51 protein-coding genes, 2 pseudogenes and 1 riboswitch (2 of these 54 only partly in view) are annotated in these 56,356 nt (G+C 70.8%); of the genes and pseudogenes, 19 read left to right on the forward strand and 34 right to left on the reverse strand.

What is annotated here, in order from left to right; all coding sequences use genetic code 11:
• The 4 genes from ligA to ACIQ8J_RS19580 all read right to left on the reverse strand — a co-directional run.
• On the reverse strand, window positions 1–954 hold the 5' portion of the coding sequence (gene ligA / locus ACIQ8J_RS19565; protein WP_403272983.1) for an NAD-dependent DNA ligase LigA. 1,242 nt of this gene lie to the left of the window's left edge; the window shows 954 of its 2,196 coding nt (coding positions 1–954); the start codon lies at window positions 952–954; its stop codon lies off the left edge, out of view.
• A gap of 31 nt (window positions 955–985) precedes the next feature.
• Window positions 986–1,960 carry a methionine synthase gene (locus ACIQ8J_RS19570; RefSeq protein WP_403273054.1) on the reverse strand — a complete coding sequence of 325 codons (975 nt, stop codon included), beginning with the start codon at window positions 1,958–1,960 and terminating at the stop codon, window positions 986–988.
• A gap of 91 nt (window positions 1,961–2,051) precedes the next feature.
• Window positions 2,052–2,750, reverse strand: a complete 699-nt coding sequence (locus ACIQ8J_RS19575) for an SDR family oxidoreductase (protein WP_403273052.1) — start codon at window positions 2,748–2,750, stop codon at window positions 2,052–2,054.
• An 11-nt stretch (window positions 2,751–2,761) separates the two neighbouring features.
• Complete coding sequence (locus tag ACIQ8J_RS19580; protein ID WP_403272982.1) at window positions 2,762–3,301, reverse strand: TIGR00730 family Rossman fold protein; 540 nt, start codon at window positions 3,299–3,301, stop codon at window positions 2,762–2,764.
• A gap of 52 nt (window positions 3,302–3,353) precedes the next feature.
• Here ACIQ8J_RS19580 and ACIQ8J_RS19585 point away from each other — a divergent pair, with 52 nt between their 5' ends.
• Complete coding sequence (locus ACIQ8J_RS19585) at window positions 3,354–3,683, forward strand: DUF427 domain-containing protein (RefSeq protein ID WP_403272980.1); 330 nt, start codon at window positions 3,354–3,356, stop codon at window positions 3,681–3,683.
• Between the two features lies 1 nt (window position 3,684).
• Here ACIQ8J_RS19585 and ACIQ8J_RS19590 read toward each other — a convergent pair whose 3' ends face one another.
• Window positions 3,685–4,671 carry a GlxA family transcriptional regulator gene (locus ACIQ8J_RS19590; RefSeq protein ID WP_403272979.1) on the reverse strand — a complete coding sequence of 329 codons (987 nt, stop codon included), beginning with the start codon at window positions 4,669–4,671 and terminating at the stop codon, window positions 3,685–3,687.
• 104 nt (window positions 4,672–4,775) lie between these two features.
• Here ACIQ8J_RS19590 and ACIQ8J_RS19595 point away from each other — a divergent pair, with 104 nt between their 5' ends.
• A complete protein-coding gene (locus ACIQ8J_RS19595) occupies window positions 4,776–5,747 on the forward strand; it encodes an NADP-dependent oxidoreductase (RefSeq protein ID WP_403272978.1) in 972 nt (323 codons plus the stop codon).
• On the opposite strand, the gene mnmA is transcribed toward ACIQ8J_RS19595, so the two are convergent.
• On the reverse strand, window positions 5,744–6,871 hold the full coding sequence (mnmA, locus tag ACIQ8J_RS19600) for a tRNA 2-thiouridine(34) synthase MnmA (protein ID WP_403272977.1): 1,128 nt from the start codon (window positions 6,869–6,871) through the stop codon (window positions 5,744–5,746). The two genes, ACIQ8J_RS19595 and mnmA, sit on opposite strands and share 4 nt — an antisense overlap.
• Window positions 6,872–7,001: 130 nt before the next feature.
• On the opposite strand from mnmA, the gene ACIQ8J_RS19605 reads away from it, so the two are divergent.
• Complete coding sequence (locus ACIQ8J_RS19605) at window positions 7,002–7,607, forward strand: N-acetylmuramoyl-L-alanine amidase (RefSeq protein ID WP_403272976.1); 606 nt, start codon at window positions 7,002–7,004, stop codon at window positions 7,605–7,607.
• Window positions 7,608–7,623: 16 nt separating this feature from the next.
• Here the strand turns inward: ACIQ8J_RS19605 and ACIQ8J_RS19610 are convergent, their stop codons facing one another.
• From ACIQ8J_RS19610 to ACIQ8J_RS19620, 3 genes are all read right to left on the reverse strand, one after another.
• Complete coding sequence (locus ACIQ8J_RS19610) at window positions 7,624–8,793, reverse strand: cysteine desulfurase family protein (RefSeq protein WP_403272975.1); 1,170 nt, start codon at window positions 8,791–8,793, stop codon at window positions 7,624–7,626.
• Between the two features lie 72 nt (window positions 8,794–8,865).
• Window positions 8,866–9,084, reverse strand: coding sequence for a DUF4190 domain-containing protein (locus ACIQ8J_RS19615; protein WP_403273050.1), 219 nt, complete (start codon window positions 9,082–9,084; stop codon window positions 8,866–8,868).
• Between the two features lie 53 nt (window positions 9,085–9,137).
• The gene (locus ACIQ8J_RS19620; protein ID WP_403272974.1) at window positions 9,138–9,293 is read right to left on the reverse strand and encodes a hypothetical protein; all 156 of its coding nucleotides are present in this window, start codon (window positions 9,291–9,293) and stop codon (window positions 9,138–9,140) included.
• Between the two features lie 117 nt (window positions 9,294–9,410).
• Between ACIQ8J_RS19620 and ACIQ8J_RS19625 the strand changes: the two genes are divergently transcribed.
• Entirely contained in the window at window positions 9,411–10,019 is a 609-nt protein-coding gene (locus tag ACIQ8J_RS19625; protein ID WP_403272973.1) for a TetR family transcriptional regulator, read from the forward strand.
• Here ACIQ8J_RS19625 and ACIQ8J_RS19630 read toward each other — a convergent pair.
• The 12 genes from ACIQ8J_RS19630 to ACIQ8J_RS19685 form a co-directional block, all read right to left on the reverse strand.
• Entirely contained in the window at window positions 10,016–10,984 is a 969-nt protein-coding gene (locus ACIQ8J_RS19630) for a helix-turn-helix transcriptional regulator (RefSeq protein ID WP_403272971.1), read from the reverse strand. The genes ACIQ8J_RS19625 and ACIQ8J_RS19630 overlap by 4 nt on opposite strands.
• Window positions 10,985–11,098: 114 nt before the next feature.
• Window positions 11,099–11,968, reverse strand: coding sequence for a thioesterase family protein (locus ACIQ8J_RS19635; RefSeq protein WP_403272970.1), 870 nt, complete (start codon window positions 11,966–11,968; stop codon window positions 11,099–11,101).
• Between the two features lie 61 nt (window positions 11,969–12,029).
• Window positions 12,030–12,689 (reverse strand): trimeric intracellular cation channel family protein, encoded by a 660-nt coding sequence (locus ACIQ8J_RS19640; RefSeq protein ID WP_403272969.1) that lies wholly within the window; start codon window positions 12,687–12,689, stop codon window positions 12,030–12,032.
• Between the two features lie 46 nt (window positions 12,690–12,735).
• Window positions 12,736–14,139, reverse strand: coding sequence for a M1 family metallopeptidase (locus ACIQ8J_RS19645; RefSeq protein ID WP_403272968.1), 1,404 nt, complete (start codon window positions 14,137–14,139; stop codon window positions 12,736–12,738).
• A 94-nt stretch (window positions 14,140–14,233) separates the two neighbouring features.
• Entirely contained in the window at window positions 14,234–15,607 is a 1,374-nt protein-coding gene (locus tag ACIQ8J_RS19650; RefSeq protein ID WP_403272967.1) for an ABC transporter ATP-binding protein, read from the reverse strand.
• Window positions 15,604–16,659, reverse strand: a complete 1,056-nt coding sequence (locus ACIQ8J_RS19655; RefSeq protein WP_403273048.1) for an ABC transporter ATP-binding protein — start codon at window positions 16,657–16,659, stop codon at window positions 15,604–15,606. Before ACIQ8J_RS19655 ends, ACIQ8J_RS19650 begins: the two co-directional genes overlap by 4 nt.
• Before the next feature lie 62 nt (window positions 16,660–16,721).
• A complete protein-coding gene (locus tag ACIQ8J_RS19660; RefSeq protein WP_403272965.1) occupies window positions 16,722–17,732 on the reverse strand; it encodes an ABC transporter permease in 1,011 nt (336 codons plus the stop codon).
• Between the two features lie 103 nt (window positions 17,733–17,835).
• A complete protein-coding gene (locus tag ACIQ8J_RS19665; RefSeq protein WP_403272964.1) occupies window positions 17,836–19,584 on the reverse strand; it encodes an ABC transporter substrate-binding protein in 1,749 nt (582 codons plus the stop codon).
• Window positions 19,585–19,647: 63 nt separating this feature from the next.
• On the reverse strand, window positions 19,648–20,646 hold the full coding sequence (locus ACIQ8J_RS19670; protein WP_403272962.1) for an ABC transporter permease: 999 nt from the start codon (window positions 20,644–20,646) through the stop codon (window positions 19,648–19,650).
• Between the two features lie 401 nt (window positions 20,647–21,047).
• Entirely contained in the window at window positions 21,048–21,839 is a 792-nt protein-coding gene (locus ACIQ8J_RS19675) for an enhanced serine sensitivity protein SseB C-terminal domain-containing protein (protein WP_403272961.1), read from the reverse strand.
• A gap of 167 nt (window positions 21,840–22,006) precedes the next feature.
• The gene (locus ACIQ8J_RS19680) at window positions 22,007–22,780 is read right to left on the reverse strand and encodes an enhanced serine sensitivity protein SseB (protein WP_403272960.1); all 774 of its coding nucleotides are present in this window, start codon (window positions 22,778–22,780) and stop codon (window positions 22,007–22,009) included.
• An 85-nt stretch (window positions 22,781–22,865) separates the two neighbouring features.
• Window positions 22,866–23,522, reverse strand: coding sequence for an AAA family ATPase (locus tag ACIQ8J_RS19685; RefSeq protein ID WP_403272959.1), 657 nt, complete (start codon window positions 23,520–23,522; stop codon window positions 22,866–22,868).
• 129 nt (window positions 23,523–23,651) lie between these two features.
• Window positions 23,652–23,749: riboswitch (glycine riboswitch) on the forward strand.
• 153 nt (window positions 23,750–23,902) lie between these two features.
• On the opposite strand from ACIQ8J_RS19685, the gene gcvT reads away from it, so the two are divergent.
• The 4 genes from gcvT to ACIQ8J_RS19705 all read left to right on the forward strand — a co-directional run bounded on the left by gcvT (window position 23,903) and on the right by ACIQ8J_RS19705 (window position 28,334).
• Window positions 23,903–25,018: a glycine cleavage system aminomethyltransferase GcvT gene (gene gcvT / locus ACIQ8J_RS19690; RefSeq protein ID WP_403272958.1), complete on the forward strand. Its 1,116-nt coding sequence runs from the start codon at window positions 23,903–23,905 to the stop codon at window positions 25,016–25,018.
• A 100-nt stretch (window positions 25,019–25,118) separates the two neighbouring features.
• Window positions 25,119–25,493 (forward strand): glycine cleavage system protein GcvH, encoded by a 375-nt coding sequence (gene gcvH, locus ACIQ8J_RS19695; RefSeq protein WP_403272956.1) that lies wholly within the window; start codon window positions 25,119–25,121, stop codon window positions 25,491–25,493.
• A 38-nt stretch (window positions 25,494–25,531) separates the two neighbouring features.
• A complete protein-coding gene (gene glyA / locus ACIQ8J_RS19700) occupies window positions 25,532–26,791 on the forward strand; it encodes a serine hydroxymethyltransferase (protein ID WP_403272955.1) in 1,260 nt (419 codons plus the stop codon).
• 157 nt (window positions 26,792–26,948) lie between these two features.
• On the forward strand, window positions 26,949–28,334 hold the full coding sequence (locus ACIQ8J_RS19705; protein ID WP_403272954.1) for an L-serine ammonia-lyase: 1,386 nt from the start codon (window positions 26,949–26,951) through the stop codon (window positions 28,332–28,334).
• A 97-nt stretch (window positions 28,335–28,431) separates the two neighbouring features.
• Here ACIQ8J_RS19705 and ACIQ8J_RS19710 read toward each other — a convergent pair whose 3' ends face one another.
• From ACIQ8J_RS19710 to ACIQ8J_RS19720, 3 genes are all read right to left on the reverse strand, one after another.
• On the reverse strand, window positions 28,432–29,124 hold the full coding sequence (locus ACIQ8J_RS19710) for an NADPH-dependent F420 reductase (RefSeq protein WP_403272953.1): 693 nt from the start codon (window positions 29,122–29,124) through the stop codon (window positions 28,432–28,434).
• A gap of 92 nt (window positions 29,125–29,216) precedes the next feature.
• Entirely contained in the window at window positions 29,217–29,429 is a 213-nt protein-coding gene (locus ACIQ8J_RS19715) for an EF-hand domain-containing protein (RefSeq protein WP_403272952.1), read from the reverse strand.
• 55 nt (window positions 29,430–29,484) lie between these two features.
• Window positions 29,485–30,405, reverse strand: coding sequence for a MerR family transcriptional regulator (locus ACIQ8J_RS19720; protein WP_403272951.1), 921 nt, complete (start codon window positions 30,403–30,405; stop codon window positions 29,485–29,487).
• Window positions 30,406–30,473: 68 nt separating this feature from the next.
• On the opposite strand from ACIQ8J_RS19720, the pseudogene ACIQ8J_RS19725 reads away from it, so the two are divergent.
• The 3 genes and pseudogenes from ACIQ8J_RS19725 to ACIQ8J_RS19735 all read left to right on the forward strand — a co-directional run bounded on the left by ACIQ8J_RS19725 (window position 30,474) and on the right by ACIQ8J_RS19735 (window position 33,023).
• Window positions 30,474–30,949, forward strand: a pseudogene (locus tag ACIQ8J_RS19725) (GNAT family N-acetyltransferase).
• Between the two features lie 218 nt (window positions 30,950–31,167).
• Window positions 31,168–31,836, forward strand: coding sequence for a tRNA-dependent cyclodipeptide synthase (locus tag ACIQ8J_RS19730; protein WP_403607899.1), 669 nt, complete (start codon window positions 31,168–31,170; stop codon window positions 31,834–31,836).
• Window positions 31,833–33,023, forward strand: a complete 1,191-nt coding sequence (locus ACIQ8J_RS19735; RefSeq protein WP_403272948.1) for a cytochrome P450 — start codon at window positions 31,833–31,835, stop codon at window positions 33,021–33,023. Before ACIQ8J_RS19730 ends, ACIQ8J_RS19735 begins: the two co-directional genes overlap by 4 nt.
• Window positions 33,024–33,086: 63 nt before the next feature.
• Here the strand turns inward: ACIQ8J_RS19735 and ACIQ8J_RS19740 are convergent, their stop codons facing one another.
• The 6 genes from ACIQ8J_RS19740 to ACIQ8J_RS19765 all read right to left on the reverse strand — a co-directional run bounded on the left by ACIQ8J_RS19740 (window position 33,087) and on the right by ACIQ8J_RS19765 (window position 39,888).
• Window positions 33,087–34,268 carry a YncE family protein gene (locus tag ACIQ8J_RS19740; protein ID WP_403272947.1) on the reverse strand — a complete coding sequence of 394 codons (1,182 nt, stop codon included), beginning with the start codon at window positions 34,266–34,268 and terminating at the stop codon, window positions 33,087–33,089.
• Window positions 34,268–35,086, reverse strand: coding sequence for a polysaccharide deacetylase family protein (locus ACIQ8J_RS19745; RefSeq protein WP_403273047.1), 819 nt, complete (start codon window positions 35,084–35,086; stop codon window positions 34,268–34,270). Before ACIQ8J_RS19745 ends, ACIQ8J_RS19740 begins: the two co-directional genes overlap by 1 nt.
• A 405-nt stretch (window positions 35,087–35,491) precedes the next feature.
• Window positions 35,492–35,995, reverse strand: a complete 504-nt coding sequence (locus ACIQ8J_RS19750; RefSeq protein ID WP_403272946.1) for an ATP-binding protein — start codon at window positions 35,993–35,995, stop codon at window positions 35,492–35,494.
• A gap of 286 nt (window positions 35,996–36,281) precedes the next feature.
• Window positions 36,282–37,049: an enoyl-CoA hydratase/isomerase family protein gene (locus tag ACIQ8J_RS19755; RefSeq protein WP_403272944.1), complete on the reverse strand. Its 768-nt coding sequence runs from the start codon at window positions 37,047–37,049 to the stop codon at window positions 36,282–36,284.
• Between the two features lie 120 nt (window positions 37,050–37,169).
• Window positions 37,170–38,414: an Ig-like domain-containing protein gene (locus ACIQ8J_RS19760; RefSeq protein WP_403272942.1), complete on the reverse strand. Its 1,245-nt coding sequence runs from the start codon at window positions 38,412–38,414 to the stop codon at window positions 37,170–37,172.
• A 244-nt stretch (window positions 38,415–38,658) separates the two neighbouring features.
• The gene (locus ACIQ8J_RS19765) at window positions 38,659–39,888 is read right to left on the reverse strand and encodes an Ig-like domain-containing protein (protein WP_403272941.1); all 1,230 of its coding nucleotides are present in this window, start codon (window positions 39,886–39,888) and stop codon (window positions 38,659–38,661) included.
• A 144-nt stretch (window positions 39,889–40,032) separates the two neighbouring features.
• Between ACIQ8J_RS19765 and glgX the strand changes: the two genes are divergently transcribed.
• Both glgX and ACIQ8J_RS19775 read left to right on the forward strand, forming a co-directional pair.
• Entirely contained in the window at window positions 40,033–42,276 is a 2,244-nt protein-coding gene (gene glgX / locus ACIQ8J_RS19770; protein WP_403272939.1) for a glycogen debranching protein GlgX, read from the forward strand.
• Window positions 42,277–42,487: 211 nt separating this feature from the next.
• Entirely contained in the window at window positions 42,488–43,066 is a 579-nt protein-coding gene (locus ACIQ8J_RS19775; RefSeq protein WP_403272937.1) for a methyltransferase family protein, read from the forward strand.
• Between the two features lie 24 nt (window positions 43,067–43,090).
• Here the strand turns inward: ACIQ8J_RS19775 and ACIQ8J_RS19780 are convergent.
• Window positions 43,091–43,228: pseudogene (locus ACIQ8J_RS19780) on the reverse strand (response regulator transcription factor); the annotation flags it as partial.
• 190 nt (window positions 43,229–43,418) lie between these two features.
• Here ACIQ8J_RS19780 and ACIQ8J_RS19785 point away from each other — a divergent pair.
• The 3 genes from ACIQ8J_RS19785 to ACIQ8J_RS19795 all read left to right on the forward strand — a co-directional run bounded on the left by ACIQ8J_RS19785 (window position 43,419) and on the right by ACIQ8J_RS19795 (window position 48,609).
• On the forward strand, window positions 43,419–45,410 hold the full coding sequence (locus ACIQ8J_RS19785) for an ABC transporter ATP-binding protein (RefSeq protein WP_403272935.1): 1,992 nt from the start codon (window positions 43,419–43,421) through the stop codon (window positions 45,408–45,410).
• Window positions 45,407–47,263: an ABC transporter ATP-binding protein gene (locus ACIQ8J_RS19790; RefSeq protein ID WP_403272933.1), complete on the forward strand. Its 1,857-nt coding sequence runs from the start codon at window positions 45,407–45,409 to the stop codon at window positions 47,261–47,263. The genes ACIQ8J_RS19785 and ACIQ8J_RS19790 overlap by 4 nt, the downstream gene beginning before the upstream one ends.
• Window positions 47,264–47,451: 188 nt before the next feature.
• Window positions 47,452–48,609, forward strand: a complete 1,158-nt coding sequence (locus ACIQ8J_RS19795) for a DUF1266 domain-containing protein (RefSeq protein ID WP_403272932.1) — start codon at window positions 47,452–47,454, stop codon at window positions 48,607–48,609.
• A gap of 16 nt (window positions 48,610–48,625) precedes the next feature.
• Here the strand turns inward: ACIQ8J_RS19795 and ACIQ8J_RS19800 are convergent, their stop codons facing one another.
• On the reverse strand, window positions 48,626–49,135 hold the full coding sequence (locus tag ACIQ8J_RS19800; RefSeq protein ID WP_403272930.1) for a DinB family protein: 510 nt from the start codon (window positions 49,133–49,135) through the stop codon (window positions 48,626–48,628).
• A 119-nt stretch (window positions 49,136–49,254) separates the two neighbouring features.
• Between ACIQ8J_RS19800 and ACIQ8J_RS19805 the strand changes: the two genes are divergently transcribed.
• The gene (locus ACIQ8J_RS19805; RefSeq protein WP_403272929.1) at window positions 49,255–50,010 is read left to right on the forward strand and encodes a hotdog fold domain-containing protein; all 756 of its coding nucleotides are present in this window, start codon (window positions 49,255–49,257) and stop codon (window positions 50,008–50,010) included.
• 408 nt (window positions 50,011–50,418) lie between these two features.
• Here the strand turns inward: ACIQ8J_RS19805 and ACIQ8J_RS19810 are convergent, their stop codons facing one another.
• Window positions 50,419–50,598, reverse strand: coding sequence for a hypothetical protein (locus ACIQ8J_RS19810; protein WP_403272928.1), 180 nt, complete (start codon window positions 50,596–50,598; stop codon window positions 50,419–50,421).
• Window positions 50,599–51,189: 591 nt separating this feature from the next.
• Between ACIQ8J_RS19810 and ACIQ8J_RS19815 the strand changes: the two genes are divergently transcribed.
• Window positions 51,190–53,232 (forward strand): M4 family metallopeptidase, encoded by a 2,043-nt coding sequence (locus tag ACIQ8J_RS19815; RefSeq protein WP_403272927.1) that lies wholly within the window; start codon window positions 51,190–51,192, stop codon window positions 53,230–53,232.
• 116 nt (window positions 53,233–53,348) lie between these two features.
• Here the strand turns inward: ACIQ8J_RS19815 and glgP are convergent, their stop codons facing one another.
• Window positions 53,349–55,982, reverse strand: a complete 2,634-nt coding sequence (gene glgP / locus ACIQ8J_RS19820) for an alpha-glucan family phosphorylase (protein WP_403272926.1) — start codon at window positions 55,980–55,982, stop codon at window positions 53,349–53,351.
• Window positions 55,983–56,345: 363 nt separating this feature from the next.
• Here glgP and ACIQ8J_RS19825 point away from each other — a divergent pair, with 363 nt between their 5' ends.
• On the forward strand, window positions 56,346–56,356 hold the 5' end (the start) of the coding sequence (locus tag ACIQ8J_RS19825; RefSeq protein WP_403272924.1) for an alpha-1,4-glucan--maltose-1-phosphate maltosyltransferase. It continues 2,086 nt past the right edge of the window; only the first 11 of its 2,097 coding nucleotides appear in the window; its start codon is at window positions 56,346–56,348; its stop codon lies beyond the right edge, outside the window.

Here is a 56,356-nt window from a genome sequence, read left to right on the forward strand (position 1 = left end):
CGCCCAGCGCGGGGCACGGGCGGTGGAGCCGAGGCGGCCCTGGAGGGGGATCTCGTCCAGCTTGACGACGACGCCGTCGATCTCGTGCTCCACCACGGAGTGCCGGTTCTCGCCCATGTACGTGATGAACTCCCTTACCTCTTCGAGGGAGTTCACCACCTTGTTGTGCTCGGCGGTCGGCAGGCCCCATTCGCGCAGCAGCCCGTACGCCTGCGAAAGGCGGTCGATGCCGAAGCCCTCGCGGGCGCCGATGCCGTGCACCACCATGTGCAGCGGGCGGGTGGCGGTGACCTTGGGGTCCTTCTGGCGCAGTGAACCGGCCGCCGCGTTGCGCGGGTTGGCGAACGGCTTGTCGCCCGCTTCGACCAGCCGCGCGTTGAGCCCCTCGAAGGCCTCCATCGGGAAGTAGACCTCGCCCCGGATCTCGACGAGGTCGGGGATGCGGTCGCCCTTGAGCCGGTCGGGGATGTCGGCGATGGTGCGCACGTTGGGCGTGATGTCCTCGCCGGTGCGGCCGTCGCCCCGGGTGGCGGCGCGGGTCAGCCTGCCGTGCTCGTACGTCAGGTTCACGGCGAGGCCGTCGACCTTCAGCTCGCAGAGGTAGTGGTAGTCGGCGGTGCCGACGTCCTTGGCGATGCGCTCGGCCCAGGCCGCCAGTTCCTCGTCGTCGAAGGCGTTGTCCAGGGACAGCATCCGCTCGCGGTGCTGTACCGAGGCGAAGTCGGTCTCGTAGGCGCCCGCGACCTTCTGGGTCGGCGAGTCGGGCGTGCGCAGCTGAGGGTACTCGTCCTCCAGGGCCTCCAGCGAGCGGAGCAGCTTGTCGAAGTCACCGTCGCTGATGACCGGCTGGTCCTTCACGTAGTACCGGAAGCGGTGCTCCTCGACCTGCTCGGCGAGGAGCGCGTGCTTCTCCCGTGCCTGTGCGGGCACCGCTGCGTTCTGTTCGGCAGCCACCGTCATGTCCTCCCGTTTCCCGTCTTCCCCGTCACTCAGGGTTGTCCGCGAGCGATCTCGCCGCCCGGACGCAGTGGGCGAGCGCCGCGCGGGCATAGGCCGGCGAAGCACCCGCGAGACCGCAGGAGGGGGTGATCACCACGGACTCGCCCAGAGTCCCCGGATTCAGCCCCAGCCTGCGCCACAGCGTCCTGACTCCCATGACGCTACCGGCAGGGTCTGACAATGGGCCGTCGGTGCCGGGCACCACTCCGGCGAACAGCTTGATGCCGCTCTCGGCGGCCTCGCCGATCTGCTCGTCATCACGCTCGGTGAGCAGCGAGAAATCGAACGACACCCCGGCCGCCCCGGCCCTGCGCAGCAGCGCGAACGGGACGTCGGGCGCGCAGGAGTGGACGACGACGGGCCCGTCGTGCACGGCGACGACATCCCTCAGGGCACCCTCGACGACCTGCCGGTCGACGGCCCGGTGCGTGCGGTATCCGCTGGCGGTACGGATCTGCCCGCGCAGCACCGAGGTGAGCGAGGGCTCGTCCAGCTGGAGCACGACGCGGGCTCCGGGCACCCGGCGGCGTACGTCGGCGAGGTGCTCGCGCAGGCCCTCGGCGAGCGATCCGGCGAGGTCGCGGCAGGCTCCGGGGTCGCCGAGCGAGAGCTCGCCGGTCCGGAGTTCCAGGGCGGCGGCCAGCGTCCACGGCCCGACGGCCTGCACCTTGAGCGGCCCGGTGTAGCCCTGGGTGAACTCCTCCAGGGCGTCCAGGTCCTCGCCGAGCCAGGACCTGGCCCGCCGGGTGTCGCGGCCCGGCCGGTCGCTGATCCGCCAGCCGCTGGGCTCCACGTGCCCGTACATCTCGACCAGGAGGCCGATGGTGCGGCCGATCATGTCGGCGCCCGGCCCGCGCGCGGGCAGCTCGGCGAGGTGGGGGAAGTCGCCGGCCGCCCCGTCGGCCCCGATCAGCGAGCCGGTGACGGTCCTGGCGGTCTCCCGCGCGTCGCCGCCCGGCATGGAACCGACCCCGGTGGCGGGCCCCCAGGGGAAATTGCTCTGTTCGCTCACCCCGGAAGCGTACGCAACCGGGCACGGGGGCCGGCCGGGGCTACTTGCCGGGGCGCACGGTGAGGTCGTTGACCTCGGCGTCGGCCGGCAGGTCGATCGCCATGACGATGGTCGTGGCCACCGACTCGGGGTCGATGAACTTCGCCGGGTCGTACTCCTTGCCCTCCTGCGAGTGCACCTTGGCCTGCATCGGGCTCGCGGTGCGGCCCGGGTAGACCGAGGTCACGCGGACGCCGTTGGCGTGCTCCTCGTGCCGCAGGGAGTCGGCGAGCGCCTTGAGGCCGTGCTTGGAGGCGGCGTACGCGCCCCATTCGGCGTGCGCGTTGAGACCGGCACCGGAGTTCACGAAGACCACGTGGCCGCGCGAGGCCCGCAGTTGGGGCAGCAGGTGGCGGGTGATCTCGGCGGGCGCGATCAGGTTGACGTTGAGCTGCTGGTGCCAGGTCCTGGGGCGCAGCTCGCCGACCGGGCCGAGGTCGACGATGCCGGCGATGTGCAGCAGCGAGTCGAGGTGGTCCGGCATCGGCTGCTTGTCGAAGGCCCAGGAGAGGCGGTCGGGGTCGGCGAGGTCGCCGACGAGGGTGCGGGCGCCCGGGTAGCGGGCCGCGAGCTCCTTGGCGCGGCCCGCGTCGCGTGCCAGCAGGATGAGCTCGTCGCCGCGCTCGTGCAGCCGGCGCGCGACGGCCGCGCCGATGCCGGAACCGGCTCCGGTGATCAGGTGAGTAGCCATGCCCGCCATGCTCGCACGCACTACTGGATGCCGATGGACTCTTCGAGGTAGGCCAGCGCCGCGACGCCGTCCTCGGCGAAGAACACCAGCTCGGCGAGGGGGACGGGGAGGAAGCCCTCGTCCTCCATGCGACGGAACTGCTGCTTGAGGCCGTCGTAGAAGCCCGCGGTGTTCAGCAGGACGACCGGCTTGGTGGTCCTGCCGTGCTTCTTCAGTTCCAGGATCTCGGTGGCCTCGTCGAGGGTGCCGGTCCCGCCCACCATGATCACGACGGCGTCCGACTTGGCGAGCAGGAGCGCCTTGCGCTCGGCCAGGTCGGTGGCGATGACCATCTCGTCCGCGTTCTTGCGGGCCTTGGCCGCGAGGAAGTCGACGGAGACGCCGACCAGGCGGCCGCCCGCCTGCTGCACCCCGTCGGCGACGACCTTCATGAGGCCGCTCTCGGAGCCGCCCCACACCAGGGTGTGCCCGCCCTTGCCGAGGAGTTCGGCGAACTCGCGGGCGGGCCGGGTGTAGCGCTCGTCGAGATCGGCCGCGGAGAGGAAGACACAAATGTTCATACGGCAACAGTAACGAGGGAAGAAGCGGCGCCCGTCGGGCGCTGCACCTCTTATGACGACAGGACATCGCATCACCGTGGAGCAGGGCACCGAACATGTGCGGGTCGTGCGCGACGGGCAGGTGCTCGCCGAGAGCCGGCGGCCGCTGCTGCTGCGCGAGACCGGTCTCCCGGTCCGCTACTACCTTCCGCCCCAGGACGTGCGCACCGACCTGCTGACCGCGTCGGACACCCACACGTACTGCCCGTTCAAGGGCACCGCTTCCTATTGGTCGCTGCCGGACGCGCCCGACCTCGTCTGGTACTACCCCGACCCGAAGCCCGACGTGGCCGAGATCAAGGACCACCTCTGTTTCTACGAAGTAGAAACCGTCGCCGACTAGTTCACAGCCGCGCGCCCACCTGGAAGGTGCGCCGGTAGGCCACCGGCGAGACGCCCAGGACGGAACGCATGTGCTGGCGCAGCGAGTTGGCCGCGCCGAAGCCCGCCCGGTGGGCGACCAGGTCCACCGGCAGATCGCTGGACTCCAGGAGCTGGCGGGCCAGTTCCAGGCGCTGGGCGGTGAGCCAGTTGCCGGGCGTCATGCCCGCCTCTTCCCGGAAGCGGCGCGTGAAGGTGCGCAGGCTCATCTGCGCGTGGGCGGCCAACTCGCCCAGGGAGAGCGGCTCTTGGAGGCGTTCGAGGGCCCACGCGCGGGTGCCGGCGGTGCTGGCCACCGTCGGTTCGGGGACCGGGCGTTCGATGTACTGGGCCTGGCCGCCGTCGCGCCACGGGGGTACGACGCAGTGCCGGGCGACCTGATTGGCGACGGCGCTGCCGTGGTCGCGGCGTACGAGGTGCAGGCACAGGTCGATGCCGGCGGCGACGCCCGCGGAGGTCAGCACGTCGCCGTCGTCGACGAAGAGCACGTCGGGGTCGACCTTGACCTTCGGGAAGGTCCGGCGGAAGGCGGACGCGTCCCGCCAGTGCGTCGTCGCGGGCCGCCCGTCGAGCAGTCCGGCCGCGGCCAGGACGTAGGACGCGGTGCAGATGGAGACCATCCGGGTGCCGGGCCGGATCCGGTCGAAGGCGCGGGCCAGCGGCTCGGGCAGCGGGCCGCCGTCCGCGAGCGGTCCCAGTTCGTGGGTGGGCGGGATCACCACGGTGTCGGCCGCCGCGAGTGCCTCGGGGCCGTGCTCGACGGCGACCGAGAATCCGGCCTCGGTCCGCACCGGCCGGCCGTCGACGGTGCAGACGGCCACCTCGTAGAGGCGCTCGCCGTCCGGGCCCCGGGCGATGTCGAAGATCCGGGAGGGGATGCCGAGCTCGAAGGAGACCACTCCGCCGAGGGCGAGCACGGCCACCCGGTGCGGTTCACGTCGTTCAGCCATGGCCAGATCCTGTCACATCATGGCCAAACGGCCAGCACCGCGAGCGGGTCCGGGGGCCCAGGCTGGTACTCCGACCAGCGGAAACTCCCGGAAGAGGACCAGTCATGCCCCAGACCATGCGCGCCGTCAGCCCCCTTGAGTGGGGCGGCCCCGAGGTGCTCGCCGAGATCGAGACCGAGCGCCCCGAGCCCGGCCCCACCGAGATCCTGGTGCGGGTGCACGCCGCCGGGGTCAACCCGGCCGACTGGAAGACCCGGGCGAGCGGCGGGTGGCGGCTGTGGGGCAGCCCGCCGATCCTCGGGTGGGACGTGTCGGGCGTCGTCGAGGCGGTCGGCCAGGGCGTCACCGTGTACCGGCCCGGCGACGAGGTGTTCGGCATGCCGCGCTTCCCGCACCAGGCGGGTGCGTACGCCGAGTACGTCACGGCGCCCGCCCGGCACTTCGTGCGCAAGCCCGCGGACGTCGACCACATCCAGGCGGCGGCGCTGCCGCTGGCCTCGCTGACCGCCTGGCAGTCGCTCGTCGACACGGCCCGACTGGCCGCGGGACAGCGGGTGTTGATCCATGCGGCGGCGGGCGGCGTCGGCCACCTCGCCGTGCAGATCGCCAAGGCACGGGGCGCGTACGTCATCGGCACGGCCCGCGCGGCCAAGCACGGCTTCCTGCGCGGGCTCGGCGCGGACGAGGTGATCGACTACACGGCGGTCGACTTCACCGAGGCGGTGCGGGACGTGGACGTCGTCCTCGACACCATCGGCGGCGACTACGGCAGCCGCTCGCTCAAGGTGCTGCGCCGCGGCGGCACCCTGGTCTCGCTGGCCTCCCCGGACGAGGCCGCGCTGGTCACGGAGGCGTCAGCCCTGGGCATCACGGCGGGCTTCACCCTCGTGGAACCGGACTACGCGGGCCTCAAGGCGATCGCCGCACTGGTCGAGGAGGGCGGGCTGCGGGCCGAGATCGACACGGTGTTTGAACTCGCGGACGCGGCAAAGGCGCACGAGTACGGCGAGCGGGGGCGCACCCAGGGCAAGATCGTCCTGAGGGTCGCCCAGGAGTCGCCCGCCGGGCGGCTCTAGACGGTCGCGGCGGCCCGCCGCGTCGTCGCGATCGTCGCGGAGCCCACCACGCGCGTGCCGTCGTAGAGCACGATCGCCTGGCCGGGGGCGACGCCTCGGACCGGCTCGGTGAAGGTGACGTGCAGGGCGCCGTCGATCAGCTCGGCCGACACCTCGGTCTCGCCGCCGTGGGCGCGCAGCTGTGCGGTGTACGTGCCCGGTCCGGACGGGGCGTTCCCGCACCAGCGGGGCTTGATCGCGCTCAGCGCGGTGACGTCGAGGGCCTCGACCGGGCCGACCGTCACCGTGTTGTTCACGGGCGAGATGTCGAGGACGTAGCGCGGCTTGCCGTCGGGCGCCGGGTGGCCGATGCGCAGGCCCTTGCGCTGGCCGATGGTGAAGCCGAAGGCACCCTCGTGGCTGCCGATCTTCGCACCGGACTCGTCGACGATGTCGCCCTCCGCCTTGCCCAGGCGGTCGGCGAGGAAGCCCTGGGTGTCGCCGTCGGCGATGAAGCAGATGTCGTGGCTGTCGGGCTTCTTGGCGACGGCCAGGCCCCGGCGCTCGGCCTCGGCGCGGATCTCGTCCTTGGTGGTGAGGGTGTCCCCGAGCGGGAACATCGCGTGCGCGAGCTGGCGCTCGTCCAGCACGCCGAGCACGTACGACTGGTCCTTGGCCATGTCCGAGGCGCGGTGCAGCTCGCGGCTGCCGTCCTCGTTCAGCACGACGGTGGCGTAGTGGCCGGTGCACACGGCGTCGAAGCCGAGCGCGAGGGCCTTGTCGAGCAGCGCCGCGAACTTGATCTTCTCGTTGCAGCGCAGGCACGGGTTGGGGGTGCGCCCGGCCTCGTACTCGGCGATGAAGTCCTCCACGACGTCCTCGCGGAAGCGTTCCGCCAGGTCCCAGACGTAGAAGGGGATGCCGATGACGTCCGCGGCGCGGCGGGCGTCGCGGGAGTCCTCGATGGTGCAGCAGCCGCGGGCCCCGGTGCGGAAGGACTGCGGGTTCGCGGAGAGCGCCAGGTGCACACCGGTGACGTCGTGCCCAGCCTCGGCGGCACGGGCGGCGGCGACGGCGGAGTCCACGCCGCCGGACATGGCGGCGAGCACCTTGAGCGGGCGCGGCGGGGTCGTCGGCTGCGTCATCGGGGAAGGCGAGGTCTCAGTCATAGCCTCACCAGGGTACGTGGCATCGGGAACCACGGGCGCGGGAGTATCCGTTGTCATCGCGAGGGGCTTCACGGGGAGCGGTACGGGAGCGACGGGGGCGGGGCGCATGGCGGTGAGCCGCAGGGGGCTGCTGATCGGCGGCGGGGTGGTGGCGATCGGGACGCTCGGCTATCTGAACGCGCCCGAGACCCGGCCGCACCGGCCGCGCAGGACCGGCGAGCTGGACTACGCGGGCGCCGACTGGGTCGCGGCCGCGCCGGCGAACTGGCGGCGCGCGGACCGGCCGGACGACTTCGCCGTCGACCGGGTGGTGATCCATGTCGTGCAGGGCAGCTATCAGGCCGCCCTGCAGGCGTTCCAGGACCCGGCCCACGGGGCGGCGGCGCACTACGTGGTGCGCGAGGACGGGCAGATAGCTCAGACCGTCCGCGAGCTGGACGTGGCCTTCCACGCGGGCAACCGGAAGTACAACGAGCGCAGTGTCGGCATAGAGCACGAGGGGTTCGTGGACGAGGCGTCGTCCTTCACCGACACCATGTACACGTCCTCGGCGCGGCTCACGGCCACGATATGCGCCCGCTACCGGATGGCCGTGGACCGGACGCACATCGTCGGGCACGCCGAGGTGCCCGGCACCGATCACACCGACCCGGGTCCGCACTGGGACTGGGAGCGGTACCTCCGGCTGGTCGCGGCGGCCCGCCCGGCCTGACCCGTCCAGGGGCGGCTCAGACCAGTCCTGCCGTGCGGGCCCGTTCGACCGCGGGGCCGATGGCGGCGGCCACCGCTTCGATGTCCGCCTCGGTGGAGGTGTGGCCCAGCGAGAAGCGGAGGGTGCCGCGGGCCAGGTCGGGGTCGGTGCCGGTGGCGAGCAGGACGTGGCTGGGCTGGGCGACGCCCGCGGTGCAGGCGGAGCCGGTGGAGCATTCGATGCCCTGCGCGTCGAGCAGCAGGAGAAGGGAGTCGCCTTCGCAGCCGGGGAAGGTGAAGTGGGCGTTGGCGGGGAGCCGGCCCGCCGGGTTCGGGTCGCCGCCGAGGATCGCGTCGGGCACGGCCTTGTGCACGGCCGCCACCAGCCGGTCGCGCAGTGCCCCGATGTCCCGGGCGAACGCGCCGCGCCGTTCGGCGGCGAGCCGGCCGGCGACCGCGAACGCGGCGATGGCGGGCACGTCGAGGGTGCCGGAGCGCACGTGCCGCTCCTGGCCGCCGCCGTGCAGCACGGGCACGGGGGTGTACTCACGGCCCAGGAGCAGCGCGCCGATCCCGTACGAGCCGCCGATCTTGTGGCCGGAGACGGTCATCGCGGCGAGGCCGGAAGCGGCGAAGTCCACGTCGAGCTGGCCGAAGGCCTGGACGGCGTCGGCGTGCAGCGGGACGTCGAACTCCCGGGCCACCGCAGCGAGTTCGGCGACCGGCATGACGGTGCCGATCTCGTTGTTGGCCCACATGACGGTGGCCAGCGCGACATCGTCGGGGTCCCGCTCGATGGCTTCGCGCAGGGCCTCGGGGTGCACCCTGCCGTACGGGTCGACGGGCAGGTACTCGACGGTCGCGCCCTCGTGCTCGCCGAGCCAGTGCACCGCGTCCAGCACGGCGTGGTGCTCGACGGGGCTGGCGAGGACGCGGACCCGGCGCGGGTCGGCGTCGCGGCGGGCCCAGAAGAGGCCCTTGACGGCAAGGTTGTCGGCCTCGGTGCCGCCGGCCGTGAAGACGACCTCGCTGGGGCGGGCGCCGAGCGACTCGGCGAGTTCCTCGCGGGCCTCCTCGGTGGTGCGGCGGGCCCGCCGTCCGGCGGCGTGCAGCGAGGACGCGTTGCCGGTGACGGTCAGCTGGGCGGTCATCGCCTGGACCGCCTCCGGGAGCATCGGGGTGGTCGCGGCGTGGTCGAGGTAAGCCATGGTGGGCCCGATTCTACGAGCCGCGGCGGGCGGGCCGTGCCGCAGTTCCGGCCAGCGGCCGACGGGGCGGGTTCAGCCGCCGAGGCCCCAGGAGACGGTGTGGTCGGCCATGACCAGGGCGACGAGCACCGCGAGATCGGCCACGCCGAGCGTCAGCCCGAGCAGGGCGCGCCCGCGGCGCTTGGTCCCGTACAGCAGGGAGAGGGAGGCGAGGACGATGGCGACGGGGCCGAGGACGACGTTCATCACGAGCAGCCCGAGCAGGCCGAGGACGAAGGCCGCGACGGCCATCCCGTCGGCGTCACGGTCCCGGGTGCGGCGGCGGATCACTGCGAGTTCCACGGTCAGGCCTTCCGGTTCGAGAGACGTTCGCGGGCGACGAAGATCACGAGCCAGAGAGCGATGGCGCCGCCCGCGGCGAGGGTGACCGGGAGCGGGAGGTGCGCCGCTGAGCCCAGCACGACCCCCAGCAGGAGGAGGGCTGCGACGATGAAGAGCATGACGTTCCTTTCCGTGCGGACCGGCCGCCGGGGTCAACCGGCTTTCGGAGTACGACTGTTCACTGACTACGCAGTCTAGTCTTCCCAACTTCAGCGAACAGCTGTTTACTGAGTGGTATGAGCCACACTCTCGGAATCCGGCAGGCCCAGAAGCAGAAGACCCGGCAGGCCCTCATGGACTCGGCGCTCCAGCTCCTGGAGCACCAGAGCCTGAGCAGCCTCGGGCTGCGCGAGGTCACCCGGGCCGTGGGGGTCGCGCCGGCCGCGTTCTACCGGCACTTCAAGGACACCGCCGACCTCGGGGTCGCGCTGGTCGAGCAGGCGCTCGGCAGTCTGCACGACACGATCCGCGCGGCGATCGTCACGACCGGTTCGAGCGAGGAACGCATCGACCGGGCAGTGGAGTTGATCGCCGCCCATGTACGCACGCACCCGGCGCACGTCCGCTTCATCGCCCGCGAGCGGCACGGCGGGGTGGCCCCGGTCCGCGAGGCCATCGGCGTACAGCTGCGGCGCTTCGCGGACGAGGTCGCCGAGGCGCTCGGCGCCGACCCGGAGTCGGCGGGCTGGACACGGGCGGACCTGCGCATGCTGGCCGGGGTGTACGTCGACCACATGGTGATGACGGCGTCGGCCCTGCTGGAGGGCGCCGAGGAAGCCGTCCTCACCACCGCCCGCGCACAGCTCCGCCTGGTGACCCTGGGCCGCCGCCACTGGCTGGACTAGGCCGGCGCCCCGGCGTACAGCCGGACCAGCTCGGCGGCCGCCTCGGCGAGGACCTCCCGGGCGGCCCCGGGTTCGAGGACCTCCACACTGGCACCGAAGCTCAACAGCTGGCGGACCGCCCGCAGTTCACTCACCGCGAGCTCCACGGTGGTCCACTCCCCCGCCGGTTCCGGCTCGGGTCCGGCGGTCAGCTGCGCGCCGTGGAGGCGCATGAACATGTCGAGCCGGTCGTCGCGCACCCGGGCCCGCACCAGGACCTCCGCGGGGCGCCGCTCGACCTGGCGGCGCAACTGCTCCCACACCTCGGCGAGTTCGACACCGCGCCTGCGCCGCACCGGCTCGTCGGTCACGGTGGCGGACCCGACCCGCTCGGCCCGGAACAGCCGGGGCTCGCCGCGATGGTCGGCGACGAGGTACCAGACACCGGCCTTCACGACGAGCCCGTACGGGTCGACGGTGTACGTGCTCGGCCCGTCGGTCCCGCTGTGCCGGTAGCGCAGCCGCAGGCGGCGGTCGGCGAAGACGGCGGTGTTGAGTACGTCGAGGTCGACGGCCGGGGCGCTGGTGCGCATCCACCGCTCCGGGTCGACCAGGATGCGCCGGCTGGTCAACTCGGCTGCGGGGCGGTGCGGTTCGGGCAGCGCGGCCATGACCTTGCGCAGCGCCGAACCGAGCGCCTCGTCGAGCCCGAGGGCGGTGTGCGCGCCCTGCGCGGCCAGCACGAACAGGGCGCGGGACTCGTCGGCGGTGAGCCCGGTGACGTCCGTACGGTAGCCGGGGAGCAGCGCGATGCCGCCGTGGCGGCCGCGCTCGGTGTACACGGGCACGCCCGAGGCGGAGAGCGCCTCGATGTCGCGGTAGACGGTCCGCACGGAGACCTCCAGGCGGTCGGCGAGTTCGCAGGCGGTTACGCGGCCGCGGGTCTGGAGCAGGAGCAGGACGGAGAGCAGCCGGTCAGCCTTCACGGCCCCAGCATGCCCGGTCCGCGGCCCGGCGGTGCGCCGGGGGCTCCGCTCCCGGACCCCCGCTCCTCGATCGCCGGAGGGGGTTGATGTCTGCCCCGCCCAGGACTCGGCTTCTCAACCCCGGGGCGCGCGGGCCAATTGGCGGGACTGGGCCACCAGGCGGTCCGCCGCGTCCCAGACCTCCGCGTCCTCCTCCAGGAAGCCGCCCGCCAGGTTGCGCGTGGTGATGGACACCCGCAGCGGACCCGGCGCCGGGCGGCAGCGGATGTGGGTGGTCAGTTCGACCGTGGGGGTCCAGCCCTGCAGGCCCAGTTCGAAGGAGGTCGGCGGCAGGGCGTCGACGGTGAGCAGCAGCGAGAGCGGGTCGGCGTCACGCCCGTCCGCGAGCCCGAACCACCCCCGCATCTCGCCCTTCCCGGACGGCGCGCCCACCGCCCAGCCGAGCGTGGTCGGGTCGAGCTTGAGCATGAGGCGGTCGGTGATCGCCGAGCTGCCGGGGATCGGCGGCCGGCTGCCGTCGGGGGCGTCCGTCGCGCCGATGCAGTGCGAGAGCGGCGGCATCGCGGGCGGCTCGGCCGTGGTGCGTACGTCGTCGGGGAGCGTGTCCAGGTCCCCGTACGAGGCGAGCACCCGGATGCGTTCGACCTCGGCGCCGTTCTCGTCGTACTGGAAGAGCGAGGCCTGGCCTGTGGAGAGGGTGCGGCCGGTGCGCACCACCTGGGTGCGGATGACCGCGGGGCCCGGCACGGACGGCGTGAGGTAGTGCGCGGAGACCGTGAACGGGTCCGGGTGCGGCAGGGCGTCGCCGAGAGCGCGGCCGAGCAGGGCGAGCAGATAGCCGCCGTTGACGGCGTGGATGATGGTCCAGCCCGCCGAGAGTTCCGCGTCGTAGACCCCCGCTTCGCGCAGGGTGACGGCGGTGTCGCGGTCGAACTCGCTGTCCCCGATCGCGGCGGGGAGTACTGGTGACGATGCCTGTGCCATGCGCAGCACCGTACACCGATAAATTACTGAGCGGTAGCTTTTTCTGTCTTCGCCGAGACCGCTACGCCTCCTCCAGTTTCGAGCTCCGCCGGTGCCAGGCCCGCGGCGCCCGCCAGTGGTACCTGAGCGCGGCGATCCGCAGCAGGAACGCCGTGACCACCGCGACCCCGCTGGTCCCGGCGTTCAGTACGTCGAAGCGGATGAAGAGGACCACCATCGTGGCGCCGACGATCGCGGGCACCGCGTACAGGTCGCGGTCCCAGCGCAGCAGCGAGGGGACTTCGTTGGCGAGCACGTCGCGCAGCACGCCGCCGCCCACCGCCGTCGCCAGGCCCAGGACCGCCGAGGAGGTGAGCCCCAGGCCGTAGTCGTACGCCTTGGTCGTGCCCGTCACGCAGAACAGGCCGAGGCCCGCCGCGTCGAAGACGTTGACCGCGGTCTGGGTGCGTTCGACCTCCGGGTGCAGGAAGAAGACGACCACGGCGGCGAGCAGCGGGCAGACGAAGTACCCGAGGTCGGAGAAGGCGGCCGGCGGGACCGCTCCGATGATGAGGTCGCGGAACAGCCCTCCGCCCAGCGCGGTGACCTCGGCGAGCACCGCGATGCCGAACACGTCGAAGTTCTTGCGCACGGCGAGCAGGGCGCCCGAAATGGCGAAGACGAAGATTCCGACGAGGTCGAGCGAATGCTGGACGGAGGGACTGAACAGTTCGTGGAGCACCCGACATTTTTACGCATGCCGGGGGCCCGGCATGCACACGCCGGGCTCAGAGCGCGGGCTTGCCCGTGTCGTAGACCCACTTCTGGAACAGATCGCCGAGCGGCTGGCCCGAGACGTGCTCGGCCAGCCGGACGAAGTCCTCGGTGTCGGCGTTGCCGTACCGGTGCAGCTTGGTCCAGGCCGGGAGCAGTTTGAAGAAGGCCCGGTCGCCGATGCGTTCGCGGAGTGCCTGGAGCATCATGGCGCCGCGCTGGTAGACCGCGGAGGAGAACATCGTGTCGCGCTGCGGGTCGGCCACCTCGATCTTCCAGAAGTCGGAGCCGGCCGGGCGCGCGTTGTAGGCGGCGCGGAAGGAGTCGTGGGCCGTCCCGGTGCCGCGGTGCTCCGCCCACAGCCACTGGGCGTAGGTGGCGAAGCCCTCGTTGAGCCAGATGTCCTTCCACTGGCGGACCGAGACGGAGTCGCCGAACCACTGGTGGGCGAGTTCGTGGACGATGGTCGACTCGGACCGCACCGCCGAATAGCTCGGCTTGGTCTGGGTCTCCAGGGAGAACCCGGCCTCCGGCATGTCGTCGACGACCGCGCCGGTCTCCTCGAAGGGGTACGGGCCGAAGAGCTTGGACCAGTAGTCGGTGGCCTCGGCGGTCACCGCGTACACGTCGACCGTGTTCTGGTGGGCGAGGGCCGGGTCGATGGCGACGTAGATGGGGGTGCCCCCGGGCGTCCGGCCCGTCTTCACGTCGAACTTGCCGATGGTCGCGGTGGCCAGATACGTCGCCATCGGCTTGGTCTCGCGCCAGTGGAAGTACGAACGGCCGCCGCTGTCATGGGAGTCCACGAGTCGGCCGTTGGAGACGCCGGTCAGACCCTTGGGCGCGTCGATGCGGATGTCGTACGTCGCCTTGTCGGAGGGGTGGTCGCTGGACGGGAACCAGGTGGAGGCGGCATTGGGCTCGCAGGCCACGAAGACGCCGTCCTTGGTCTTCATCCAGCCGTAGTCGGAGCCGAAGACGATGGGGCCGTTCAGCGGCTTGGGCACTCCGCCGTAGACGACGGTGACCTCGAACTCCTCGCCCTTGTGAAGCCAGTGGCGCGGGGTGATGACGATCTCGTCGCCGGTTCTGGTGAAGTCGGCGGGGCGGCCGTTCACCCGGATCGAGTCGACGGTGAGCTTCTGGAGGTCGAGGTCGAAGCTGGAGAGGTTCTGGGTGGCGCGGGCGGTCAGGGTGGTGCGCCCGTCCAGGCGCCCGGAATCGGGGTGGTAGCTGACCCCGAGGTCGTAATGGAGGGCGTGGAAGCCGCCGTTGCCCAGATTGGGGAAGTACGGGTCGCCGATGCCGGGGGCGCCCGGTGTGGCGGCGGGCGCGGCGGCGATGGTGAACCCGGCGGCCACCGCGGTGGCGAGGGCGAGCAGCCGGGAGCTGTGACGTGCCGAACGGGAGAGTGCCATGAGTCTGCCCTTCGAACGCGTGCCGTTGTACGGTCACGCAGACTCTGCACTCCCCCGTTTCGACATGGACATGACTTTGCCGAACTGTCATGCCTTACTTGCGGGTTGACTCCTGAGCGGTGTCGTCCGGTCCGGTGTCCCCGTCGCCACCGGCAGTCCCGGAAGGCTCAGACGGCTCGGAAGGCTCAGACGGCTCGGACGACTCAGACGCAGCGCGGGGCTCAGCGGCCCCATCGGCCTCCGCCGCCGCCTCGGCTTCTGCGGCCTCCGTGACCTCTGCGGCCTCGGCCGCATCCGCCACATCCGCCGCATCCGCCGTCTGCCCGGCCTCCGGCTCGCCGATCGTCACGACCTCGATCGACTCCCTCGCCTCCGGCAGGACCGCCTCGCCCGGCGCCTGGTCCGAGCCACGCAGCGGAAGCTGCATATCGGAAACAGACTCCGGGTGGTGGCAGGCCACCCGCTGGCCGGGCTTCAGCTCCACGAGCAGCGGCTCCTGCGCCTTGCAGATCTCCGTCGCCTTCCAGCACCGGGTGTGGAACCGGCAGCCGCTCGGCGGCGAGATCGGCGAGGGGACATCGCCCTTGAGCAGGATGCGGTCGCTCTTGACGCCCTTGCGCTTGGGGTCCGGCACCGGCACCGCCGACATCAGCGCCTTGGTGTACGGGTGCATCGGCGCCGCGTACAGCGACTTGCGGTCGGCCAGCTCCACGATCTTGCCGAGGTACATCACCGCGATCCGGTCGGAGACGTGCCGGATGACCGACAGGTCGTGCGCGATGATCACGTACGTCAGGCCGAGCTCCTCCTGGAGGTCGTCCAGAAGGTTGACCACCTGCGCCTGGATCGACACGTCGAGCGCCGAGACCGGCTCGTCCGCGACGACCAGCTTCGGGTTGAGCGCGAGCGCGCGGGCGATGCCGATGCGCTGGCGCTGGCCGCCGGAGAACTCGTGCGGATAGCGGTTGTAGTGCTCGGGGTTGAGGCCCACGAGCTCCATCAGCCGCTGGACCTCCTTCTTCACCCCGCCCTCGGGCGTGACGTTCTGGAGCCGGAAGGGGGTGGAGACGATCCCGCCGATGGTGTGGCGCGGGTTCAGCGAGCCGTACGGGTCCTGGAAGATCATCTGCACGTCGCGGCGCAGCGGGCGCATCTTCCCCGCCGACATGTGCGTGATGTCGTTCCCCTCGAACTCGACCTTGCCGCCGGTCGGTTCGAGCAGCCGGGTGATCAGCCGGCCCATGGTCGACTTGCCGCAGCCCGACTCGCCCACGACACCGAGGGTCTCGCCCGGCCGCACGTCGAAGCTGATGCCGTCGACGGCCTTGACCGCACCGGTCTGCCGGCCGAACAGCCCCTTCCTGATCGGGAAGTGCTTGACCAGACCGTCGACCTTGAGGAGCGGCTCGGGCGAGGCCTCCGACTGCTTCGGGATCGCTTTCTCAGCGGTGGTCTTCTTCTCGCTCACAGCTTCGGCGCAATCTCTTCGGTCCAGATACGGGTCCGCTCGTCCTGCGACATGTGGCAGGCCGAGAAGTGGCCGGTGTCGCCCTCCCACTCCGCGAGCTCGGGGCGCACGGTGCGGGTGAGGTTGTCCTTCGGGACGTCCGCGTACGGGCAGCGCGGGTTGAAGGCGCAGCCGGACGGGATGTTGATGAGGGACGGCGGCGAACCCTTGACCGGGATCAGACGCTCCGTCTCCTCCCGGTCGATGCGCGGCATCGAGCCCAACAGGCCCCAGGTGTAGGGGTGTTGGGGGGTGGAGAAGACCTTGTCCGCCGGACCCCGCTCGATGCAGCGACCGCCGTACATCACCAGGAGCTTGTCGGCCATCTCGGCGACCACGCCCAGGTCGTGGGTGATCATGATGACGGCGGAGCCGAACTCCTTCTGCAGATCCCGGATCAGGTCGAGGATCTGCGCCTGCACGGTGACGTCCAGGGCGGTGGTCGGCTCGTCCGCGATGAGCAGCTCGGGGTTGTTGACCAGGGCCATCGCGATCATCGCGCGCTGACGCATACCGCCGGAGAACTCGTGCGGGTAGGCGTCGACCCGCTTGCCGGGCTCCGGGATGCCGACCCGGTCGAGCATCTCGATGGCCCGGGTGCGGGCGGCCTTCTTGGTGACGTCGTGGTGGACCCGGTGGGCCTCCACGATCTGCTTGCCGACCGTGTAGTACGGGTGCATCGCGGAGAGCGGGTCCTGGAAGATCATCGCCATCTTCCGGCCGCGCAGCCGGCGGACGTGGTCGTCCTCGGCGCCGATCAGCTCCTCGCCGTCCAGCCAGACCTCGCCGGAGATCTTGACGTTGGAGGCGGTCCGGTGCAGGCCCATGATCCCGAGCGAGGTCACGGACTTGCCGGAGCCGGACTCGCCGACGATGCCGAGCGTCTCACCGGGCTTCACGTCGAAGCTGACGCCGTCGACGGACTTGACCGTGCCGTCGATGGTGTCGAAGTGGATGCGCAGATCCCGTACGGACAGGAAGGTGCCCTCGGGTGCGGCCGGCGGCTGGGCCACCGGCTCGTTCGCAGCCGCCGAACCTACGGTCTGCTCGTCCTGCTCGTCTTTGGATACCTCGCTCACGAGAGCCTCACCCGGGGGTCGATCACGGCGTACACGAGGTCCACCAGAAGATTGCAGAGAACGATGAAGAAGGCGGCGACCAGCGTGACGCCCATGACGATCGGCAGGTCGTTGTCCTTGATGCCCTGGACCGCGTACCGGCCGATGCCCTGGAGGTTGAAGACCGTCTCGGTGATGACCGCGCTGCCGATGAGCAGACCGAAGTCCATGCCGAAGATGGTGACGATCGGGGTGAGCGCGGCACGCAGACCGTGCCTGACGATGACCTTGTTCTCCCGCAGGCCCTTGGCGCGGGCCGTCCGGATGTAGTCCTCGCTCATGGTCTCCAGCATTCCGGCCCGGGTGAGCCGGGCGTAGAGCGCGGAGTACAGGAAGGCCAGGGTGCACCAGGGGATCAGCAGATTCCATGCCCACTGGGCCGGATCGTCCGTGAACGGCACGTAGTCGATGGTCTCCCAGATGGGCCAGTTCACGGTGAAGATGCCCTGGGCGAGCATGCCCGTGAAGAAGATCGGGAGGGAGACACCGGCGAGGGCGATGGTCATGGACAGCCGGTCCAGGACCGAGCCGCGCTTGAGGGCCGAGATCACGCCGGTGGTGACGCCGGTGATCAGCCAGATCACGGCGGCACCGATGGCCAGCGAGAAGCTGATCGGGATGCGCGAGGTGAGCTGCGGCCAGACCTCGACGTGGCTCTTGAAGGAGTAGCCGAAGCACGGAGCGCCGCAGTGGGCGGCGTCCGGGCCGAACTTGTAGTCGGCACCGACGACGATCGCCTTGATGAAGTGCCAGTACTGGACGTACAGGGGCTGGTCGAAGCCGAGGTTCTGCTTGACCGCGGCGATCGACGAGGGGTTGGCATCCTTGCCCACGTACTGAGCGGCCAGCGAGTCCATGGTCTGGCCGGCGAGCCGGGGGACCAGGAAGAAGATCGCGAAGGTGACTGCGCTGACGATCAGCAGCAGTAGCACCGCGCCGAAAACGCGTCGAATGAGGTACGCAGCCACAGCTGTCCGGCGCCGGTGCCCGCCCGGCCGGGGGTCTCCCGTGACCCGGCGGGCACCAGCGCCTTCACCTGCCTTTCGTGTTTCTGGCGGACGGGGTCCGTGCCTACTTGTTGGAACCCATCAGCAGGTAGTCGTACATGCCGAGGTAGGCCTGCGTGATCGTGACGTTCGTCGCCGAGGCAGGGCGGAACAGCAGGTTCTTGCGGTAGATCAGCGGCACGGCGGAGGCGTTCTCGGCGACCATCTTGTCGATGTCGCCCCAGGCCTTCTCACGGGCGTTCTTGTCCGTGTTGCCGATGGCCGTGTTCAGCGCGTTGTTGATCGCCGGGTCGTTCAGCTCCTGGACGTTGTTGCCACCGGACGGCTTGATGGCCGAGCCGTTGACGATCTGGTCCAGGAAGCCGAAGCCGGTCGGCCAGTCGGCGCCCCACGCGGTCATGATCATGCCGAGGTTGTGCTCGTGCACGTAGCTCGGGTTGCCCGCGAAGTTCTGGAAGTACTTGCCGGTCGGGAACTGCTTGATGTCGGCGTTGATGTTGAGCTTCTTCAGCGAGGCCTGCACCGCGGTGGCCATGGCCATCTCGGCGGGACGGTCCGAACGGGCCGTCAGGTTGGTCGAGAAGCCGTTCGGCTGACCGCACTGCTTCAGCTCGTCCTTGGCCTTGGCCTCGTCGCCCTTGTCACCGGGGGTCTCGTACAGGTTGAACTTGCTGTAGCCGTTGACGGTCGGCGGCAGCAGCGTCGTCGCGACGTCACCCTTGGGCGCACCACCCTGGGCGGCCTGCACGGACGCCTTGTCGATGCCCCACTGGACGGCCTTGCGGCAGTGGATGTTGTCGAACGGCTTCACGTTCAGGTTGAGGCCGATGTACGAGGTGGCGCCCGCGTAGGAGTCGTCCGTCTGCTTCTTCAGCTTGGGGTCGGTGAGGACCTTCGGCTGGGTCTGCGGGGCGACACCGGTGCCCGCGGCGTCGGTCGTCAGGTTGTCGGAGAGCAGGTCGTTGTCGACCGAGACCTGGTTGACGCCGAACTTGATCGAGACCTTGTCCGGCAGGGCCGGGCGGACCGAGTCGGTCTTCGGGTCCCACTGGTCGTTGCGGACCAGGGTCGCGCCCTTGCCCTCCTCGTACGACTGGAACTTGTACGGACCGCTGGAGAGGATGTGCTGGACGTAGGTGGCGCCCTTGTCCTTCGACTGCGGCACCGGCGCGGTCTGGGTGAACTGCGCCAGGTAGTCGAAGTCCGCGAAGGCGTCCTTCAGCTTGAAGATGACGGTGGTGTCGTCCGGGGTCTCGATGGAGGAGATCCCGTCCGGGTTCTTGTCCTTGTACGGGCCCTGGTACTTGTCGCCGCCGATGAGGTGGGCCTTGAAGTACGTCGGTCCGTTGGACAGGGCCTCCGGCGCGAAGTTCGACCGCTCGACGGCGTACTTGACGTCCTTCGAGGTGATCGGCGTGCCGTCCTCGTACTTGAGGCCCTTCTTCAGGTGGTACGTCCAGGTCTTCGCACCGTCGCTGGGCGTGCCCAGGGACTCGGCGAGGTCCGGGACGACCTCCAGGCCCGCCTTGCCGGCGGCCGGCTTGAAGGTGGTCAGCGAACGGGCGTACAGACGCGAGAAGTTCTGCACCCAGCCGTAGTACGTGTTGCCGGGGTCCAGGGAGTCAGGAGCGTCCGACAGGGACAGCGAGAGCGTGCCGCCCTTCTTCGTCGACGTGTTCACGACGGAGGTGAGCGCGGCGTCCGCGCTGCCCTTTGCGCCCTTGTCGCTCTTGCCGGACCCACCGCACGCGGACGCGCCGAGCGCCAGCGCAACGGTGGCCGCGATCACTAGGGTCGCTTTTCTTGTCTTCACCTGAGGAATGCCCCCTCTGTGGATGGTGCGGCGGGTGGTGGTGATGTGGCGAGCGCCGCGTGCTTACTTGGTGCGCGGGTCGAGGGCATCACGCAGCCCGTCGCCGAGCAGGTTGAACGCCAGGACCGTGATGAAGATGGCGAGACCCGGCACGATCATGTACTGGGGGTCGGCCTGGTAGATCTCCGTCGCGTTGGAGAGCATGCCGCCCCAGGAAGCCTGCGGCGGGGCGATACCGACGCCGAGGAAGCTGAGCGCCGCCTCGAAGAGGATGTTGGTGGGGATCAGCAGGGTCGAGTAGACCAGGATCGGCGCCAGCAGGTTCGGCAGCAGCTCCCGGAAGAGGATGAACCAGCCGCGCGCACCCAGGCTCCGGGACGCCTCCACGAACTCGCGCTCGCGCAGGCTCAGCGTCTGCGCACGGACGATCCGGCCCATGTACGGCCAGCCGAAGAAGCCGATCACGAAGATCAACACGCTGATGCGCAGCGGCAGTCCGGAGAGGCCGAACGCGCCGTCCTGCAGGGACGCCGAGATGGAGATGGCGAAGAGCAGCAGCGGGAACGCCAGGAAGACGTCCATCGTGCGGCTGATGAGGGAGTCGGCCCAGCCCCCGTAGAAGCCGGCCGTGACACCCATGACCACGCCGATGACGACGGAGAGCAGTGTCGCGCCGCCCGCCACGAGGAGCGAGACCCAGGAGCCCTCGATGATCCGGGTCATGATGTCGCGCCCGTACTGCGGGTCGACACCGAGCGGATGCGCCCAACTCATGCCGCCCCAGCCGCCCTTGGGCGCGAGCAGCGCGGGATCGATCAGATCCTGGTGGAAGGCGTTCGGGTCCAGCCCGAACACCGACTGGATGGGCTTGGCCAGAACTGCGAGGAGGATCAGCAGGATCACTACGACTCCGCCCGCGACGGCCAGCTTGTCGCGCTTGAAGCGTGCCCAGGCGATCTGTCCGAGTGAACGGCCCTCGATCTGGCTCTGCTTGGCCCCCGTGAGTACTGCCTCCGGCTGCGCTTCGGCAGCCGAACCGGTGGTCTCGATCGGTGCGGTCACAGTGCCTCTGACCCCTCCCGGCCGGCGGTGGCCGGCCCGTACGAGCCGCTGTGGCGGCTTGTTTCATCAGTGGTGCGGTGAATCTGCGCAGGGCACGAAAGCCCTGTTCGCTCAACGCGCGAGACCGGGGGCCCGGGGCCGACCAGCCTTATTAGTCGGGGAGTCTTCATCGGCCTCGCGATCACCCGCCAGACCTGACGGCGAATGTATGCGCAAACGTGATGCAGCAAGGAGGGTTCCGTTATCCGGACGCGGGTGAACCAGGGGCGGACACGGGGAAGTTGGGGCGCATGCGACGCCCGGGACTATTGCGGCCTTCGCCCCACCAGAACGGACATTCCCCTTGTACGCAGGGGAAGTTGATGGGGTCTGTACCGGTTCGGCAGCTGAGCCGGGTGGCCTCAGTACGGGCGCGGCGCGGCCGGCGGGTAGCCGTAGCCGGGTGCCGGAGCGGCCGGGGCGGCGTGCGCCTCGCGGTCGTAGAAGGGGCGGGCAGTGGCTTTCAGCCACATGCCGACCGGGTCGTACTCGTCGGACATCGCGACCGTGGAGACCGCGAGCCCCTCGGGCACCGCGGCGACGGACTGCTGCATCATCGTGCGCACCGCCTCGACGGACTGCGGGCCCGTGTCGTAGAGGTCGAGGCCGATGGCGAGATAGGGGGTGCCGAGCGCGGGCTGCACCCAGGCGCGGCGCAGCGAACGCACGGCGGGGGTGCGGTGCGCGTGCTGGGTGAGCAGCGCGTAGAACTGCGGGATCTCGACGGCCGGTTCGGAGAGCCTCAGCGGTCCGGCGGGCATCCGGTCCAGGCCGGTGGCGATCCGCCGCAGATCCGTCCAGGGGATGCCGACCCCGCCGCCGGGGGCGTGCGGATTGAGCCAGATCCCGTAGCGGTCGGGGTAGAGGGAGCGGGCGACGTCGAGCGCGCCGACCACGTCGTGGGCCCGGTTCCAGCCGCTGGCGGCGAGCTCCTGGGCGGAGGTCACACAGGGCGCGTACGCGACGCCGTCGACCTCCATGTTTCCGTACTGGGCGTCCGGCGAGCCCGGCCGGCCGTTCCACAGCAGCATCCAGAGCCGGCCGGAGTCCGCCAGGGCGTGCAGCAGGCCCTCGTACGCGTCGTAGCGTCCGGGCGTCACCTGGCGCAGCATGTGCTCGACCTGCCCGGCCGCCGCGGTGCCTGACGCGCTCACCCTGGGTCCCGCCCCTCTTAGATCCACCGTGCCGACGCCTGCGCCGCCCCGCCACCCCGCGCACACGCGTGCGGCCGCAGGGTTGCAAGGGTCATGAAACCAGGTTAAGCCGCCGTGCAGACACCGCCATCGCCCGGCGATGACCTGGGCGGCACACCCGGTACGGGCTACTGGGCCCGCGCGTAAAAGGGGCGCACCCGCTCGCGCATCCATTCGGCGACCGGATCCTGTGTCACGTCAAGCAGGACCAGGTTGACCGGCCAGCCCACCGGGACCCGGCCGAGCGCCCGGCCGAGCGCCTCCATGGGGGCGTTGCGGCCGGCCCCGTCCCAGGTGGCGAACTCCACGCCGACGAAGAGCGTGGGCGCCTCGCCCTCGATGGAGGCGAGCGCGCGGCGGGCGGTGCGCACCACCCCGGTCGCCTCGAACTCGTCGGCGGCGGCGGTCAGGAAGTCCACCGGGTCCTCCTGCCAGTCGGGCTCGAAGAGGCGTACCCGGGCTCCGGACGCGGGTCCGTCGAGCGCGGTACGCCCGGTACGGCACAGCTCGGCCACGGCGGCCGGCGGCAGCGGCATCCCGACGGCGCCCTGGGGGTTGACCGCGATGCCGAGCTGCGGCGGAAGACCGCGGGCGAACTCGACGGCGGGCGCCACCGCGAACGGGATGTGGGAGCCGACGCACTGGAGGAACTGCTGCTCGGAGCTGTAGACGGGGACGTAGGGGGCGCCGCCGAGCTCCATGGTGGGCAGGTCGAGATCGGCGCTGTCCTGGCTGCCGCCGTTGGGCAGCGGTACCCAGACCACGCTGCGGCCGAGCACCTCTATCAGCCGGGGGCCCGCGTTCGGTTGGCCGAGGGCCGCGGCCAGCGTCTCTTCGAGTTCGTTGCCCGGCCAGCCCCCGCCGCCGTGCGGATGCGCGAACGCCTGCTCCGGAAAGTTCATGTGCCGTCCTTCTCCCCCGACTGCCTGCCGGCCCTCCACGGCCGTGCCCCAAAACCCTAGCGCCGCGACGGCCGGGTCCGCGTCGCTACTCGGCGAAGCCGATCCGCCGCACCACCGAGGCCGAATCCCGGTCGAGCACCACCGCCGTCGCGCAGCCGGTCGGCAGCCGCCCGGACTCCACCTGGGAGATCAGCCGGCGGGCCGCCCCGCGATGCCGGGCGAAGGCGTACCGCGAGACCCAGCGGCCCCGGCTGGCCTGGCCCTCCAGGGCCGTGCCGGGCGGCACGTCGAGGACGATCAGCCGCAGCGCGCGTCCCCTGCGCCGCGCCCCGCGGCCCAGCCAGTGCCGCACCCAGGCCTGCGTTCCGCAGTCGTGCACGACGATGCTCTCGCCGGACCGCAGCGCCCACCAGGTCCTGACGAAGTGCGCGGTCCTGGTCAGCGGACGGTAGAGCGCGTACGGGATTCCCGGCAGCCGGCGCTGCCAGGCGAGCCGGGTGTCCTGCGAGTCGATGCGGCGGTCCTTGACGGTTCTGCGCATCAGCGTCGTCTTGCCGCTGCCGGGCAGCCCGGAGACGACGACCACGTCGCCCGCGGCGAAGAGCAGTTCCGGCGGGGTGCGCTCGGGCCTGCCGCGCAGATCCCGCACCGCCCCGCCCGGCACCGGCCGCGCGCCCCGCGCCGCCGCACGGTCCGGCGCGTACGCCTCCCGTACCTGAGCCGTGTCCCGTCCAACCGTCATGGCACTCCCCCCTGTTCGGGTCCCGCGACCCCTCCCCACGAAGTGTAAAGAGACGGTAATAGGGCTCAAGCGATTTGCCGCTTCCGGGATGCGTGCAATGATGTGCGCGCCAACTGCATACCGGCCGTTCGAATCCGCGCGGGAGAGTTCCCAGCAGCTGTGAGCTGGGGCGCCGAAGGAGCAAGTTCCTCCCTTGAATCTCTCAGGCCCCGTACCGCGCGGACGAGGCAGATCTGAAAAGCGGGCCGTCTCCTTGCGGGCGGTCCCACCCAAGGTGCAAGCCGTGCCGCGCCCAGCGCGCCGGTGAACCTCTCAGGTTCCGATGACAGATGGGGAGGATGTCCTCGACCGTCATGCCCCGGGACCTTGGAGCAACATCCATGAGCAACGCCCCCCGCCTCACCGCCCTCGATGCCCTGCATCGATCGCTGGGCGCCACCATGACCGACTTCGCGGGCTGGGACATGCCGCTGCGGTACGGGAGCGAGCGCGACGAGCACAACGCCGTGCGCACCCGCGCCGGCCTCTTCGACCTGTCCCACATGGGCGAGATCACGGTGACCGGTCCGCAGGCGTGCGCGCTGCTCGACTTCGCCCTGGTCGGCAACATCGGCACGGTCGGCCTCGGCCGCGCCCGGTACACGATGATCTGCCAGGAGGACGGCGGGATCGTCGACGACCTGATCGTCTACCGCCTGGGCGAGACCGAGTACATGGTGGTCGCCAACGCGGGCAACGCGCAGATCGTGCTCGACGCGATCACCGAGCGCGCCGCCGGCTTCGACGCCGAGGTCCGCGACGACCGCGACGCGTACGCGCTGATCGCCGTGCAGGGCCCCGAGTCCCCCGGCATCCTGAAGTCCGTCACCGACGCCGACCTCGACGGGCTGAAGTACTACGCCGGTCTGCCCGGCACCGTCGCCAGCGTCCCCGCCCTGATCGCCCGCACCGGCTACACCGGCGAGGACGGCTTCGAGCTGTTCGTCGCCCCCGAGCACGCCGAGCAGCTGTGGCGCGCCCTGACCGAGGCGGGCAAGGACGCGGGCCTGGTGCCGTGCGGCCTGTCCTGCCGCGACACGCTGCGCCTGGAGGCCGGCATGCCGCTGTACGGGCACGAGCTGACCACCGCGCTCACTCCCTTCGACGCCGGTCTCGGCCGGGTCGTGAAGTTCGAGAAGGAGGGCGACTTCGTGGGCCGCAGGGCTCTGGAGGCCGCCGCCGAGAAGGCCGCCGCGAACCCGCCGCGCAAGCTGGTCGGGCTGATCGCCGAGGGCCGCCGGGTGCCGCGCGCCGGGTTCGCTGTTGTTGCCGACGGCCAAGTGATCGGCGAGGTCACCTCCGGCTCCCCGTCGCCGACGCTGGGCAGGCCGATCGCCATCGCCTACGTGGACGCAGCACACGCCACGCCCGGCACCGCCGGCGTCGGCATCGACATCCGCGGAACGCACGAGCCGTACGAGGTCGTCGCGCTCCCCTTCTACAAGCGCCAGAAGTGACCCTCGGGTCCCATCGGCGCAACCCTTCTCGTCCCGGCGTCCGGGACGCTCCCCCCTCCCCCGTCACCAGCACTCCCCCGCGTACAGGAGAATTCAGCTCATGAGCAACCCGCAGCAGCTGCGCTACAGCAAGGAGCACGAGTGGCTGTCGGCCGCCGAGGACGGCGTGTCGACGGTCGGCATCACGGAGCACGCGGCCAACGCGCTCGGTGACGTCGTGTACGTACAGCTTCCGGAGGTCGGTGACACGGTGACCGCGGGCGAGACCTGCGGCGAACTGGAGTCCACCAAGTCGGTCAGCGATCTGTACTCCCCGGTCACCGGCGAGGTCGTCGCCGCCAACCAGGACGTCGTGGACGACCCGGCCCTGGTCAACTCGGCCCCGTTCGAGGGCGGTTGGCTGTTCAAGGTGCGCGTCGCCGAGGAGCCGGGCGACCTGCTCTCCGCCGACGAGTACACCGACTTCGCCGGCTGACCCGGACCACAGGGATACAGGGAAACAGGGATCGTCTGATGTCGCTTCTGAACCAGCCCCTCCACGAGCTGGACCCGGACGTCGCCGCCGCCGTCGACGCCGAGCTCCACCGTCAGCAGTCCACCCTCGAAATGATCGCCTCGGAGAACTTCGCTCCGGTCGCGGTCATGGAGGCCCAGGGCTCGGTCCTCACCAACAAGTACGCCGAGGGCTACCCGGGCCGCCGCTACTACGGCGGCTGCGAGCACGTCGACGTGGTCGAGCAGATCGCCATCGACCGCATCAAGGCGCTCTTCGGCGCCGAGGCCGCCAACGTCCAGCCGCACTCGGGCGCGCAGGCCAACGCGGCCGCGATGTTCGCGCTGCTCAAGCCGGGCGACACGATCATGGGTCTCAACCTGGCCCACGGCGGCCACCTGACCCACGGCATGAAGATCAACTTCTCCGGCAAGCTCTACAACGTGGTCCCGTACCACGTGGACGAGACCGGAGAGGTCGACATGGCCGAGGTCGAGCGCCTCGCCAAGGAGTCCAAGCCGCAGCTGATCGTGGCGGGCTGGTCCGCCTACCCGCGCCAGCTGGACTTCGCCGCCTTCCGCCGGATCGCGGACGAGGTCGGCGCGTACCTGATGGTCGACATGGCCCACTTCGCGGGCCTGGTCGCCGCGGGTCTGCACCCCAACCCGGTGCCGCACGCCCACGTCGTGACCACCACCACGCACAAGACCCTCGGCGGTCCGCGCGGCGGTGTCATCCTGTCGACGCAGGAGCTCGCCAAGAAGATCAACTCCGCGGTCTTCCCGGGCCAGCAGGGCGGTCCCCTTGAGCACGTGATCGCGGCCAAGGCGGTGTCCTTCAAGGTCGCCGCGTCCGAGGAGTTCAAGGAGCGCCAGCAGCGCACCCTGGACGGCGCCCGGATCCTGGCCGAGCGGCTGGTCCAGGACGACGTCACCGAGGTCGGCGTCTCCGTGCTGACCGGCGGCACCGATGTGCACCTGGTCCTGGTGGACCTGCGCAACTCGGAGCTCGACGGCCAGCAGGCCGAGGACCGGCTCCACGAGATCGGTATCACGGTCAACCGAAACGCCATCCCGAACGACCCGCGGCCGCCGATGGTCACCTCGGGTCTGCGGATCGGCACCCCGGCGCTCGCCACCCGCGGCTTCGGCGCCGACGACTTCCGCGAGGTCGCCGACATCATCGCCGAGGCCCTCAAGCCGGAGTTCGACAAGGCCGCGCTGTCGGCCCGGGTGTCCGCTCTGGCGGACAAGCACCCGCTGTACCCCGGCCTGAAGTAATTTCGTACGCTTTCGTTCTCGGGTTCATTCCGGACGAAGCCCCGGGGCACCGCGCACACTGGAAGTGTGCGCGGTGCCCCATCCCATGCTGTGCCAGCTTTGCTCTGCACCACCTCGGCAGACAACGGCGTCTACCAACCCCCACAAGGAGTCTCCCGTGGCCATCTCGGTCTTCGACCTGTTCTCGATCGGCATCGGCCCGTCCAGCTCCCACACTGTCGGTCCGATGCGCGCGGCCCGGATGTTCGCCGCGCGCCTGAAGAACGAGGGCCTCATCGCCCACACCACCCGGATACGGGCCGAGCTGTACGGCTCGCTCGGCGCGACCGGGCACGGCCACGGCACGCCGAAGGCGGTGCTGCTCGGCCTGGAGGGCAACTCGCCGCGCACCGTCGACGTCGAGACCGCCGACGAGCAGGTGGAGCGGATCAAGGACTCCGGGCGGCTCAACGTCCTCGGCATGCACGAGATCGCCTTCGACTACGACGAGGACCTGGTCCTGCACCGCCGCAAGGCGCTGCCGTACCACGCCAACGGCATGACGGTCTTCGCGTACGACGTCGACGGCGCGCTGGTCCTTGAGAAGACGTACTACTCGGTGGGCGGCGGCTTCGTCGTCGACGAGACCGTGCTTTCTCAAGAGGGGGTCGCGGGCGAGAACCCGATCGTGCCCGACGACACCGCCCTCAAGTACCCCTTCCGCACCGGTGACGAGCTGCTGCGGCTCGCTTCGGACACCGGGCTGTCGATCTCCGCGCTGATGCTGGAGAACGAGAAGGCCTGGCGCACCGAGGAGGAGATCCGCTCCGGTCTGCTCGACATCTGGCGGGTCATGCAGGCGTGCGTGTCGCGCGGCATGTCGCGCGAGGGCATCCTGCCCGGCGGCCTCAAGGTCCGCCGCCGCGCCGCGACCACCGCCCGCCAGCTGCGCGCCGAGGGCAACCCCGAGGCGCACGCCATGGAGTGGTCGACGCTGTACGCGATGGCCGTCAACGAGGAGAACGCGGCGGGCGGCCGGGTCGTGACCGCCCCCACCAACGGCGCCGCGGGCATCATCCCGGCCGTGTTGCACTACTACATGAACTTCGTGCCCGGCGCCGATGAGGAGGGCATCGTCCGCTTCCTGCTCGCGGCCGGTGCGATCGGCATGCTGTTCAAGGAGAACGCCTCGATCTCCGGCGCCGAGGTCGGCTGCCAGGGCGAGGTCGGCTCCGCCTGCTCGATGGCGGCGGGCGCGCTCGCCGAGGTGCTCGGCGGCACCCCCGAGCAGGTCGAGAACGCCGCCGAGATCGGCATGGAGCACAACCTGGGTCTGACCTGCGACCCGGTCGGCGGCCTGGTCCAGATCCCCTGCATCGAGCGCAACGGCATGGCCGCCGTGAAGGCCGTCACCGCCGCCAAGATGGCGATGCGCGGCGACGGCAGCCACAAGGTGTCCCTGGACAAGGTCATCAAGACGATGAAGGAGACGGGGGCCGACATGAGCGTCAAGTACAAGGAGACGGCCCGCGGCGGCCTCGCCGTCAACATCATCGAGTGCTGAGCGCTCCGCGGGAAGCGGTGTTCGTCGGCTCCGCCGCGATGTGACAGCCCCGCGCCCCTTCAGGGCGCGGTGGCGTGCCGGATTTCCGCGAGACCGCTCAGAAGCTGTGCGCGGCGGGGCGCTCCTTGGGCGCCGCCGCCAGCGCCTCGGTCACCTCCGCGACGCCGCCCCGCAGCCCGTAGACGGGGGTGGCGGGCTGCTGGCGCCAGGAGTCGTCGATGCCGCCGGCGTCGACGGTGTCGAAGCCCAGCTCGTCGATGAGCTCGCGGACCAGTCGCTTGGCGGCCTCGTCGTCGCCGGCCACCGGCAGCGCGATCCGTTCGGGGTCGCCCTGCGGGCGCGGCCGCTCAAGGAGGTCCTGCGCGTACGTACCGTTGAAGGCCTTGATCACCGGGTGGCCGATGTGCTGCTCGGTCCAGCGGCTCTCGGTGAGCCCCTCCTCGATCGCGGCGATCCTGCCGTCGCGCTCCTTGGGGTAGTAGTTCCCCGTGTCGATGACGACGAAGCCGTCGGCCGCGCCGTCGAGGAACCCCTTGGGCAGGTCGGGGACGCGCTTGAGCGGGATGGTGACCACGACGATCCGGGCGCCGTCGGCCGCCTCGGCGACGGTGACCGGCGTGGCGCCGGTCTCCTCGGCCAGGGCGGTCAGGGTGTGCGGGCCGCGGGAGTTGGCGACGGACACCTGGTGGCCGAGCGCGGTGAGGCGGCGGGTGAGGTTGCCGCCGATGTTGCCCGCGCCGATGATGCCGATCTTCATGAAACTGGCCTTCCGGAGATGGTGCGTTGGCAAGTTCCAGCAACCGGCGGGGCCGCCGTCCTATTCCGGTCCGGCACCGGTGGCGTGCCGCATCAGCGGGAGTACGCCACCGGTACCGATCGGGGTCACTTGTTCAGCGACGCCCAGAACTCCTCGAAGGAGAGCTTGCCGTCGCCGTTGACGTCCTTGGCCTTGATGATGGCCTGGGCCACCGTCTCGGTGACGTGGAAGTCGCCCAGCTGCGCCATGACCGCCTTGTACTCGCTCGCCGTGACGCGTCCGTCACCGTCGATGTCGAGCTTCGCGAACGCCTTGCGCGCCTCTTCGATGTCCGCCACTGGGTCCACCCCTTTGTTGGTGCTACTGCCTGGTGCTTTTCTGACGCGGGTCAGATTAGCTGCCGACGTGTGCGCGCAGTGCGGCGGCCAGCCATTGGAAAGCGGCGGCCGAGCTGGGCTGCGGCTCGTATCCGTTGACGACGGCGAGCAGCCGGAAGTAGCGCTCGACACGCAGGTCCGGGCCGCCGACCCCGAGCTGTTCGAGGACCGCCGCCCGGTCGGCGTGCGGCCCGAACAGCCGCTCAAGGAAGGCATCCGCCTCCGGGCTCTCGGGCGCGATCGCCTGCTCCTGGGCCTCGCCCACCAGCAGGGCCGCCTTCTTGGCGAAGGCGAGGTAGGCCAGGGGCTCGCGCGCCCGGTCCCTGAAGCCCTCGGATTCGACCTGGGCGATCCGCCGCAGCTGCGCCCTGAAGCCCTCGTCCTCGACCAGCTCCGCCAGCTCGATCCAGGCGTCGACCTGCTGCGGCGCGGGGTCGTCGGGCAGCTCGGGCGAGACGTTGCGCACCCGTTGAAGGAAGTGCGGGTCGGGCTCGATGCCCGCGAAGATCTCGTCGGTGAAGTCCTCGATGATCTGCCTGCGCTCGCGCGCGGAGAGCCGTGCCAGCTTGTTCATGAGTGCCGTCTCCTCGGTGTCGGACTGCCGCTTGGCGATGGTCGACAGAACGGCCCGGCTCAGCCTCAGCGCCCGGATCTGGGCGTCGAGGGCCGCGACATGCGCCGCGGCGACCTCGGCGACCGTGATCTCCCGGGCCAGCACACGCCGTACGTCGTCCAGGCAGAGCCCGAGCTCGCGCAGGGTCCGCACCAGCTCCAGGCGGGCCACCGACTCGGCGTCGTACAGCCGGTAGCCGCCGTGGCTGCGGCCGACGGGCGGCAGGGCGCCGATGTCGGACCAGTAGCGAATGGTGCGCACCGCCAGTCCGGTACGGCGGGCGAGCTGTCCTATGGTGAAGGTTTCCGGGCCGTCGTCGATCATGTTGTTGAGTGTCTGGTTTCCAGTAGGTGGAGACTCAAGGCCTCTCGGCACGAAGAACGGGGAATCGCATGGATGGCACGCTCAGGGACATTCTGGCCGCCGCGGGGCGGGGCCAGTTCCCGCCCCCGGACGGCGGCACGACGATCGTCGGGCAGCCCAGTGCGCGCGACGCGGGCGTCCTGGCCTTCACCGCGCACTCGGTGATCTTCCTGGACGAGGACGAGATGGGGGTCCCCCTGCTCCTCAAGAGCTTGGGTGGGGGTCCCCCTGCTCCTCAAGAGCTTGGGGGAGGGTCTGGGCGGCGGACGGCGGCGTGCTGGTGCTCGGCCGGGGGGTCGCGGGCCGCTGGGAGGCCGCCGTCGAGCTGACCGAGTCCGCGCGCGGCCAGCGGCTCGGCGTCCAACTTGCCCTGGCCGCACGGCACTTGGCGCCCGAGCCGGTACTGTGGGCGCAGCAGTCGCCGGGGAACGCCCGCAGCGTACGGACCTTCCAGGCCGCGGGATTCAGACCGGTCGGCTCGGAAGCGCTGCTCCTCGCGCACTGAGCGGGCGGCCCGCCGGGGTCTGACTGTTAGAAGTACGCGAACGAGGGTTTCCCGCCTCACAAAGAGGAGTTCGCGCCAAATCGGCGCCGCCGCTTTCTCACGCTCAGCCACGGACGGATAACTTCATGCTGTCGCCGCCACACCGGGAGCACAGGGCACCCAGGGACTAGCGGCGCTGGGGCGTTACAGCTGTGACCATCACAACTGAAGCATTCACCGTGCAGCCCTTCACGCGAAGTTGCCACCACATATGGGACGAGGGCGATCACGTCCTCATAGGTGTGAGTCCGGGAAACAGCTATTTCAGCGCCGGCCGCATCACCGACCTCGTCCGCTGGGCTTCGGCACGGTTCACCCGCATCGACATCGTGTACGCCGACCTCCATGTCGCCGAGCTGTTCAGCGCGCTCGGCTACGACCAGGACCACGCGGCACGACGTGCGTCCAAGGAGCTGAAGGCGGTGCGCCGCAGGATTGTGCGCGGCGTCGAGGAGGCGGGGCCGCCAGGGGCGCCGGTCGAGGTGCACGGGCTCTCGGAGTTCGCCGGGAACCCGGTGTACGAGCTGCTGCACCGCCGGGTCCGGCACTTCCTGGCGACCGACCCGGCGTTCCGGGCGGGCTGCGAGGGGATGGCCGGGCACTTCCTCTCCGGCAAGGTCGGCGAACCGGCCGCGAGCGCGGAGCAGCTCGCCGCCTGCCTCGACTACATCGCCGCGGAACTCCCCTTCTTCCTGGACACCCCGGGCATCCTCGGCGTCCCCTCGTCGGTGTCGTGCTACCACGCGCCGATCCCGCTGACCGAGCTGCTCTACGCGAAGGGCGGCGGACTGCGCGCCTCCCGCAATCAGGCGCACGCCGTCGTGCGCCCGGAAGGAATCGCCGCATGAGCGCGGAGCCCGTACTCGACTTCCCGCTCTCGCGGCGCGGTGACGTGCTGCCCGAGGAGTGCGCCTGGCTGCGCGAGAAGGCTCCGGTGGCCCGGGTGCGTACGCTCACCGGCGACGAGGCCTGGCTGGTCAGCAGTCACGCGCTGGCCAAACAGGTGCTGGAGGACGGGCGGTTCAGCCTCAAGGACACCGCGGCCGAGGGGGTCCCGCGCCAGTACGCGCTGACGATCCCGCCCGAGGTCGTCAACAACATGGGCAACATCAACAGCGCGGGGCTGCGCTCCGCCGTGATGAAGTCCCTCAACCCGCGCGCGGACGGTCTCGCCGACTGGCTGCGCGCACGGGCCGGCGAGTTCATCGACGCGCTGCGCGCCGAGGGCCCGCCCGCAGACCTTCGGGCGGGGTTCGCCGACCCCTTCTCGGCGGCGCTGCACTGCAAGGTCGTCGGGGCACCGTTCGAGGACTGGCGCAGACTCATGTCGGGCCTGGACGTGGCCTTCATGACCAGCGCGCACACCTTCGAGGGGGCCGGGCTCAACTGGTACAAGGACCTCGGGTACATGGTGGACCGGCTCAACTCGCCCGAGCTCCCTCCCGACAGTCTGCTCGGCAGGCTCGCCGCGCTGCGTGAGGACCAGGAGTCCGCCCACCTCACCGACGAGATGCTCGCCACCGTCGCGGTCTCGATGTTCGGTGCGGGCGCGGTCTCCACCTCCGCGTTCCTCATCCTCGCGATCCTCGCCCTGCTCCAGCACCCGGAGCTGATCGGCTACCTGCGCGAGCATCCGGAGCGCATGGGCCGGGCCGTCGACGAGCTGCTGCGCTGGAACCTCTCCATCGGCGACGGGCTGCCCCGGATCGCTCTGGAGGACGCCCCCCTGGGTCAAGCGCTGGTCAGAAAGGGAGAGTTGGTGCTCGTCCTGGTGGAGGGCGCCAACTTCGACCCGGAGGTCTTCGCCGATCCCGAGCGCCTCGATCTCGACCGGGAGCACAACCCGCACCTGTCGTTCGGCGCCGGGCAGCACTTCTGCCCGGCCACGGGCCTGGGCCGGCTGCACGCCGAGACGGCGCTCGCGGTCCTGGTGGACCGGCTGCCGGGGCTGCGCCTCGCGGTCCCGGCCGAACAGCTGGTGTGGCGCACGGGCTTCATCAAGCGCCTGCCGGAACGGCTGCCGGTGCTGTGGTGAGCTGACCGGCCGCGCCCGGGACCTGGGTTCCGGGCGCGCGGTGCCGGTCCTGGACACGGGCTCTCAGCGGAAGATGCCGGTGTGGCCGAGCGAGTACCGGCCCGGCTGCGGGTAGACGGCGAGCCCGTGCGGGCCCGAGCCGACGGGGATGCGGGCCAGCTCCTGGCCGGTGGCGGTGTCGATGGCGTACACCTCGGAGTTGTAGCGGCCGGACAGCCAGAGCACCTTGCCGTCGGCGGAGACGCCGCCCATGTCGGGGCTGCCGCCGTCCGGCAGGTGCCACTTCTTCGTCAGCTTGTTCTTCGTGAAGTCGAAGATCGAGATCGAGCCCTCGCCGCGGTTGGAGACGTACATCTCCTTGGAGTCGCGGCTGATGTAGAGGCCGTGGCAGCCCTTGCCAGTGGGCAGCAGGGTGGGCGTGCTGAACTTGTCGCCGTCCAGGACCCACATGCCGTGCGCCATCATGTCGGCGACGTAGAAGGCCTTGCCGTCCGGGGACATCTTCACGTCCTGCGGCATCGCCCCGTCGAACGGGAGCTTCTGCTGGCCGACGACCTCCATCTTCTCCGTGTCGACCTTGAGGAGCTCGCCGGAGAACTCGCAGGAGACGATGAAGTACCGGCCGTCCATGGAGAAGTCGGCGTGGTTGACGCCCGCGCAGCTCACCGGCACGGTCTTGACCCGGTTCATCGTCACCGGGTCACGGAAGACCAGCTCGCGGTCCATGGACGCCATCACGACGGCGTACTTGCCGTTCGGCGTGAAGTAGAGGTTGTACGGGTCCGAGACCTGGACGGTGCGTCCGGTCTTGCCCGTCGCGGGGTCGATGGCGGTGAGCGAGTCGCCCAGGTCGTTGTTGACCCAGAGGGTCTTCATGTCCCAGGAGGGCACGACGTGCTGGGGCTGGTGGCCGACCCGGATGGTCTCGATGACCTTGTACGAGGCCGGGTCGATGACCGACACCGTGTTGGAGTTGGTGTTGGGCACGTACACGCGCGGCAGGAAGTTCTTGACCGCGGGCTGGAGCGCGTTCGGGCGGTCGGCGGCGTAGGCGTCCTGGGGGTCGAGGACGGGCGGCATCCCGGGCAGGCCCTCGGGCACGGTCTTCTTGGCGATCGCGGGCGGAACCGCGGCCTTGGTGCCGAGCGCCTCCTCCTTCTTGTCGGCACCCGATCCGCAGCCGACGAGGGCTGCGAGCAGCACTGCCGAGAGCAGCGCGGTGGTCCTCTTCGTTACGGTCGGCATCAGCTCAGCAGCTCCGTGGTCGTGACCGCGCGCAGTCGGCGGCGATCCAGTTCGGCGAGTAGGGCGGGCAGCGCGGCGACCGTGTCCGCATAGCCGAAGTGCAGGCTCACCACCGATCCGTTGCGGATCTGCCCGGTGACGTTGCGGGTCACGGCCGAGGCGCCGGGCGAGGTGAAGTCGAGGGAGTCGACGTCGTACGACAGGACGTGCGGGTACCCCGCCCGGCGGGCCAGTCTCTGCACGAGCGGCGTCGCCTCCTGGGCGCGGGACGGCCTGAACCAGGTCCCGATCGAGCCGGTGAGCCGGCGCAGCCGGTCCGCGCAGCCGGTGATCTCGGCATACGCCTCCGCCTCGGCCAGCGCGGAGATGTCGACGTGGTGCTGGGTGTGGTTGCCCAGCTCGTGGCCGCCGTCGAGGATCCGGCGGGCCATCGCGGGCTGCTCGTCGAGCCAGCTGCCGACGGCGAGGACGGTGATGCGGGCACCGGCCTTCTCGGCCATGGTGAGCAGAGCCGTGGCGATCTCGGGATCGCCCTGGCCGTGGAAGGTGAGCGCGACCTGCGGGCGGTCCCGGGGTCCGCTGCTGATCTGGACCGGCTGCCCGGGGAAGGAGCGGGGGGCCGGTGCCGGTCGGTGGGTTCCGGGTCGGGCGGGGGCGGTGGCCGCCGCGGAGGCGGACGAGGTGGGCTTCGGGGATTCGGACGGCTGGTCGCCACCCTTGTCGTCCGAACAGCCTGCCGCGAACGCCCCCACGACGGCCGCGCCAGCCCCGGCCCGCAGCGCGCTGCGACGGTCGACCGCACGGGGTGATGGATTCAGCACATGGACATTTAAGTGCGCCAGAGGGCGGAAAATAATGATTGACCCGATTCAGGACCTTTGCGGGTCGCGACCACGCCGAGCTGTACAGACACAGCAGATTCACTGATTCACTCAGTGCCCCCCATACTTATTCACAGTTTAGAAGGTGCGTGGCCTAGCTCACCAACGATTCATAGCTAAACTGTGATGGTTTGGTGGTGTATGCCCCATTGAGGACTTTTGATGATGGGCCGCCCATCTGTCATAGTCGGAGACACGACCCCCATTGACCCGGGCCAGGTCGTCTTCAGTCGCCGTGGATCACACCCCCCCCAGATCCCCGGCGATCCACAGAAGCCCCCGTGGCGCCGCATCCGGCAGCCAGGGGGCTTCTGTGATGTCCGGTACCGGTCGCCCGGACCCTCAGCGGTCGGCGACCCGCATTTCGAACCAGGTGGTCTTGCCGCGCGGCAGCAGGTCCACGCCCCAGCGGTCGGAGAGCTTGTCGACCAGGAACAGGCCGCGGCCGCTGATGTCCAGCTCGTGCACCGGCATCAGACAGGGCAGCCCGCGTGACGGGTCGCGGACCTCGATCCGGATCCAGCCCCGGCGGCGCAGCATGCGCAGACCGAAGACCCGGGCCCCGGTGTGCCGCACCGCGTTGCCGACCAGTTCGGAGACGAGCAGCACCGCGTGCTCGGCGAGCGTCGGCGAGAGCGCCCACTGGCGCAGGACGACGGACTGGGTGATCCGGCGGGCGGTCGCCGCGGACTCCGGACGGGACGGCAGCCGTACCTCTTCGTCCGTCGGATTGCCGAACAACTCCAGTGCCTTCAGCGCCAGTTCGTCGTCGGCGGACGGCATCCACCGGGCCGCGGCCGCCGTGCCGCGCCGCGCCGGTTGTTCCACACCCTCCAGCCCCGCCATGCCACCATCATGGCGGCCCGGCGCGGCCGCCGGGGCCGTTCCGAAGGAATCGAGCCTCCGGAACCTGACGTTCCGGAGGCCCCGTCTGGCATATGACGGGGGCAGCAGAGGCCCCCGCGCACCTGCCCTGACCTGCGGTGACGTGATGCGTTTGCTTGATCACCAAGCGTTCCGAAGAGGATTTCCTTAAGGTGTGCTTAAGGCTGTGCTAATCCCCCCACAGGGTGTACACACCGCCCCCACACGTACACCGCCCGTTGACCCCCGCCGTCCAACTCCGGCGCGGTCAGAGGAACTTGGCCTTGCCCGGACCCTCCTCCACGAAGCTGCGCATGCCCCGCTCGCGGTCCTCGGTCGCGAACAGGCCCGCGAACCAGTTGCGTTCGATGGCGAGCCCGGTGTCGATGTCCGTCTCCAGACCGGCGTCGATCGACTCCTTGGCGGCGCGCAGCGCGATGGCCGGGCCCTGTGCGAGCCGCGCGGCCCAGGCGACGGCCCGCTCGTACACCTCGGCGGCCGGCACCACCTGGTCGACCAGGCCGATGGCGAGCGCCTCGTCGGCCTTCACCTGTCGGCCGGTGAAGATGAGGTCCTTGGCCTTGGACGGGCCCACCAGGCGGGCCAGGCGCTGGGTGCCGCCCGCACCCGGGATGAGGCCGAGCAGGATCTCGGGCTGGCCCAGCTTGGCGTTGTCGCCCGCGATGCGGAAGTCGGCGCAGAGCGCCAACTCGCAGCCGCCGCCCAGCGCGTAGCCGGTGACGGCGGCCACGACGGGCTTGGGGATCTTGGCGACGGCGCTGAAACTGTCCTGCAGCGCCCGGCCGCGCACGACCATCGCCGCGTGGTCCATGGCCTGCATCTCCTTGATGTCCGCGCCCGCCGCGAACAGCTTCTCGCCGCCGTACAGGACCACCGCCCGCACGTCGTCGCGCCGGGCCGCCTCCTCGGCCAGTTCGCGCAGCCGGTCCTGGCTCGCGACGTCGAGGGCGTTCATCGGAGGCCGGTCCAGGCGGATGGTGCCGACGCCTTCGGAAACTTCGAGGTTCACAGTCATAGGAGGCAGGTTAACGGTCACTAACGACAACGGACCCGGTGCGTGGTGGGTTTGAGGGGCTCGCCCCCCAAATTCACAGCCTCGCGGCAGCACCGGGTCCGTCGGGAGTCGCCGGCGGATCTACTTCTTCCACTCCGACCAGGACAGGTTCCAGCCGTTGAGGCCGTTGTCCGGCTGGATGACCTTGTCCTTGGAGTTCTTCACGACGACCACGTCGCCGATCAGCGAGCTGTTGTAGAACCAGGCCGCCGGGGTGGAGGGGTCGCCCGCACCGCGCGCGTCGCGCAGACCGACGCAGCCGTGGCTGGTGTTGGCCGAGCCGAACACCGACGGGTCGCCCCAGTAGTTGCCGTGGATGAAGGTGCCCGAGCTGGACAGGCGCATCGCGTGCGGCACGTCCTTGATGTCGTACTCGCCGCCGAAGCCGACGGTGGCGCCGTTCATCCGGGTCACCTCGTACTTCTCACTGATGACCATCTGCCCGTTGTACGTGGTGTTCGCCGGGGAGCCCGCGCTGATCGGGATGGTCTTCAGGAGCTTGCCGTCGCGCTCCACCTTCATGGTGTGGGAGCCGGCGTCGACGGTGCTGACCTGGGAGCGGCCGATGGTGAAGTGGACCGTGCGGGTCTGCTTGCCGTAGACGCCGGGGCGGCCCTCGACGCCGTCGAGGTTGAACTTGACGGTGACCTTGGTGCCGGGGGCCCAGTAGTTCTCGGGTCGGAAGTCGAGGCGGTCGTTGCCGAACCAGTGGCCCTCGACCGGGACGGCGGGCTCGGCCGTCACGGTGATCGCCTTCTTCACCGCGTCCGGGTTGGTGATGCCGCGGCTGAAGTTGATGGAGACCGGCATGCCGACGCCGACGGTGTCGCCGTCCTCGGGCACGTACTGGCCGATGAAGGTGTTCGTCGGGACGAGCGTGGTGAAGGTGGTGTCCTTGGCGGACTCGCGGCCCTTTGCGTCCTTGGCGACGGCGTGCACCTTGTACTGCGTCGCGGAGGCGAGGTGCTGGTCCGGGGCCCAGGTGAGGCCGTCCGCGGATATCTTCCCGGCGACCGCGTTGCCCTTGCTGTCGGCGACCGCGACGGCGGAGAGCTTGCCCTTCTCGGCGGATATCTTCAGCGCGTCGCTGGTCGCGACGTCCTTGGCGTTGTCCGCCGGCGCGATGGTGACCACGGCCTCGGAGGCCTTGGTGTCCTCGGCGGCACTTCCGGCACCGGACTTGGCCTTGCTGCTGGAGCCGTCGCCCCCGCCGCACGCGGTCACCAGCAGCAGCAACGCCCCGAGTACCAGGGCGAGCAGCGCGGTGCCCTGACGTCCGCGCCGTCCGGCCCCGGCCGGAACCCCCGAAATTGGCTGCCCGTTCAAGACTTTTTCTCCCCTCGCACGGCGTGGCCCCGCCACCGCCCGCACTCATCACCCCCGCGCACGTCCTCGCGCACGCACGGCGCTAGATAATCACACCGGAAAGGCTCCGACCGCCCCGCCAATGTCACCGTTCAGTCCCAACTTGTCCTGGAACTCTCAGGTGAAACACAGGAACCGTTCCCGGTTGGTTAACCGGGAACGGTCATGGGCCATGCGTTCGAGGGATGCCGGGGAATCGGGGTGTTCAGGAGATCGCCGAACCCGCCCTCCACTTGTCCCAGTCGAGGTTCCAGCCACCGAGGCCGTTGTCGGGAGAGACCTCCCGCTCACGGGAGTTGACAACCTGCACCACGTCCCCGATGAGGGTGCGGTCGAAGAACCAGCCCGCCGGAGTGTCCGAGCTGCCGCCCTTCACATCGCGCAGACCGACGCACCCGTGACTGGTGTTGATGTTGCCGAACGTGTTCGACGGGGCCCAGTAGTTGCCGTGCAGGAAGGTCCCGGAGCCGGTCAGCCGGATGGCGTGCGGAACATCCGGAATGTCGTACTCGCCGCCGAAGCCGACGGTCCGGCTGTTCATCCGGGTCACGTCGTACATGTCGGTGACGACCATCTTCCCGTTGTACGTCATGTTCTTCGGCGACCCCGCGGAGATCGGCAGCGTGGACACCAGCTCGCCGCCGCGCCGCACCTCCATGGTGTGCGCCTCGGCGTCCACGAGGGACTCCTGTGCGCGCCCGATGGTGAAGCCGATCGTCTTGTCCTGGATGCCGTACACCCCGGGCGCGGCCACCACGTCGCGCAGGCGCATGTCGACGGTGACCCGGGTGCCGGGCTTCCAGTACTCGCGCGGCCGGAAGTCGATCCGGTCCTGACCGAACCAGTGCCCCTTCACCTCCACCGGAGGCTGGGCGGTGATCCTGATGGCGCGCTCGACGGCCGCCCGGTCCTTGATCGCCTGGTTGAAGCTGAAGGAAACGATCATGCCGACGCCCACCGTGGAGCGGTTCTCCGGCTTGAAGTAGCCGATGAAACGGTGTTCGGGCACATAGGTGGTGAAGCTGGTGTGGCGGGCCTGACGGTGGCCGTGGCCGTCGAGCGCCACCGTGTCCACCGTGTACCGCGCGGCCAGTTGGAGCGCACGGCCGGTCGGCGCCCAGGTCAGCCCGTCCGCGGAGATCTTCCCCTGCACCTCCTCGGGCTGCGCGTCCTCCGTCTTCATCACCTTGACCCGCTCCAGGCGCCCGCTGGGCACCCGCACCTCCACCTTCCCGTCCGCCTTGACTCCCTTGGCCCCGTCGTCCGGGGTCACCAGAATGGCCTCCTGCGGCGTCAACGGCTTGCCCCCGATGTCGCCGAGGTCCAGGGTGCCGCCCGAGCACCCGGTAAGGCCGGTCACCAGGACCGCCGTCAGTCCTGCCCATGCCAGGGCGGCGGCCGCGCCCGCCCCTGCCCGCTTCAGTACGTCTCTCACGACCGACCCAACGACCGCCCCCCGCCGGGGGAAACGTGAGTACGAGGGCTGTTGCGGGCAGAACAGGTGCAGGGACACGCCTGGGGAGCCGCGGCCGGGACGCCGCGCGTTCCCGTAGGGCGCCGAGCCGCGGGAGGCCGTCAGGTGTCGAGCCCAGCCGAGCAGGAGGCAGTGCGGGGTGCCGCGAGGGGCGCGCCCGCCTCGGAAGGGCACGGCCACCGGGGTGAACCGGGGGCCCTGCGCCCCCCTGTCTGGCCGGGCGCGCCGACCCCGTTGGGGGCGCGCTTCCGGGTCGGCCCGGACGGCGTCGCGGGCACCAACTTCGCACTGTGGGCGGGCGGCGCCGAAGCGGTCGAGCTGTGCCTCTTCGATGCGGCGGGCGGCGAAACCCGGCTCGCCCTCACCGAGTTGACCCATGAGATCTGGCACGGCTTCGTCCCCGGCGTACACCCCGGTCAGCGGTACGGATTCCGGGTGCACGGCCGCTGGGACCCGTGGACCGGGGCCCGCTGGAACCCGGCGAAGCTCCTCCTCGACCCGTACGCACGGGCCGTGGACGGCGACTTCGCGCTGCCGCCCGAGGTGTACGGACACGTCCGCGACTGGCCGCAGCAGCAGGTCGCCGACACCGTCCGCGACGACCGCGACTCGGCGCCGCACGTCCCCAAGGGCGTCGTCGTGCAGGACGACGACGACTGGGCGGACGACCACCGCCCCAAGACCCCCTGGTCCGACTCGGTCATCTACGAGCTGCACGTACGCGGCTTCACCCGGCTCCACCCGGAGATCCCCGAGCCGCTGCGCGGCACCTACGCCGGCCTCGCGCATCCGGCGGCGCTGGAGCATCTGGTGCGCCTGGGAGTGACGGCGGTCGAGCTGCTCCCGGTGCACCAGTTCGCGCACGAGGACCATCTGCTGCGCCGCGGGCTCCGAAACTACTGGGGGTACAACTCGATCGGGTACTTCGCGCCGCACGCCGCCTACTCGGCGTCCGGAACCTCCGGGCAGCAGGTCGGCGAGTTCAAGCGGATGGTGCGGGCCCTGCACGGGGCCGGTATCGAGGTCATCCTCGACGTCGTCTACAACCACACGGCCGAGGCGGGCGAGTTGGGGCCGACGCTGTCGCTGCGCGGGATCGACAACCGCGGCTACTACCGCCTGCCCTCCGACGCGCGCCGGTACGCCGACTACACGGGCTGCGGCAACACCCTCCATGTGGTCCAGCCCCATGTGCTGCGGCTCATCACGGATTCGCTGCGCTACTGGGTGACCGAGATGGGGGTGGACGGCTTCCGCTTCGACCTGGCGGCGGCGCTCGCCCGCTCCATGCACGACGTCGACATGCTGTCCCCCTTCCTCGCCGTTATCGCCCAGGACCCGGTGCTGCGGCGGGTGAAACTGATCGCCGAACCGTGGGACGTGGGCAACGGCGGCTACCAGGTGGGCTCCTTCCCGCCGCTGTGGACCGAGTGGAACGACCGCTACCGGGACGCCGTGCGGGACTTCTGGCGGGGCGCGCTGCCGGACGTGCGCGACCTCGGCTACCGGCTCTCCGGGTCGAGCGACCTGTACGCCTGGGGCGGCCGGCGGCCGTACGCGTCCATCAACTTCGTCACCGCGCACGACGGTTTCACGCTGCGGGACCTGGTGTCGTACGAGCGCAAGCACAACGAGGCGAACGGGGAGGGCAACCGGGACGGCACCCACGACAACCGGTCGTGGAACTGCGGGGTGGAGGGCGAGACCGACGACCCCCGGGTCAACGCGCTGCGGCGCAGGCAACTGCGGAACCTGCTCACCACCCTGCTGGTGTCGACGGGCGTGCCGATGCTGGTCGCGGGCGACGAGATGGGCCGCACCCAGGGCGGCAACAACAACGCGTACTGCCAGGACGGGGAGGTGAGCTGGGTCGACTGGTCGCTCCTGGAGAAGCCGGGGCCGCGCGGGCTGCTCGAACTGGCCACCCGGCTCGTCCAGTTGAGGCACCGCCATCCGGTGCTGCGCCGCCGGGCCTTCTTCTCCGGGCGCCCGCAGGCCGCGGACGGGCTGCGGGACCTGGCCTGGTTCACCGCGCGGGGCAAGGAGATGACCGAGCAGGACTGGTACGCGCCCGCCTCGACGCTGGGCCTGTACCTGTCCGGCCGCGACATCCCGGGGCGCGACGCGCGGGGCGCCCCGGTGACCGACGACAGCTTCCTGATCCTGCTGCACTCGGCGGACCGCCCGGCGAGCTGTGTGCTGCCGGGGCCGCCGTGGGCCGAGTCGTACGAGGTGGTCGTGGACACCTCGGAGGAGGAGCAGGGCGCCCCGCCGGGCCGGGCCCACCGGGGCGGCGAGACGGTGACGATGCCGGCCCGCGCGGTGCTGGTGCTGAGGGTGGCCGGGTAGGGCCGGGCTCTGCGCAGGTGGGGGGTGGGTGGAGGCAGGGTGGAGGCGGAGGTGCGGAAATGTCCACCCTGCGCTCCACCCACCGGCCGATCCGCTCCACCCGCCCTCCCTGCGACCGTTGATCGTGCCGGAGCCATCGGCGATCGGCGATCGGACCCCGGGCCTCGCGCTCGGGGTCACGGGCTTCGGTGACGGAAGGGAGTGGTGCGGCATGAGCGGCGACATCGATCTGGCGATCAGGGTCACCCTGTACGCCTGGCTCGCCTGTGAACTCGTCCTGCAGGCACGCCAGTTGCTGAGCAGCGCGCCGACCGAGCGCACCGAGTGGCGCAGCCTGCTGCTCTTCGTCGTGATGACGAGCGCGGTCTCCTGGGCGGTCCACCCGGTCGCCCGCGCCACCCCCGCGCTCGACTATTCGACGGCCTCGGCCGCCGCCCGCCTGGCCGTGCTGCTCTTCGCCTGGGCCGGGATAGGCCTGCGGCTGTGGGCGATCGTCACCCTGGGCCGTTTCTTCCGCGGCACGGTCCATGTCCAGCAGGACCACCAGGTCGTGCGGTCGGGGCCCTACCGCTGGGTGCGCCATCCCGCGTACAGCGGCATCCTGCTGGCGGGACTCGCGCTCGGGGTGACCCTCGACAACGCGGCGGCGCTCCTCGTCCTCCTGGCGGGCGGCGCGCTGGCCCTCGGCTACCGCATCCATGTGGAGGAGAAGCTCCTCTCCCAGGCGCTCGGCGCCGCCTACACCCAGTACGCGGCCGTCACCCGCAGGCTGATACCCGGGGTCTGGTGAGGGCGGGGCGGCGGGCGGCGGCCGGCCGAGGATCTTCCGGTCGTACGCCACCGCCACCGCCGCGGCACGGTCCTTGACGCCCGACTTGCCGTAGATGTGCGTCAGATGGGTCTTCGCCGTGGCCTCGCCGATGAACAGGGCGCGGGCGATCTCCCGGTTCCCGGCGGCGGTCCGCCACATCGCCCATCGCGCTCGACCCCGGATCAACCGACCGGGATCAACCGACCGGTTGATGGGGCGGTACGACCTCCCGGTTCCCGGGTCTCTCGCCTGGTCCTAGGACCAGCGGACCAGTGGGCCCCGGCCGAAACTCGGTGGGCACTGTCAGTGCCCCTCCGTAGGCTCGGCTCTGATGTCCAAGACCCGTGCAGCTACCCAAGACCAGTCGGCCACACGCTCGCTCCTGAGACTCTGGCCGTACGTACGCCCGGTGCGAACTCACCTTTTCAGCGCGGCATTTGTGGCAATCGTCGCGTCATGCCTCGGCCTGGTGATCCCACTCGTACTGAAATGGATCGTCGACGGGCCGGTCGCCGACCACGACCCCGGCGGGGTGTGGCTCGGCGCGCTGTATCTGCTGCTGCTCGGGGTCGCGGAGGCGGTGCTCTTCGGCTTCCGGCGCTGGCTGGTGGCGCGGCCGCTCGCGGCGGTCGAGGCGGCCATGCGGGCGGACCTGTACCGGCATGTGCAGCGGCTGCCCGTCTCCTTCCACGACCGCTGGGCCTCGGGCCAGCTCCTGTCGCGCGGCACCACGGATCTGATGCTGCTGCGGATGTTCCTGTCGTTCCCGCTGACCTTCCTCCTCGTCAACAGCGTCACGATCCTCGCCGGGTTCGCGATCCTGCTCTCGCAGCAGTGGAGCCTCGGGCTCGTGCTGCTCCTACCCGTGATCCCGCTGGTGGTCCTCTGCTCGGTCTTCGAGCCCCGGTACTCACTCGTCGCCCGGCGCGCGCAGGACCAGGTGGGCGATCTGACGACGGTGGTCGAGGAGAGCGTGCTCGGCATCCGGATCATCAAGGGGTTCGGGCAGCACCGCAGCCAGGCACTCGCCTTCCGCGAACTCTCCCAGCGGCTGCGCGGCACCGAGCTCGCCAAGGCGCGGCTGCTCGCCGGGCTGTGGGGCCTGATCACCACGTTCCCCGAACTCGCCATCGGCGCGGCGCTGGTGCTCGGCACGGTGCAGGTGGCCGACGGGGAGCTGTCGGCCGGGACGCTGGTGGCGTTCCTGTCGACGGCGCTGGCGCTGCGGTGGCCGGTGGAGTCGATCGGGTTCCTGCTGGCGATGAGTCAGGAGTCGGCTACGGCGACGGCGCGGTTCTTTGAGGTCATGGATGCGGCTGAGGAGGAAGGGGAGCGGGGTGTCTCCTCCCACGCCCTGGGGGGTGTGCCGCCGTCTTCGTCCGCGGACCGTGCACCGGGGGCTCTGCCCCCGGACCCCCGCTCCTCAAACGCCGGAGAGGCTGATTTTTCGCTGACCGGAGCGGAAGGAGCTGAGCTTTCGCCGGCCGCCGCCGGAAAGGCTGGGCGTCCGGCAATCGCCGGAGGGGATGACTCTTCGCTGACCGGGGCCCGAGAGGCTGGCTCTTCGCCGGACGGGATTCGGTTTGAAGGGGTGTTGTTCCGGTACCCCGATGCCGAACCCGCGTCCTCACCCGTACTCGCCCGGATCGATCTGCACATACGGGCCGGCGAGACCATGGCGTTGGTCGGCGGGACCGGGGCGGGGAAGACCACGCTCACCGCGCTCGTGCCGCGGTTGTACGAGGTCGGCGGGGGGCGGATCACGCTCGACGGGGAGGACATCGCCCGCATGTCGCGGGAGCGGCTGCGCGGTCTGGTGGCCGTGGCCTTCGAGGAGCCCACGCTGTTCTCGGCCTCCGTCGGGGAGAACGTCCGGATGGGCGGCGGGAGTTCGGGGGATCTGGGGCGGGCGCTGGACATCGCGCAGGCCGGCTTCGTGCACCGGCTTCCGCAGGGGGTGGACACGCAGGTCGGTGAGCAGGGGCTGAGTCTGTCCGGCGGGCAGCGGCAGCGGCTCGCGCTGGCTCGGGCGGTGATGGGGCGGCCGAGGTTCCTGATCCTGGACGACCCCCTGTCGGCACTGGACGTCCACACCGAGGCGCTGGTGGAGGCCGCGCTGCGGAGGGTGCTTCAGGACACCACCGCGCTGGTCGTCGCGCACCGCCCGTCGACGGTGATGCTCGCCGACCGGGTGGCGCTGCTGTCCGGCGGCCGGATCGCGGCGGTCGGCACGCATCAGGAACTGCTGCGCGGCAATGCCGAATACGCCTGGCTGATGTCGGGCGCCGATGAACTCGGCGACGAGGAAGGGGAGGGGCGATGACCGCGACGGTCGGGCAGGAGACCGCCACCGGGGACGAGGAACCGGCGGAGCCCGCCGGTCACGTCGACGCGTTCGACAGGGACGAGCTGCCCGCGCCCGCCGGGTCGACCGGGGCGCTGCTGCGGTCCCTGCTGCATCCGCTGCGCCGTCAGGTGGTGCTTGCCGCGCTGCTGCTCGTGGTGCAGCAGGCCGCGGTGCAGGCGGGACCGCTGCTCGTCGCGTACGCCATCGACCGGGGCGTGCCCGCGTTCCGGGCGCACGACTACGGTCCGCTGGTGGCCGTCGGGGCCGGGTATCTGGGGTGCGCGCTGGCCTCCGGGTTCTTCCAGTACGCGTTCGTCCGGACCTCGGCGCGGGTCAACCAGGACGTGCTGCTCGATCTGCGCGGGCGGATCTTCCGGCACGCGCAGGCGCTGAGCGTGGACTTCCACGAGCGGTACACCTCGGGGCGGCTGATCTCGCGCTCCACCACGGACGTCGAGTCGCTGCGCGAGCTGCTCAGCGAGGGGCTCCAGGAGCTCATCGGGGTGGTGCTCTCCTCGGTCTACATCTGCGCGATGCTGCTGTGGCTGGACTGGGGCATCGGCGCGCTCGCGATCGCGTCCTACCTCCCGCTGCACTTCCTGATCCGGCTCTACCAGCGCCGGGCCGGGGCCGTGTACGGCGCCCGGTCCACCGCCATCGCCGCGGTGATCGTCAAGTTCGCGGAGACGCTGAACGGGATCCGGCCGGTGCAGGCGTTCCGGCGCGAGGGCGCCAATGACGCCGAGTTCAGGGAGCTCAACCGGCGGCACGAGCGGAGCAACGGCGACGCGCTCCTGGAGATGGCGCGCTATGTGGCCGGCTCCCGGTTCGTCGCCAACACGGCGGTCGCCGCGATGGTGCTGTGGGGTGCGACGCGGGTCGCCGACGGCGGCCTGGCGCTGGGTGTGCTGGCCGCGGCGGTGCTGTATCTGCGCCGCCTGTACGACCCGATCGACCGCCTCGGCATGTTCCTCAACTCCTACCAGTCGGCGGCCGCCTCCCTGGTGAAGGTCGCCGGGCTGCTCGCCCAGGTCCCGTCCGTACCCGAAGCGGCACACCCCGTTGTGCTGCCGGAGACGGCCCGTGAACTGCCGGGCCGCCGCGTCGACTTCGAGCAGGTCAGCTTCGGCTACCGGACCGGCGGCGAGGTGCTCCCCCACTTCGACCTGACCATCGAGGCGGGCCAGACCGTCGCCGTGGTCGGCGCGACGGGCGCCGGCAAGTCCACCCTCGCCAAGCTCCTGGCCCGTTTCTACGACCCCGCGGAAGGCCGCGTCCTGCTGGACGGTACGGATCTGCGCGAGCTGTCCGTACGGGATCTGCGGCGGGGGGTCGTCATGGTCACCCAGGAGGCGTTCCTGTTCTCCGGCACGGTCGCCGAGAACATCGCGATCGGCCGCCCCGACGCCACCCGGGAGGACATCGAGCGGGCCGCGAAGGCGATCGGCGCGCACGACTTCATCGCGGGTCTGCCGGACGGCTACGACACGGACGTGCGCAAGCGGGGCGGCCGCATCTCGGCGGGCCAGCGCCAACTGGTCGCCTTCGCACGGGCGTTGCTGGCCGACCCGGCCGTCCTGATCCTCGACGAGGCGACCAGCTCGCTCGACATCCCGGGCGAGCGGGCGGTGCAGCGCGCCATGCGCACGGTCCTCAACGGCCGTACCGCGATGGTGATCGCGCACCGCCTGTCCACGGTGGAGGTCGCGGACCGGGTCCTGGTGATGGAGCGGGGCCGCATCGTCGAGGACGGCTCCCCCGCCGACCTGATCGCGGGCACCGGCCGCTTCGCCGACCTGCACCGAGCCTGGCGGGACAGCCTGGCGTGAGCCCCAGGGGGTGTCCGGTGGGTCATGCGCGCCTTTCCCGGACTCTCCGGATCGTCGCGCCGCCTCTTGCCGCGGGCCGGCCAGTCACGGCCGGCCGGTCCCATGAACGCGGCCGCCACCGCCCCGGCCTGCGGGTTTCCCGGTACCTGCCGCGCGGGCTCCGGGGGCCGGTTTCGTAGGATCGGGGCGTGGCAACGGGGACGGGTACCAACTGGGCGGCGCCGACGGAGACGGAGTGGCTGCTGCACACCGCGGGCCTGCGCGGCGACGTGGAGGCGCAGTTGCGGGTCCTGGCCCGCGAGGAGCTGTACATCGCGGTGCCGAAGGCGGAGGTCGACGCGCGGCCCGATCTGGTCACCTGGCGCACCTACCGGGACGCGTCGGGGTGGCTGTGCAAGCCGGTGCTGACCCGCGGGATGCTGCCGCCGTGGCATCCCGACTGGGTGTTCCACGACGTGTCCCTGAAGTGGATCGCCGACGCCTCCTGGCCCGACCCGCCGCGCCTGCTCGCGGTCAACGCCGCGACCCCCGCCCAGCTCTTCCTGCCGACCACGCCCGAGCACCGCGCGGTGTGGCGCCGCATCCACGAGGAGACCGAGCGCCCCGACGGCGACCGGCTGACCGCGCTGCGGCACGGCGCGCTGCACGGCCCGCTCGCCTACGGTCTGGCCTGCGGCGCGCATCTGGCGGTCGTGAACGACGTGCCGTGGAACGAGGTCGGCACCGTCTACCACGGGTACGCCCGGCAGCTCCGGTCGCTCCGCGACTCCTGGGACATCACCGAACGCACGGGCTGGAGGCGGCAGTTGGACTTCCTCCTCGATGCGCGCAACAGCCCGCCGGAGCCCGATTTCGTGCTCCGCGTGCGCGAGGAGCTGCGGTCCGGTCTCGGCGAGCCGCCGCCGGCCGAGCTGTGGCGCGAGACGGCCGCCGGGCACGCCCAGGACATCGGGGCGGGCCACGGCACCGTCAAGGACATCGAGGAGCTGGTCCGGCGCATCCTGCGGTACGAGGCCCGGTTCCGCGCCGACGGGCTGCTGCCGCCGGACGGCCGGGTCACCACCACCGTCGCCTACGACTACGGGCGTGCGGTGAACCTGGCCCGCTGGGGTCTTGAGGCCAGGTTCTGCACGCCGCACGAGGCCGAGCAGGCGATCGTGTACGCGGGGGCCCTGAGCAAGTCGGCCTACCGCTCGTGGGAGGACTTCTCCGCGGCGTACGCGCTGGGCCGGGTGCTCCGCTTCGACGAGGAGTCGTACGGCCGCTACTACCAGCAGAACGTCGTCGCGCACCGGCTCCTGACCGAGAACGAGGCCAGCCCGTGGCGGAACATCCCCTGGCGCTGACCCATCGCCCCCCGGCTCAGGCGCCCACCGTTCCGTCGATGCCCTCGCGCAGCAGGTCCGCGTGGCCGTTGTGGCGGCCGTACTCCAGGATCATGTGCAGCATCACCATGCGCAGCGACACGTCCTCGCCCCAGCGCGGCTGATGGCCGGCGAGGTCGAGGGATCCGGCCGCGCGCTCGATCCGCCGGGAGTGCTCGACCTCGGCCTCCCAGGCCGCGAACGCCTCGGCCCGGGTCGAGCGGCTCGCGTCGTACGCCGCCTGGAAGTCGGTCTTGTCCGACCACACCATCGGGACGTCCTGGTCCTCGAACACCCGGCGGAACCAGGTCCGTTCGACCTCGGCCATGTGCCGCACCAGGCCGAGCAGCGAGAGCGTGGAGGGCGGCATCGACTGGCGGCGCAGCTCCTCGTCGCCGAGCCCCTCGCACTTCATGGCCAGCGTCGCCCGGTGGTAGTCGAGGAAGGCGCGCAGCGTCTCGCGCTCGTCGCCGAAGTGGGGCGGGCCCGTGCGGTGGTCGTCGGTCATGGGTGGTGCTCCCTCGTGGTTTCTGATCAGGCGGGCCGAACATACCTCCGGCGGTCGTCCCCGGGCGAGGGCCGGGCCTCGGAGCGCCCGCGCGAGGCCCGGTGTGATGGGGTGGCGGCATGACCGACATGCAGATGATCACGGTTCCGGCCCTCCTCCAGGGGTATCCGGGGGTGGCCTTCGGGGGCTATGTGGCGGGGGTGCTCGCCGGGCGGGCGGCTCTCCCCGAGCTCTCAACCGCGTTCGAGCAGGGGAGGCCCCGTCCGGCGGTACGGGTCGATTTCCGGCGGCCGGTGCCGACCGGGGCGCCGGTCCGCCTCGCCCAGACCGCGGACGGGGGCAGCGAACTGACCGACGGCGAGACGCTGCTGGCCGTCGCCGGGCCCGCCGAGCAGAGCACCGAGGTGCCCGATACCCCTTCCTGGGAGGAGGCGTCGGCGGCGGCGAAGGCGTACCGGGCGGCCCCGCCGGAGGGCGTGGTCGACTGCTTCGGCTGCGGGCTCGACCGCACCCCCGACACCGGGCTGCGCCAGCACTGCGGCCGGGTCCAGGGGCGCGACCTGGTGGCGACCGCGTGGATCCCCGGGCCCCAACTGGCCGACACCGACGGGATGTTGCCGCCCGCGCTGGTGTGGGGCGCGCTGGACTGTCCCGGGTTCGCGGCGGGCCGGCTGCTCGGCAGCCAGCGGCCCGGCGCCGTGACGGCCTCGCTCACCGCGTCCCTGCTGCGGCCGGTACGGGTGGGCGAGGAGCTCGTCACGTACGCCTGGATGCTCGGCGAGGAGGGCCGCAAGCACCGGATGGGCGTGGCGCTCGCCTCGGCCTCGGGCGAACTCCGCGCCGTCGCCTCGTCGTTGTGGGTCGATCCGCGCTGACGGCCGGCCCCGGTGCGCCCTCCCGAATTCCGACGCTCACCTCCGCGGGCGGGCCTTCGCGAAGGAGGGACTGCCTCGGCGCGCCCTCAGCAGCATCAGTGCGAGGACCGCTGCCGACGCCATCAGGGCGGCCGCGACCAGGGCCGCGAAGTCGAGGCCGCGGGTGAAGGAGGCGAGGCCGCACGAAGACGTACAGCAGGACGAGTCCGGCCGCCAGGGTGAGCAGGGGCGGCAACTCGGTCCCGTTGCGGGCGAGTTCCTTCACACCCCGGATCACGGGGAGCGGTCCGGCCAGGGGCAGCACGACGCTCGGCCAGTCGAAGCGGCCGGGTGCGTGCTGCTTCACCTCGGGCAGCGGCGGCGCCAGGATCAGCAGGAGAGCACGGCGGGGAGGTTGATGGGGAACACCTAGCCCCACCAGAAGTGGTCGAGCAGGGCGCCGTTGACGACCGGGCCGAAGGAGATGCCGGCGGCCTTCACTCCGGTCCAGGCCGTGACGGCCTTGGTGTGCTGCTTCTCACCGTGGAAGAGGTTGCGGATCAGGGCGAGCGTCGACGGCATGAGGGCCGACCCGCCGACGCCGAGCAACGCCCGTACGGTGATGACGAGTTGGGGCGTCCGTCCCGGGGACCTCGTTTGTGCGGCCGGAGGCGATGACGCACACGGAGTGGGCACTGCGGGCGCCGCGCCGCCACGGACTGACGGTGCATCAGATTACCGATGCGCACCTGATGCCGATCGCCTGCGTCCAAGGCCTGGGCATGGCCATGGAGTTGGAAGCCACGCCCTCCAGGACACCGGGGTCTCCGACGACGAATGGACGGTCCGGAACGGGGGTCGGTTTGTGGCCATCATGTCGAGCCGCGGATGCCCCCTAATGTCCACCATCTTCGAACATGAGCCGTTCGAGCTCGACTTGGACTCGCTCTTTGGTTCCGGGCTCGACGACTCCTGGACGGCATCGCCGTCATCATTGCCGAAACGTCCGGTTAACGAACGACGACCTTCGGACAACGGACGTTTTTCGGCCAACTTGTTGACGCGCTCCTGACACAAGTTCTCAACTGCTGGCACTCTCTCCCCGTTCCACGCACCACTTTTTTGCCGCACCCGCTCCCCTTTGCTCTGTCCGGCCGGCCCACCCAGTCGACCGGTACCCCCCTCGCAGAAGGAGTTCGCGTGAGATCCACGCACCGTCGTCGTGCCACCGCCACCGGCGCCCTGTTCGCCGCGGCCGCCCTGATCAGTGTCGGCGTCCAGGCAGGCAACGCCAACGCAAGCCCCGAGGACTCCGCGGCCACCACGGCCCTCAAGGCCCAAGCGGTACGCAACCCGGGCGCCCTGCCCGCGAGCCTCTCCCCGTCCCAGCGTGCCGAGCTCATACGCAAGGCCAACTCCACCACGGCGGCCACCGCCAAGAACCTCGGCCTCTCCCCGCAGGAGAAGCTGGTCGTCCGCGATGTGGCCAAGGACCAGAACGGCACCACGCACACCCGGTACGAGCGGACCTACGACGGCCTGCCCGTCCTCGGCGGCGACCTGATCGTCGACAACTCGTCGGCCGGCCACACCCAGAACGTCATCAAGGCGAACCGCGCGGAGCTGAAGGGCATAGCCACCAGCGCCCCCTCGAACGCCCCGGCCACCGCCACCAACCAGGCCCTCAAGGCCGCCAAGGCCGCCGGCTCCAAGGCCGACAAGGCCGACAGCGCGCCGCGCAAGGTCATCTGGATGGTCTCGGGCACGCCGACCCTCGCGTACGAGACGGTCGTGGGCGGAGTGCAGGACGACGGCACCCCGAACCAGCTCCACGTCATCACGGACGCCAAGACGGGCGCGAAGCTGCACCAGTGGCAGGGCATCGAGACCGGCATAGGCAACACCCACTACAGCGGCCAGGTCACCCTCGGCAGCTCGCAGTCCGGGTCGAGCTACACGCTGAACGACGCCGGCCGCGGCGGCCACAAGACGTACGACCTCAACCACGGTTCGTCCGGCACGGGTTCGCTGTTCACGCAGAACAACGACACCTGGGGCGACGGGACCAACTCCAACGCCGCCACCGCGGGCGCCGACGCCGCCTACGGCGCCGGGGTCACCTGGGACTTCTACAAGAACGTCTTCGGCCGCAGCGGCATACGCGGCGACGGCGTCGCCGCCTACTCCCGCGTCCACTACGGCAACGCGTACGTGAACGCGTTCTGGGACGACAGCTGCTTCTGCATGACGTACGGCGACGGCACGGGCGACAACGACCCGCTGACCTCGCTGGACGTGGCCGGCCACGAGATGACGCACGGCGTCACCGCGGCCACCGCGGGCCTCAACTACGCCGACGAGTCCGGCGGTCTGAATGAGGCGACCTCCGACATCATGGGCACGTCGGTGGAGTTCTACGCCAACAACCCTGCGGCCCCGGGCAACTACCTCATCGGTGAGCAGATCAACATCAACGGTGACGGCACCCCGCTGCGCTACATGGACAAGCCGAGCAAGGACGGCAACTCCGCGGACAGCTGGTACGCCGGCGTCGGCAACCTCGACGTCCACTACTCCTCGGGACCCGCGAACCACTGGTTCTACCTGGCCTCCGAGGGCAGCGGCGCCAAGAGCATCAACGGCTTCAACTACGACTCGCCGACCTCCGACGGCCAGCCCGTCACCGGCATCGGCCGGGACAAGGCCCAGCTGATCTGGTACAAGGCGCTCACCACCAAGTTCAACTCCAGCACGGACTACGCGGGAGCCCGCGCGGGCACCATCGCGGCCGCGACCGAGCTGTACGGCGCGGACAGCGTCGAGGTCGCCAACGTCACCAACGCCTGGGCGGCCATCAACGTCGGCGCCCGCGCGGGCGGCGGCACCCCGGGCGCCGGCAAGGTCTTCGAGAACTCGGCCAGCGTTGCCATCCCGGACTCGCCCGGACCCGCGGTCACCTCGGCGGTCAACGTCACCGGGATCACCGGCAACGCGCCGAGCGCCCTCAAGGTCGGTGTGAAGATCACCCACACCTACATCGGTGACCTCCAGATCGACCTGGTGGCCCCGAACGGGAAGTCGTTCCGCCTGCAGAACTCGTCCTCGGACTCGACGGCGAACCTGGACAAGACGTTCACCGTCAACGCCTCCACCGTCGCCGCCAACGGCACGTGGAAGCTGAAGGTCCAGGACAAGAGTCCGCAGGACATCGGCACGATCACCGGCTTCAAGCTCAGCTTCTGAGCCCACCGGTGACAGCTCGCCCCCGAAGGCTCACCTTCTGACCAGGCGGCTGGCCGGAAAGTGAAGGTGCCCGGAGCCCACCAGGCTCCGGGCACCGCCCATGTCCGGGGTGCCGCTCAGCGCAGCAGTACGCCCGCGCCCTCCCCCGTGGCCTCCGTCGGACCGGCCACCAGGCCCAGCTCCGCGTGCGTGGCCAGGTGGCGGTGGGCCGGCAGGACCCGGACCGTGTAGCCGAACGGGCCCGTGCGGTCCAGGGCCAGGGGGCCCTCGTAGGTCCAGCGGCCCTCCAGGTCGGGGCCGATCGCCGGTTTCAGCGGGAAGGCGGCCGCGTCCGCGATGGCGTCGGCCGCGTCCACCCGGCCGGCCACCGCCTGCACCTCCACGTCGTCGGGCTGGAGGTCACCGAGCCCGACCCGTACCCGCAGCGTCAGCGTGGAGCCGAGCTCCGCGGTGCCGTTGGGGGCCGCGGCCGCCGGGGCCAGCGCCTCGACGTGGTCGACCGCGACCCGCGGCCAGGCGGCCCGCACCCGCGCCTTCCAGTGGGCCAACTCCCGTGCCGTGGACGGTTCGAGGGCACGGTGGGCCGCGGCGGCGGGCGCGTACAGCCGGGTCACATACTCCCGCACCATCCGTCCCGCGAGCACCTTCGGCCCCAGGGTCGTCAGCGTCCGGCGGACCATCTCGATCCAGCGGTCGGGCAGCCCGCCGGGCCCCCGGTCGTAGAAGCGCGGGGCGACCCGGTCCTCGATGAGGTCGTACAGCGCGTTCGCCTCCAGCTCGTCGCGCCGGTCCTCGTCCGTGGCCGCGCCGTCCGCCGTCGGGATGGCCCAGCCGAAGTCCGGCTCGAACCACTCGTCCCACCAGCCGTCGAGGACGGACAGGTTGAGGCAGCCGTTCAGGGCCGCCTTCATGCCGCTGGTCCCGCAGGCCTCCAGCGGGCGCAGCGGGTTGTTGAGCCACACGTCGCAGCCCGGGTACAGCTTCTGCGCCATCGCCATGCCGTAGTCGGGCAGGAACACGATCCGGTGGCGGACCCTCGGGTCGTCGGCGAACTTCACCAGCTCCTGGACCAGCCGCTTCCCGCCGTCGTCGGCGGGGTGCGCCTTTCCCGCGACGACGATCTGCACCGGCCGGGTCGGATGCAGCAGCAGCTCCATCAGCCGGTCCCGGTCGCGCAGCATCAGCGTGAGCCGCTTGTACGAGGGCACCCGGCGGGCGAAGCCGATGGTGAGGACGTCCGGGTTCAACACCCCGTCGATCCAGCCCAGTTCGGCCGAACCGGCGCCGCGCTGGCGCCACGAGGTCCGCAGCCGGTCCCGTACCTCGGTGACGAGCTGTTCGCGCAGCTCCCTGCGCAGTTCCCAGATCTCGGCGTCCGGGATCTCGGCGACCGCGTCCCAGCGCTCGGAGCCGCCGACGGCCAGCGCGTCCTCGGTGCGGCCCGCGCCGACCTGCCGGGCGCCGAGCCGGAAGACCTCGGGTGCCACCCAGGTCGGGGCGTGCACGCCGTTGGTGACGGAGGTGATCGGCACCTCCTCCGCGTCGAAGCCGGGCCACAGGCCCGCGAACATCTGCCGGCTGACCGCGCCGTGCAGGGTGGAGACCCCGTTGGCGCGCTGGGCGAGCCGCAGCCCCATCACGGCCATGTTGAACAGGTTCGGCTCGCCGCCGGGGTAGGCCTCCATGCCGAGCTGGAGGATCTTGCCGACGTCCACGCCGGGCAGCTCCCCGTCGTCGCCGAAGTGGCGGGCCACCAGCTCGCGGTCGAAGCGGTCGATCCCGGCGGGTACGGGGGTGTGGGTGGTGAACACCGTCCCGGCCCGCACCGCTTCCAGCGCGGCGTCGAACTCAACGCCCTCACCGGCCAGTTCGCGGATGCGCTCCAGGCCGAGGAAGCCGGCGTGCCCCTCGTTGGTGTGGAACACCTCGGGTGCCGGGTGGCCGGTGAGGCGGCAGTACGTCCGGACCGCGCGCACTCCGCCGATGCCGAGCAGCATCTCCTGGAGCAGCCGGTGTTCGCTGCCGCCGCCGTACAGCCGGTCGGTGACGTCGCGTTCGCCCGGCGCGTTCTCCTCGACGTCCGAGTCGAGCAGGAGCAGCGGCACCCGGCCGACCCGGGCCTGCCAGATCGTGGCGTGCAGACAGCGGCTGCCGGGCAGCGCGAGGCAGACCCTGGCCGGGGTGCCGTTCTGCTCCCTCAGCAGTGAGACGGGCAGCTCGTTGGGGTCGAGCACGGGGTAGTGCTCCTGCTGCCAGCCGTCGCGCGAGAGCGACTGGCGGAAGTAGCCGTGCCGGTACAGGAGGCCGACCCCGATGAGCGGTACGCCGAGGTCACTGGCGGATTTCAGGTGGTCGCCGGCGAGGATGCCGAGGCCGCCGGAGTACTGCGGCAGGGCGGCGGTGATGCCGAACTCGGGTGAGAAGTAGCCTACGGCGGACGGGAGTTCGCCGGTCTGCTCCTGATACCAGCGGCGGCCGCGCAGGTAGTCGTCGAGGTCGTCGGCGGCGGCGGTGAGTCTGCGCAGGAAGCGGCGGTCCTGGGCGAGCGAGTCGAGCCGGGCGGCGGAGACGGCCCCCAGCAGCCGCACGGGGTCCTCACCCGCCGCCCGCCACCCCTCGGGGTCCACGCACTGGAAGAGTTCTCGGGTCTCGGTGTGCCAGGACCAGCGCAGATTGCGCGCGAGGTCGCTGAGCGGCCGGAGAGCGTCGGGCAGGACGGGACGCACGGTGAATCGACGGATTGCCTTCACGTTTCCACCTTTGCAGGGGATGTACGTATCGGGGTGACGCACCGCGATGTGCGCCCCTCCCTCACACCCGAAGGTAGTGCCGGTGCGCCCCCGCCATCCACAGCGCCCCGCGGATCCGGTACCTCCGGTTCCGCACCCCTCCCGGTCGCCACTCGGCTGATGCAGCGTCACATGACTTACGAGTAGGCAAAGTTTGCCCCGCTCCCACCGAAAGCCGCGGCCTCTTCCTTGTCTGAACCGTTACGCGCAGGTAGTTAACAAACTGCCGGAATGCCCACGCGTACGCCGTGGAAGGCTCCCCCGGTAACGCATTCCCGCATTCGCCCCCGCACCCCATTCGAGTGAACGCGGACAGGAGCGGCCATGCCCGCAGC

Source organism: Streptomyces sp. NPDC094147, from assembly GCF_044764265.1.
GTDB lineage: Bacteria > Actinomycetota > Actinomycetes > Streptomycetales > Streptomycetaceae > Streptomyces.

Excerpts from the sequence above, each read along its gene's own strand:
- ACIQ8J_RS19645 (WP_403272968.1), bottom strand. The coding sequence starts at position 14,139 with ATGGCACTCTCCCGTTCGGCACGTCACAGCTCCCGGCTGCTCGCCCTC.
- ACIQ8J_RS19620 (WP_403272974.1), bottom strand. The coding sequence starts at position 9,293 with ATGCTCTTCATCGTCGCAGCCCTCCTCCTGCTGGGGGTCGTGCTGGGC.
- ACIQ8J_RS19590 (WP_403272979.1), bottom strand. The coding sequence starts at position 4,671 with ATGGCTGAACGACGTGAACCGCACCGGGTGGCCGTGCTCGCCCTCGGC.
- ACIQ8J_RS19790 (WP_403272933.1), top strand. The coding sequence starts at position 45,407 with ATGACCGCGACGGTCGGGCAGGAGACCGCCACCGGGGACGAGGAACCG.
- ACIQ8J_RS19720 (WP_403272951.1), bottom strand. The coding sequence starts at position 30,405 with ATGATCGACGACGGCCCGGAAACCTTCACCATAGGACAGCTCGCCCGC.
- ACIQ8J_RS19635 (WP_403272970.1), bottom strand. The coding sequence starts at position 11,968 with ATGGCACAGGCATCGTCACCAGTACTCCCCGCCGCGATCGGGGACAGC.
- ACIQ8J_RS19625 (WP_403272973.1), top strand. The coding sequence starts at position 9,411 with ATGAGCCACACTCTCGGAATCCGGCAGGCCCAGAAGCAGAAGACCCGG.
- ACIQ8J_RS19805 (WP_403272929.1), top strand. The coding sequence starts at position 49,255 with ATGACCGACATGCAGATGATCACGGTTCCGGCCCTCCTCCAGGGGTAT.
- gcvT (WP_403272958.1), top strand. The coding sequence starts at position 23,903 with ATGAGCAACGCCCCCCGCCTCACCGCCCTCGATGCCCTGCATCGATCG.
- mnmA (WP_403272977.1), bottom strand. The coding sequence starts at position 6,871 with ATGACGCAGCCGACGACCCCGCCGCGCCCGCTCAAGGTGCTCGCCGCC.
- gcvH (WP_403272956.1), top strand. The coding sequence starts at position 25,119 with ATGAGCAACCCGCAGCAGCTGCGCTACAGCAAGGAGCACGAGTGGCTG.
- ACIQ8J_RS19775 (WP_403272937.1), top strand. The coding sequence starts at position 42,488 with ATGAGCGGCGACATCGATCTGGCGATCAGGGTCACCCTGTACGCCTGG.
- ACIQ8J_RS19735 (WP_403272948.1), top strand. The coding sequence starts at position 31,833 with ATGAGCGCGGAGCCCGTACTCGACTTCCCGCTCTCGCGGCGCGGTGAC.
- ACIQ8J_RS19580 (WP_403272982.1), bottom strand. The coding sequence starts at position 3,301 with ATGAACATTTGTGTCTTCCTCTCCGCGGCCGATCTCGACGAGCGCTAC.
- ACIQ8J_RS19570 (WP_403273054.1), bottom strand. The coding sequence starts at position 1,960 with ATGCCGGGCGGCGACGCGCGGGAGACCGCCAGGACCGTCACCGGCTCG.
- ACIQ8J_RS19785 (WP_403272935.1), top strand. The coding sequence starts at position 43,419 with ATGTCCAAGACCCGTGCAGCTACCCAAGACCAGTCGGCCACACGCTCG.
- ACIQ8J_RS19615 (WP_403273050.1), bottom strand. The coding sequence starts at position 9,084 with ATGGCCGTCGCGGCCTTCGTCCTCGGCCTGCTCGGGCTGCTCGTGATG.
- ACIQ8J_RS19740 (WP_403272947.1), bottom strand. The coding sequence starts at position 34,268 with ATGCCGACCGTAACGAAGAGGACCACCGCGCTGCTCTCGGCAGTGCTG.
- ACIQ8J_RS19585 (WP_403272980.1), top strand. The coding sequence starts at position 3,354 with ATGACGACAGGACATCGCATCACCGTGGAGCAGGGCACCGAACATGTG.
- ACIQ8J_RS19685 (WP_403272959.1), bottom strand. The coding sequence starts at position 23,522 with ATGACGGTTGGACGGGACACGGCTCAGGTACGGGAGGCGTACGCGCCG.
- ACIQ8J_RS19605 (WP_403272976.1), top strand. The coding sequence starts at position 7,002 with ATGGCGGTGAGCCGCAGGGGGCTGCTGATCGGCGGCGGGGTGGTGGCG.
- ACIQ8J_RS19575 (WP_403273052.1), bottom strand. The coding sequence starts at position 2,750 with ATGGCGGGCATGGCTACTCACCTGATCACCGGAGCCGGTTCCGGCATC.
- ACIQ8J_RS19755 (WP_403272944.1), bottom strand. The coding sequence starts at position 37,049 with ATGACTGTGAACCTCGAAGTTTCCGAAGGCGTCGGCACCATCCGCCTG.
- ACIQ8J_RS19595 (WP_403272978.1), top strand. The coding sequence starts at position 4,776 with ATGCCCCAGACCATGCGCGCCGTCAGCCCCCTTGAGTGGGGCGGCCCC.
- ACIQ8J_RS19610 (WP_403272975.1), bottom strand. The coding sequence starts at position 8,793 with ATGGCTTACCTCGACCACGCCGCGACCACCCCGATGCTCCCGGAGGCG.
- glyA (WP_403272955.1), top strand. The coding sequence starts at position 25,532 with ATGTCGCTTCTGAACCAGCCCCTCCACGAGCTGGACCCGGACGTCGCC.
- ACIQ8J_RS19750 (WP_403272946.1), bottom strand. The coding sequence starts at position 35,995 with ATGGCGGGGCTGGAGGGTGTGGAACAACCGGCGCGGCGCGGCACGGCG.
- ACIQ8J_RS19800 (WP_403272930.1), bottom strand. The coding sequence starts at position 49,135 with ATGACCGACGACCACCGCACGGGCCCGCCCCACTTCGGCGACGAGCGC.
- ACIQ8J_RS19680 (WP_403272960.1), bottom strand. The coding sequence starts at position 22,780 with ATGAACTTTCCGGAGCAGGCGTTCGCGCATCCGCACGGCGGCGGGGGC.